The organism is [Actinomadura] parvosata subsp. kistnae (assembly GCF_900323885.1).
GTDB lineage: Bacteria > Actinomycetota > Actinomycetes > Streptosporangiales > Streptosporangiaceae > Nonomuraea > Nonomuraea composti.
On the sequence record NZ_OOHJ01000006.1, the window covers coordinates 562,172 to 618,223 of the forward strand.

General features: G+C 69.7%; 57 protein-coding genes and 1 pseudogene (2 of these 58 only partly in view). 31 read left to right on the forward strand and 27 right to left on the reverse strand.

Features of this window, described 5'->3' with window-relative positions; translation table 11 throughout:
- From KIS93_RS06345 to KIS93_RS06365, 4 genes are all read right to left on the reverse strand, one after another.
- Positions 1-55 carry the beginning of a WD40 repeat domain-containing protein gene (locus KIS93_RS06345; RefSeq protein WP_080038574.1) on the reverse strand. It extends 2,867 nt beyond the left edge of the window, so the window shows 55 of its 2,922 coding nt (coding positions 1-55); it begins with the start codon at positions 53-55; its stop codon lies beyond the left edge, outside the window.
- Positions 45-1,427, reverse strand: a complete 1,383-nt coding sequence (locus tag KIS93_RS06350; protein WP_080038575.1) for a caspase, EACC1-associated type — start codon at positions 1,425-1,427, stop codon at positions 45-47. The genes KIS93_RS06345 and KIS93_RS06350 overlap by 11 nt, the downstream gene beginning before the upstream one ends.
- Before the next feature lie 295 nt (positions 1,428-1,722).
- Positions 1,723-2,523 carry a Mu transposase domain-containing protein gene (locus KIS93_RS67320; protein WP_418115084.1) on the reverse strand — a complete coding sequence of 267 codons (801 nt, stop codon included), beginning with the start codon at positions 2,521-2,523 and terminating at the stop codon, positions 1,723-1,725.
- Positions 2,524-3,136: 613 nt separating this feature from the next.
- Positions 3,137-4,258: an IS630 family transposase gene (locus tag KIS93_RS06365; protein ID WP_080046718.1), complete on the reverse strand. Its 1,122-nt coding sequence runs from the start codon at positions 4,256-4,258 to the stop codon at positions 3,137-3,139.
- 133 nt (positions 4,259-4,391) lie between these two features.
- Between KIS93_RS06365 and istA the strand changes: the two genes are divergently transcribed.
- Together istA and istB are read left to right on the forward strand one after the other, a co-directional pair.
- Positions 4,392-5,651: an IS21 family transposase gene (istA, locus tag KIS93_RS06370; protein WP_155127078.1), complete on the forward strand. Its 1,260-nt coding sequence runs from the start codon at positions 4,392-4,394 to the stop codon at positions 5,649-5,651.
- Positions 5,651-6,463 (forward strand): IS21-like element helper ATPase IstB, encoded by an 813-nt coding sequence (gene istB, locus KIS93_RS06375; RefSeq protein WP_281261950.1) that lies wholly within the window; start codon positions 5,651-5,653, stop codon positions 6,461-6,463. Before istA ends, istB begins: the two co-directional genes overlap by 1 nt.
- A 202-nt stretch (positions 6,464-6,665) precedes the next feature.
- Here the strand turns inward: istB and KIS93_RS06380 are convergent, their stop codons facing one another.
- Positions 6,666-8,543, reverse strand: coding sequence for a tetratricopeptide repeat protein (locus KIS93_RS06380; protein ID WP_080038577.1), 1,878 nt, complete (start codon positions 8,541-8,543; stop codon positions 6,666-6,668).
- 959 nt (positions 8,544-9,502) lie between these two features.
- Here KIS93_RS06380 and KIS93_RS06385 point away from each other — a divergent pair.
- The 5 genes from KIS93_RS06385 (at position 9,503) to KIS93_RS06405 (ending at position 15,020) form a co-directional block, all read left to right on the forward strand.
- Positions 9,503-10,495 carry a hypothetical protein gene (locus tag KIS93_RS06385; RefSeq protein ID WP_080038578.1) on the forward strand — a complete coding sequence of 331 codons (993 nt, stop codon included), beginning with the start codon at positions 9,503-9,505 and terminating at the stop codon, positions 10,493-10,495.
- A 504-nt stretch (positions 10,496-10,999) separates the two neighbouring features.
- On the forward strand, positions 11,000-11,833 hold the full coding sequence (locus tag KIS93_RS06390) for an IS5 family transposase (protein WP_222107288.1): 834 nt from the start codon (positions 11,000-11,002) through the stop codon (positions 11,831-11,833).
- Between the two features lie 118 nt (positions 11,834-11,951).
- On the forward strand, positions 11,952-12,272 hold the full coding sequence (locus tag KIS93_RS06395) for a hypothetical protein (RefSeq protein ID WP_080038579.1): 321 nt from the start codon (positions 11,952-11,954) through the stop codon (positions 12,270-12,272).
- A gap of 796 nt (positions 12,273-13,068) precedes the next feature.
- Complete coding sequence (locus KIS93_RS06400; RefSeq protein ID WP_186403930.1) at positions 13,069-14,280, forward strand: GDSL-type esterase/lipase family protein; 1,212 nt, start codon at positions 13,069-13,071, stop codon at positions 14,278-14,280.
- Positions 14,281-14,588: 308 nt separating this feature from the next.
- Entirely contained in the window at positions 14,589-15,020 is a 432-nt protein-coding gene (locus KIS93_RS06405; protein WP_080038581.1) for a hypothetical protein, read from the forward strand.
- 338 nt (positions 15,021-15,358) lie between these two features.
- Here KIS93_RS06405 and KIS93_RS06410 read toward each other — a convergent pair whose 3' ends face one another.
- Positions 15,359-15,958: a TetR/AcrR family transcriptional regulator gene (locus tag KIS93_RS06410; protein ID WP_080038582.1), complete on the reverse strand. Its 600-nt coding sequence runs from the start codon at positions 15,956-15,958 to the stop codon at positions 15,359-15,361.
- 97 nt (positions 15,959-16,055) lie between these two features.
- Between KIS93_RS06410 and KIS93_RS06415 the strand changes: the two genes are divergently transcribed.
- Positions 16,056-17,546 (forward strand): carboxylesterase/lipase family protein, encoded by a 1,491-nt coding sequence (locus KIS93_RS06415; protein ID WP_080038583.1) that lies wholly within the window; start codon positions 16,056-16,058, stop codon positions 17,544-17,546.
- 515 nt (positions 17,547-18,061) lie between these two features.
- Here the strand turns inward: KIS93_RS06415 and KIS93_RS06420 are convergent.
- The 5 genes from KIS93_RS06420 to KIS93_RS06435 form a co-directional block, all read right to left on the reverse strand.
- Positions 18,062-18,352 (reverse strand): hypothetical protein, encoded by a 291-nt coding sequence (locus tag KIS93_RS06420; protein ID WP_080038584.1) that lies wholly within the window; start codon positions 18,350-18,352, stop codon positions 18,062-18,064.
- Positions 18,353-18,431: 79 nt separating this feature from the next.
- Positions 18,432-18,656 (reverse strand): hypothetical protein, encoded by a 225-nt coding sequence (locus KIS93_RS06425; RefSeq protein ID WP_080038585.1) that lies wholly within the window; start codon positions 18,654-18,656, stop codon positions 18,432-18,434.
- A gap of 210 nt (positions 18,657-18,866) precedes the next feature.
- A complete protein-coding gene (locus KIS93_RS06430) occupies positions 18,867-19,340 on the reverse strand; it encodes an orotate phosphoribosyltransferase (protein WP_222107289.1) in 474 nt (157 codons plus the stop codon).
- Positions 19,282-20,190 (reverse strand): hypothetical protein, encoded by a 909-nt coding sequence (locus KIS93_RS63085; RefSeq protein WP_222107290.1) that lies wholly within the window; start codon positions 20,188-20,190, stop codon positions 19,282-19,284. Before KIS93_RS63085 ends, KIS93_RS06430 begins: the two co-directional genes overlap by 59 nt.
- Positions 20,183-20,626, reverse strand: coding sequence for an RNA polymerase sigma factor (locus tag KIS93_RS06435; protein ID WP_230466154.1), 444 nt, complete (start codon positions 20,624-20,626; stop codon positions 20,183-20,185). The genes KIS93_RS63085 and KIS93_RS06435 overlap by 8 nt, the downstream gene beginning before the upstream one ends.
- A gap of 224 nt (positions 20,627-20,850) precedes the next feature.
- Between KIS93_RS06435 and KIS93_RS06440 the strand changes: the two genes are divergently transcribed.
- Positions 20,851-21,066 carry a hypothetical protein gene (locus KIS93_RS06440; protein WP_155127081.1) on the forward strand — a complete coding sequence of 72 codons (216 nt, stop codon included), beginning with the start codon at positions 20,851-20,853 and terminating at the stop codon, positions 21,064-21,066.
- A 132-nt stretch (positions 21,067-21,198) separates the two neighbouring features.
- On the opposite strand, the gene KIS93_RS06445 is transcribed toward KIS93_RS06440, so the two are convergent.
- Both KIS93_RS06445 and KIS93_RS06450 read right to left on the reverse strand, forming a co-directional pair.
- Positions 21,199-21,648, reverse strand: a complete 450-nt coding sequence (locus KIS93_RS06445) for a hypothetical protein (protein WP_080038589.1) — start codon at positions 21,646-21,648, stop codon at positions 21,199-21,201.
- 149 nt (positions 21,649-21,797) lie between these two features.
- Positions 21,798-22,862 (reverse strand): LacI family DNA-binding transcriptional regulator, encoded by a 1,065-nt coding sequence (locus KIS93_RS06450; RefSeq protein ID WP_186403931.1) that lies wholly within the window; start codon positions 22,860-22,862, stop codon positions 21,798-21,800.
- A 174-nt stretch (positions 22,863-23,036) separates the two neighbouring features.
- Between KIS93_RS06450 and KIS93_RS06455 the strand changes: the two genes are divergently transcribed.
- The 9 genes from KIS93_RS06455 (at position 23,037) to KIS93_RS06495 (ending at position 30,940) form a co-directional block, all read left to right on the forward strand.
- Complete coding sequence (locus KIS93_RS06455) at positions 23,037-23,888, forward strand: ABC transporter substrate-binding protein (protein ID WP_080038590.1); 852 nt, start codon at positions 23,037-23,039, stop codon at positions 23,886-23,888.
- A gap of 33 nt (positions 23,889-23,921) precedes the next feature.
- On the forward strand, positions 23,922-24,707 hold the full coding sequence (locus KIS93_RS06460) for an amino acid ABC transporter permease (protein WP_080038591.1): 786 nt from the start codon (positions 23,922-23,924) through the stop codon (positions 24,705-24,707).
- Entirely contained in the window at positions 24,704-25,459 is a 756-nt protein-coding gene (locus KIS93_RS06465; protein WP_080038592.1) for an amino acid ABC transporter ATP-binding protein, read from the forward strand. Before KIS93_RS06460 ends, KIS93_RS06465 begins: the two co-directional genes overlap by 4 nt.
- Positions 25,456-26,517, forward strand: a complete 1,062-nt coding sequence (locus KIS93_RS06470) for a Gfo/Idh/MocA family protein (protein WP_230466156.1) — start codon at positions 25,456-25,458, stop codon at positions 26,515-26,517. The genes KIS93_RS06465 and KIS93_RS06470 overlap by 4 nt, the downstream gene beginning before the upstream one ends.
- A 26-nt stretch (positions 26,518-26,543) precedes the next feature.
- On the forward strand, positions 26,544-27,662 hold the full coding sequence (locus tag KIS93_RS06475) for an NAD(P)/FAD-dependent oxidoreductase (protein WP_080038593.1): 1,119 nt from the start codon (positions 26,544-26,546) through the stop codon (positions 27,660-27,662).
- Between the two features lie 279 nt (positions 27,663-27,941).
- A complete protein-coding gene (locus KIS93_RS06480; RefSeq protein ID WP_222107291.1) occupies positions 27,942-28,280 on the forward strand; it encodes a PadR family transcriptional regulator in 339 nt (112 codons plus the stop codon).
- On the forward strand, positions 28,277-29,308 hold the full coding sequence (locus tag KIS93_RS06485; RefSeq protein ID WP_080038595.1) for a permease prefix domain 1-containing protein: 1,032 nt from the start codon (positions 28,277-28,279) through the stop codon (positions 29,306-29,308). Before KIS93_RS06480 ends, KIS93_RS06485 begins: the two co-directional genes overlap by 4 nt.
- A gap of 24 nt (positions 29,309-29,332) precedes the next feature.
- Positions 29,333-30,298: an NAD(P)-dependent alcohol dehydrogenase gene (locus tag KIS93_RS06490; protein ID WP_080038596.1), complete on the forward strand. Its 966-nt coding sequence runs from the start codon at positions 29,333-29,335 to the stop codon at positions 30,296-30,298.
- 54 nt (positions 30,299-30,352) lie between these two features.
- Entirely contained in the window at positions 30,353-30,940 is a 588-nt protein-coding gene (locus tag KIS93_RS06495) for a hypothetical protein (protein WP_155127084.1), read from the forward strand.
- A gap of 312 nt (positions 30,941-31,252) precedes the next feature.
- Here the strand turns inward: KIS93_RS06495 and KIS93_RS06500 are convergent, their stop codons facing one another.
- The 9 genes from KIS93_RS06500 to KIS93_RS06540 form a co-directional block, all read right to left on the reverse strand.
- Positions 31,253-31,957 carry a hypothetical protein gene (locus KIS93_RS06500; protein ID WP_155127087.1) on the reverse strand — a complete coding sequence of 235 codons (705 nt, stop codon included), beginning with the start codon at positions 31,955-31,957 and terminating at the stop codon, positions 31,253-31,255.
- Between the two features lie 190 nt (positions 31,958-32,147).
- Positions 32,148-32,303 carry a hypothetical protein gene (locus KIS93_RS06505; protein ID WP_155127090.1) on the reverse strand — a complete coding sequence of 52 codons (156 nt, stop codon included), beginning with the start codon at positions 32,301-32,303 and terminating at the stop codon, positions 32,148-32,150.
- 261 nt (positions 32,304-32,564) lie between these two features.
- On the reverse strand, positions 32,565-34,172 hold the full coding sequence (locus KIS93_RS06510; RefSeq protein WP_080038599.1) for an ABC transporter permease: 1,608 nt from the start codon (positions 34,170-34,172) through the stop codon (positions 32,565-32,567).
- A complete protein-coding gene (locus KIS93_RS06515; RefSeq protein ID WP_080038600.1) occupies positions 34,169-35,059 on the reverse strand; it encodes an ABC transporter ATP-binding protein in 891 nt (296 codons plus the stop codon). Before KIS93_RS06515 ends, KIS93_RS06510 begins: the two co-directional genes overlap by 4 nt.
- Complete coding sequence (locus tag KIS93_RS06520; protein WP_155127093.1) at positions 35,056-35,682, reverse strand: TetR/AcrR family transcriptional regulator; 627 nt, start codon at positions 35,680-35,682, stop codon at positions 35,056-35,058. The genes KIS93_RS06515 and KIS93_RS06520 overlap by 4 nt, the downstream gene beginning before the upstream one ends.
- Positions 35,683-36,037: 355 nt before the next feature.
- On the reverse strand, positions 36,038-37,204 hold the full coding sequence (locus KIS93_RS06525; protein ID WP_155127096.1) for a serine hydrolase domain-containing protein: 1,167 nt from the start codon (positions 37,202-37,204) through the stop codon (positions 36,038-36,040).
- Between the two features lie 677 nt (positions 37,205-37,881).
- The gene (locus KIS93_RS06530) at positions 37,882-38,748 is read right to left on the reverse strand and encodes a hypothetical protein (RefSeq protein WP_230466157.1); all 867 of its coding nucleotides are present in this window, start codon (positions 38,746-38,748) and stop codon (positions 37,882-37,884) included.
- Between the two features lie 141 nt (positions 38,749-38,889).
- Positions 38,890-39,504 (reverse strand): TetR/AcrR family transcriptional regulator, encoded by a 615-nt coding sequence (locus tag KIS93_RS06535; protein ID WP_080038603.1) that lies wholly within the window; start codon positions 39,502-39,504, stop codon positions 38,890-38,892.
- Positions 39,504-40,355: an oxidoreductase gene (locus KIS93_RS06540; protein ID WP_080038604.1), complete on the reverse strand. Its 852-nt coding sequence runs from the start codon at positions 40,353-40,355 to the stop codon at positions 39,504-39,506. The genes KIS93_RS06535 and KIS93_RS06540 overlap by 1 nt, the downstream gene beginning before the upstream one ends.
- Positions 40,356-40,561: 206 nt before the next feature.
- On the opposite strand from KIS93_RS06540, the gene KIS93_RS06545 reads away from it, so the two are divergent.
- The 6 genes from KIS93_RS06545 (at position 40,562) to KIS93_RS68845 (ending at position 43,650) form a co-directional block, all read left to right on the forward strand.
- Positions 40,562-40,708, forward strand: a complete 147-nt coding sequence (locus KIS93_RS06545) for a hypothetical protein (protein WP_155127099.1) — start codon at positions 40,562-40,564, stop codon at positions 40,706-40,708.
- A 50-nt stretch (positions 40,709-40,758) separates the two neighbouring features.
- A complete protein-coding gene (locus tag KIS93_RS06550; RefSeq protein ID WP_222107292.1) occupies positions 40,759-41,454 on the forward strand; it encodes a TetR/AcrR family transcriptional regulator in 696 nt (231 codons plus the stop codon).
- A 63-nt stretch (positions 41,455-41,517) separates the two neighbouring features.
- Positions 41,518-42,186 (forward strand): MBL fold metallo-hydrolase, encoded by a 669-nt coding sequence (locus KIS93_RS68840; RefSeq protein WP_420895850.1) that lies wholly within the window; start codon positions 41,518-41,520, stop codon positions 42,184-42,186.
- Positions 42,081-42,458 carry an MBL fold metallo-hydrolase gene (locus tag KIS93_RS68280; RefSeq protein WP_420895855.1) on the forward strand — a complete coding sequence of 126 codons (378 nt, stop codon included), beginning with the start codon at positions 42,081-42,083 and terminating at the stop codon, positions 42,456-42,458. Before KIS93_RS68840 ends, KIS93_RS68280 begins: the two co-directional genes overlap by 106 nt.
- 258 nt (positions 42,459-42,716) lie before the next feature.
- Complete coding sequence (locus KIS93_RS63090) at positions 42,717-43,220, forward strand: site-specific integrase (RefSeq protein WP_222107293.1); 504 nt, start codon at positions 42,717-42,719, stop codon at positions 43,218-43,220.
- Positions 43,189-43,650, forward strand: coding sequence for a DUF4158 domain-containing protein (locus KIS93_RS68845; RefSeq protein WP_418114570.1), 462 nt, complete (start codon positions 43,189-43,191; stop codon positions 43,648-43,650). Before KIS93_RS63090 ends, KIS93_RS68845 begins: the two co-directional genes overlap by 32 nt.
- 41 nt (positions 43,651-43,691) lie before the next feature.
- On the opposite strand, the pseudogene KIS93_RS06565 reads toward KIS93_RS68845, so the two are convergent.
- Positions 43,692-44,567: pseudogene (locus KIS93_RS06565) on the reverse strand (FAD-dependent monooxygenase); the annotation flags it as partial.
- Between KIS93_RS06565 and KIS93_RS06570 the strand changes: the two are divergent.
- A complete protein-coding gene (locus KIS93_RS06570) occupies positions 44,568-45,143 on the forward strand; it encodes a TetR/AcrR family transcriptional regulator (RefSeq protein WP_186403933.1) in 576 nt (191 codons plus the stop codon). It begins immediately after the preceding pseudogene.
- Between the two features lie 56 nt (positions 45,144-45,199).
- Here KIS93_RS06570 and KIS93_RS06575 read toward each other — a convergent pair whose 3' ends face one another.
- A complete protein-coding gene (locus KIS93_RS06575; RefSeq protein ID WP_080038607.1) occupies positions 45,200-46,081 on the reverse strand; it encodes an NmrA/HSCARG family protein in 882 nt (293 codons plus the stop codon).
- 114 nt (positions 46,082-46,195) lie between these two features.
- Here KIS93_RS06575 and KIS93_RS06580 point away from each other — a divergent pair, with 114 nt between their 5' ends.
- Positions 46,196-46,939, forward strand: a complete 744-nt coding sequence (locus KIS93_RS06580) for a TetR/AcrR family transcriptional regulator (RefSeq protein ID WP_080038608.1) — start codon at positions 46,196-46,198, stop codon at positions 46,937-46,939.
- A 400-nt stretch (positions 46,940-47,339) separates the two neighbouring features.
- On the opposite strand, the gene KIS93_RS06585 is transcribed toward KIS93_RS06580, so the two are convergent.
- From KIS93_RS06585 to KIS93_RS06595, 3 genes are all read right to left on the reverse strand, one after another.
- Positions 47,340-48,605 carry an FG-GAP repeat domain-containing protein gene (locus tag KIS93_RS06585; RefSeq protein WP_080038609.1) on the reverse strand — a complete coding sequence of 422 codons (1,266 nt, stop codon included), beginning with the start codon at positions 48,603-48,605 and terminating at the stop codon, positions 47,340-47,342.
- Between the two features lie 147 nt (positions 48,606-48,752).
- Positions 48,753-50,030 (reverse strand): FG-GAP-like repeat-containing protein, encoded by a 1,278-nt coding sequence (locus KIS93_RS06590; RefSeq protein ID WP_155127108.1) that lies wholly within the window; start codon positions 50,028-50,030, stop codon positions 48,753-48,755.
- 365 nt (positions 50,031-50,395) lie between these two features.
- Positions 50,396-50,806, reverse strand: a complete 411-nt coding sequence (locus KIS93_RS06595; protein ID WP_080038611.1) for a hypothetical protein — start codon at positions 50,804-50,806, stop codon at positions 50,396-50,398.
- A gap of 496 nt (positions 50,807-51,302) precedes the next feature.
- Here KIS93_RS06595 and KIS93_RS64710 point away from each other — a divergent pair, with 496 nt between their 5' ends.
- From KIS93_RS64710 to KIS93_RS06620, 5 genes are all read left to right on the forward strand, one after another.
- Complete coding sequence (locus KIS93_RS64710) at positions 51,303-52,007, forward strand: urease subunit gamma (protein WP_155127111.1); 705 nt, start codon at positions 51,303-51,305, stop codon at positions 52,005-52,007.
- Positions 52,000-53,973, forward strand: coding sequence for an urease subunit alpha (locus tag KIS93_RS06605; protein ID WP_418114575.1), 1,974 nt, complete (start codon positions 52,000-52,002; stop codon positions 53,971-53,973). Before KIS93_RS64710 ends, KIS93_RS06605 begins: the two co-directional genes overlap by 8 nt.
- Before the next feature lie 68 nt (positions 53,974-54,041).
- Positions 54,042-54,716, forward strand: coding sequence for an urease accessory protein UreF (locus tag KIS93_RS06610; protein WP_080038613.1), 675 nt, complete (start codon positions 54,042-54,044; stop codon positions 54,714-54,716).
- Between the two features lie 24 nt (positions 54,717-54,740).
- A complete protein-coding gene (gene ureG / locus KIS93_RS06615; protein ID WP_080038614.1) occupies positions 54,741-55,442 on the forward strand; it encodes an urease accessory protein UreG in 702 nt (233 codons plus the stop codon).
- A gap of 65 nt (positions 55,443-55,507) precedes the next feature.
- Positions 55,508-56,052 carry the 5' portion of an urease accessory protein UreD gene (locus KIS93_RS06620; RefSeq protein WP_222107294.1) on the forward strand. Its footprint extends 133 nt past the window's final position, so the window shows 545 of its 678 coding nt (coding positions 1-545); it begins with the start codon at positions 55,508-55,510; the stop codon falls past the right edge of the window.

Here is a 56,052-nt window from a genome sequence, read left to right on the forward strand (position 1 = left end):
CGGAGTCGGCGCCAAGATCGTCCAGGAGCAGGTCGGCCAGGCCGTCATCCAGCACCAGCCCGGCCAGGCCGCGCGGGCCCCTCGATCACCTCCCGCAGGCGATCGGCGTCCAGCGGGCCCACCACCAAGGGGTGTTCCAGGGCAGTGAGCAGGACCGGGTGCGCGGCACAGTGGCCGAAGAAGTCCGCCCGCAGCCCGACCACCACCGTGATCTCCTCGGCGACAGCCGCGAGTGCGGCGACGAACGCTGCCGGCGGGCGAGCGCTGTCGCCATGGGTGAAGGTTTCCTCGAACTGATCCACCACCAGCACCGCGCCCGGGGGCAGCCGGCGAACCGTAGCCGTCAGTTCGCGCACACCGGGCTGCGCCGACGGAACAGGCGACGCCACGCCGGTCGCCTCGGCCAAGGCCTCCGCCAGACGGGCCAGGGGATTGGCGCCCGGAGTCATCAGCACACACCGCGCGGCGCCGAGCGCCGGCGTCAGACCGGCCTGCAGAAGCGACGACTTTCCGGTCCCGGAGGCGCCGGTCACCACCACCAGGCCCGCCCGGTCGCGGTGCACACGCGCGCGCAGCGCCCGGGTGAGCTGCTGTCGGCCGAAGAAGAACTCGGCGTCATGGACGCCGAAGGGATGCAATCCCGGATAAGGGCTTCGCCGGCCGTCGTCGGCCAGCCCCGGCGCCGGCCGATTCGGCGGGCGCACGTAAGCGTGATTGGGTAGCAAGGGGCGACGGCCGCTGGCGTCGGAGGCCTGCCGCCGGGGCGCCGGGAGGGCGCGTTGCCGTAACAGCCTGCCCACGGCCAGATGCACGTCATCCAGCGACAACCACGCCGGGCCTGTCTCGTCGCCGTCATAGAGCACGCGCAGCAACGCGCCGGTGAAGGCCGTGTGCCGCTCTCCGGGCAGGGCCCAGGCCACCTCGGTGCGGCTCGTGGCGGTCAGCAGATAACTGTCGCTCCACCCGTGCGCGCGGCCCGCCCAGCAGCAGTCGAGCACCACCACGCTGTGCTGGATCGCCGCCGTGCGCAACAGCTCTCGGACCTGCGCGAACGGTAACGCCTGGTACACCGCCGAGCCGCGGGTCAGATCCGCACTGGCCTGCGTGGCGAGGTAGAGCTCGCCGTCTGGGCCCAGCAGCCCGTGCCCGGCGTAGTACAGCAACGCCACCCCGCGCGTGACCCTCGCCAGCTCGGCCACCGCCGCGGCCAGATCTGCGGGGGTGCGCGGATCCCGCAGCACCCTGATGCGGCCTGATGCCAGCCCTGCCTGGGCGGTTAGCGCCGCGGCCAGGTCTTCTGCGCTGGTGACCGCTGCCGGCACGGCAGGAATGCGGGACCCCTCGGCAGGCCGGCTCGAGCCGACCAGAAGGGCGCGAACGTCCGGCCCCGCCAGCAAACCCGCCCCGAGCTCAGGAGAATCCACCATGTGCAGCCCTCATGAAGTCATCAGGGGAACCCGTCATGACCTCGGACACGTGACAGCCGCTCGCAGATACGTCACATGTCGAAGAAGCCGGGGCTACCTTCGGCAGGCTCGCCGCGATTGTTCGCTTCCGCCTGACCGGCCTGTCCAAGAATCTGCCCAAGATCTCTCTGGCGGCGACAGCCGACCACCCCCGCCTGATGATGATCCACTTCATCGAGGGCAAGACTTCAAGCCTGTGACCATGCCGAGCTGTGGGCGGCGGTGTCCCTGCTCAGCCGGCTCCCACGGCTCAACACTAGGCATAGTCGCGATGTCGGCATAGGTCGATGCAGAGCAGATCGACGCGGCCGTAGCGGGCGATGGTCTCGGGGAGCATCTTGTCATCGGCGGCTTCGACGAGTTCGCTGACGAGTTTGGCGGCCGGCACGTAGCGGATGCTGTGCCCGGCCATGGCCGCCTCGGTACCCAGGGCGATGAGCAGGCGGGACTTGCCGGTGCCCGAATCGCCGATGAGGCAGAGTGGTTCGTCCTTGCTGACCCACTCGCAGCTGGCCAGCGTGTGAATCATTGCGGGACGACGTGGGGATTGGGGTCGAAGCCGAAGTCGCGCAGGGCCTTGTTGCGGGGAAGCCGACGGCTGGGCCTCCAGCGCAACGGCGTCGGCAGTGAGCGCGCCGGCCCGCAGCGCGGCCGCGATCCCGGCCACCACGTGATCGCTGGGCATGTGCCGGTGCAGCAGCACGCCGATCAGGGCGCGGGTGCCGGCCGCGTCGCCGTGGGCCTTGCGCGCCGCGGCCCACCAGGCATCGTGGACGGGGGTGAACTTGCCTGATGCGCGGGCCTGTTCCAGCACGGTGGCGCCGGGCAGCGCCCCGGGCTTGCGGATCAGCGCCTCCAGATAGTGGTCGAGTTCCAACCGGCTGCCCGCGCGGGTGCCCAGCCGATCGTGGCGGGCCACGAGCTCGCGTCCGTGGTAGATCTCCAGGTCGTTGGCGTGGAGCTGGACCCGGACCTGTCGCCCGATCAAGCGGAGGGGCACCGAGTAGCGGTTGGTGCGCACGGTGACCTGCCCCTGCCGGTTCACCCGTGGCGACAGCCAGGCGGGAGGTGTAGATCACGCCGAGGCCGCGGGGGGCTGGTGTCTCGCAAGGGGTGGCTCCCGCTGGAGCGGGTGTAATTCCTGCCCAACATCGATGACGGGGGTTGAGCACGAGCATTTCACCGACGTCACCGCTACGCCGCACGCTGGCCAGGTCGACGCCCTCACGCCGTCCTGACGGGTGGCTCAAGCAGGTCCCACTGCCCGATGACGACCCCCTGCTGGGCTGCGCAAGCGAGAGCGCTTCTGCTGGAGTGCCTGCCACCAGACTTTCGGGCGCACCAGGCGGTTCGTCATCCCGTCGTGCTGACGTGGATGGCCGCCTGTCACGTCGAGCACGCCACTGCTGCGCTCCGCACCGGATATCGGAGGCGCACCGTGGAACTCTCAAGCCGCACTTGCAGCCGCATGTGATCGCCGAGGTGCTGGAGAGCTCCCACGTTGAGGGGCGTCGGCTGACCGAGGTGGCCACGGCCATCAGAGCCATTGGCGCAGCTTTGAGGCGACAGCACGCGTCATCCCGGCGCGAAGGGCCAAAGTGTCGTAGCTTCGTGAAAACTGACCCCCTAGTGCTGTGACCGGAAATGATCACCGGGTTGGGTGAGGGGGGTCAGGCTGCCGGTGCGAGGGGCCGGCCGCCCCAGCGGATGCCCTTCTCGCTGCGGATCCGGGCGCGTTCGCGGCGTTGAGCGGCCAGAACGTCGGGATGGCGGGCGTTGGCGTTGCGCCAGCGCAGATAGGCGTGCAGGGCCCGGGTTTGGACGGTGTGGTTCGGGTGGTCGGAGTTGGCCAGGGTGAACTGGCGCAGCGGCCCGAAGTGGGCCTCGATCGGGTTGGCCCAGGAGGCGTAGGTCGGCGTGAACAGCAGCCTGACCTTGTGTTTCTTGGCCCAGGTGCGGATGCGCCAGTTCTTGTGCGCTGACAGGTTGTCCAGGATCACGTAGATCGGTGCGCCGTCCGGCCGGGCGGCCCGGATCGATTTCAGGGCGGCCCAGGTGTAGTCGATGCCCTTGCGCGCCCGGTTGACGCCCCACAGCAGGTCGTCGCCGACGGAGTAGCAGCCGTGGAAGTACCGCACGCCCTGGGTGCGGCGGTAGGTGGCCGGCAACCGGTCCGGCTCACCGGCGGGTGCCCAGCCCGTCCCGGCGGTGGGACGGATGCCGAGCGGGCCGAACTCGTCGAAGGCGAAGGTGCGCTCGGGGCGGTGGGTGAGGGCGTACTCGATCTCCTCCAGCTTGGCGTCGAAGTCCGTATCGGGCGAGTCCTTCCAGGTCTTGGTGCGCTGGAAGGTGATCCCGCGCCGATGCAGCAGGGTGCGTAACGCCTCCCGGCCCAGGGTGATGGCCCGGCCGGGCAGGCGGCGCAGATAGTGCAAAAGCTTGCGGATGGACCAGCGGGTGAACGGCTGGCCGAGCTTGGTCGGGCGGGTGGTGGCCGTCGCCGCGATGAACTCTTCGTCGTCAGGACTCATCAGGCGGGGACGGCCTCCCGCCCACTGAGGGTCCAGGCAGGCCAGCCCGATCTCGTTGAACCGGTGGATGACGTCCCGCACGGTGTCCTCGTCGGCCTGCACCAGGCGCGCGATCACCGGGACGGTGTTGCCGCCCGCCGAGGCCAGCAGGATCATCGCCCGCCGGTAACGCACCGTGCTCATCGTGCCGCGCCGTACGATGCGCTGCAGCTTCTGCCCCTCTTGGTCCGAGAGCCTGCGGACCTTGACCGGTTGCGTCACCGGGCCTCCCGACTGCTGAACGAACGTGATCAGCTGATCCAACCGGCAACACCGTCCTACGCGCCAACCCGGTGATCGTTTCTGGTCACAGCACTAGGGATCTTCGAAAGTTCACCCCCTTGACGCTAGGAGGGTGATCAAAGTGGAGGACTGGGCGGAGATCCGCCGTTTGCACCGGGCCGAGGGAATGCCGATCAAGGCGATCGTCCGGCGGCTGGGGATCTCTCGGAACACGGTGCGCCGGGCGCTGGCATCGGACGCCCCGCCGAAGTACCAGCGGGCGCCGAAAGGGTCGGTAGTGGATCCCTACGAGCCGCAGATCCGTGCTCTGCTCACTGAGTGGCCGACGATGCCCGCTCCAGTGATCGCTGAGCGGATCGGCTGGCCCTACTCGATCTCGCCGCTGAAGAAGCGGCTGACGGTGATCCGGCCCGAGTACGTGGGGATCGACCCGGTGGACCGGGTGACCTACGAGCCGGGGCAGATCGCCCAGTGCGACCTATGGTTTCCCGAGACGAAGATCCCGGTGGCCGCGGGCCAGCGGCGCATCCTGCCCGTGCTGGTGATGACGCTGGGCTTCTCCCGGTTCATGACCGCGACGATGATTCCGAGCCGCCAAGGCGGCGACATCTTGTCGGGCCTGTGGTGGCTGATCCGCGGGGTCGGCCGGACGCCCAAGACCCTCATCTGGGATCGGGAGGCTGCCATCGGCGGAAACGGGAAGGTCAGCACGCTCGCGGCGGCCTTCGCCGGCACACTGGCCACGCAGATCAAGCTCGCCCCGCCGCGCGACCCGGAATACAAGGGCATGGTCGAGCGGGCCAACCAGTTCCTGGAAACGTCCTTCCTGCCTGGACGGTTGTTCGCCTCACCGACCGACTTCAACCAGCAGTTGGAGGAGTGGCTGGTCAAGGCCAACACGCGCACCGTCCGCTCGATAGCCGGCCGTCCGGTGGACCTGTTGGAGACCGATTACCAGGCGATGGTCCCGCTGCCGCCGGTCCGCCCGCAGGTCGGCCTGCGCCACCGCATCCGGCTCAGCCGCGACTACCACGTACGCCTGGACACCGTCGACTACTCCGTCGACTCGCGGGCCATCGGCAAGTTCGTCGACATCCTCGCATCCCCGGATGCCGTCACCATCACCTGCGAGGGCAACCAGGTCGCCCGGCACCACCGCTCCTGGGCCAGGCAGGGCGTGGTCACCGACCCCGCCCACGCCGCTACGGCCGCGCAGATGCGCCAGGCCCTGGCCGAGGACCGGCAACGACGTCAGGCCGCCGTCCGCCACCACACCGACGGCCACACCGTCGAACTGCGGGCGCTGCCGGACTACGACGCCTTGTTCGGCGTCGACTTCACCCATCCCAACGAGAAAGTGAGCAATCAGTAGTGAGTACTGCCACCAAGACCAAGACGGATCCCGCCCCGAAAGACGGCATGCCGTCGATGCTGGCCTACCTCACCCGCGTGCTGAAGATGCCCACCATCGGCGCGTTCTGGGAGGAACTGGCCGGCCAGGCCCGTGACCAGAACTGGTCACATGAGGAGTATCTGGCCGCGCTCCTGCAGCGCCAGCTCGCCGACCGGGAATCCAAGGGCACCACGATGCGCATCCGCACCGCCCACTTCCCGGCCATCAAGACGATCGAGGACTTCAACCTCGACCACCTGCCCTCGCTGCGCCGGGACGTGCTCGCGCACCTGGCCACCGGCACCTTCGTCGCCAAGGCCGAGAACGTGATCCTGCTCGGGCCGCCCGGGATCGGCAAGACCCACCTGGCCATCGGGCTCGGTGTCAAGGCCGCCCACGCCGGCTACTCGGTGCTGTTCGACACCGCCAGCAACTGGATCGCCCGGCTGTCCGCCGCTCACCAGTCCGGCCGCCTGGAGGCGGAGCTGAAGAAGATCCGCCGTTACAAGCTGATCATTATCGATGAGGTCGGCTACATCCCCTTCGACCAGGACGCCGCGAACCTCTTCTTCCAGTTGGTGGCCTCCCGCTATGAGCTGGGCTCGATCATGGTCACCTCGAACTTGCCCTTCGGACGCTGGGGAGAGACCTTCTCCGACGACGTCGTCGCCGCGGCGATGATCGACCGTCTCGTCCATCACGCCGAGGTCTTGACCCTCACCGGCGACTCCTACCGGACCCGGCAGCGACGCGAACTGCTGGCCAAGGAGAACCGCGCCAGCAACGGCTGACCGATCCAACAGGGGGTTAACTTTCGGAGATCCGCAGGGGGTTTAGATTCGCGAAGCGTTGACACAAAGATCGTTCAATGTTGTGCGTGATGGAAATCGACTCATCCTGCCGTCCCACCCCGTCCCTTCAGGACCCGGTCGCAATGCCGCGGGCATCAAGAGGCGCTCGCCCAGAGAGTGGCTTGCTCGCGGGCGGCGCGGGTCACGACATGGAGCTCTCCGTAGATGCGCGCGGCTGTCTCGGCGATCTCCTGTGCGAGGGCGTGCGCGTGGCCGCGGTTTCCCAGAGCCGCGATCTGCCGGAACGCTCCACCCACACGGCGATTTCGAAGCGAGCAGCGCGGATGAGTAGTTGGTCTGCGTTGGGAAGCCGGTGGGCATGGTCGTGCACCTGGCATGCCATGGCCAGCGCCCGCTCGGCATCCCCCGTGGCGCCGACCTGCCGGGCTAGCGTGAGGCGGCTCCACAGCGTACGCGGATGATCGTCGCCGAGCAGCCGGGCGCTGTCGGCGACGACGGTCTCACCCAGTTCCCGGGCCCGGTGCGGGTCTCCCACACCCTCGTAACGCATGCCCGTCCACCACACCAGCCGTGTGCGCAGCTTGATGACATCCTCAGCTGGGATGTCGTGCTCTTCTGCGCTGGCCAGGGCTGATTCCAGCCAGCTGGTGACGTCCTTCTTCCTGTAGGTGTCGCCCAGGGTGTAGGACAGTTCGATCGCAGCCCGGTAGTAGCCCGCGGCCAGCGCTTTGTGCAACGCCGCCTCCCCGTGCATGGGTCTGCCGCGCAGGAATGCGCCCCAACCGACCTCGATGGCGTCCTCAGGTGAGACGTGGGAGATGACCTTGTCCCACACCGGGAGCGGGATGTCGGGAACGCCTGCGGCCGCATCAGCCGCGTCGGGCAGGTAGTCGAAAGCAACATAACCGTCGTCTGCCACCGGGATCAGCAGGCTGCTGGTGGAGTGCAGGGGCGTGGTCGCCCAGCGCACCGCTTCCTCCCACGACTCCAGCCGGACACCCGCGGACCTGACCTCGGCCAGGTACACCTCGTGCAGGTCGCGCAGAAACGCGATCGGCACGGGCCGGTGATGGCCCGACCGGCGGATATCCACCGCGGCTGCCACCAGAGCCGCTCCCCGCGGCCTTCCCTCCGGCCAAGACCCCTTCGCATCCTGCCAGGCGGCGAACAACTGCGGCCCGGCGGCCAGATATTGGGCGACGCCGAAGCGCTGAGCATGCCGGAGCGCGGCAGCGATACGGCGATCGGCGACATGCGCGCTGGCTCGTGCCCGCTCGTCCTGACTCCAGATCCGGTCGAGTCTGATCTCCAGGGCCAGGCCGAGGACCTCCCCAGCCGTCCTGAGCAGACCGCCCTGGCCATCGCCCAGGTCGGGTTCGAGCGCCAGTGTGTAGCGGGCCCGTTCGTGGGAACGCATGGTGGCCAGGACGACGATGTGTCTTCGACCGTCGGCGAGCAACGGGCTGATCATGTCGGCGGTCAGCCCGTCGGGCCCCAGATACAGTTCCAGATCGTTGAGCCATACGACGCACTTGCGATACTCGTGCGAGGCGTCCAGCGCGGCCGCAAGCGTGCTGCGGTGACGCGGGCGGATGAAGGTGTGATCCGGCAGCATGGTCCGCATGGCCTCATAGGCGGCCCTGGTCTTGCCGGCCGTGGACTCCCCGACGACCAGGACGAACCGGCTGGACAGCAGGGCCTCCTCCAGTTCCTTGCTTCTCTCTCGGCTGACGAACGGGGGACATCGGTCCGTCCCGCCGGAGCCGGGGAGCGCGGGTGCGGGGTGCACGCCCACGGTCAGCGGGTCGACGATCTCCCGGACCAAGGGGGCCTTGCCACGCACGCTGGTGTAGAGCTGCCGGGTGCGCGTGGGGCCGGCCTCGATCGCCCGCTCAGCTCGTACGGTGATGATTCCGGCCACGCCGCTGACCACCGAGACCAGGATCGCGCCGACGGTCATGGGTAGGGATGAGGCCAGCAACGAGGCGGCAGCGCTGATGGCGGCGGCGATCGTGATCAGCCACCAACCGTGTAACCGTCGCCAGGAGATCCGAGACAAGGAGGCCGCCTTCCCACGATGCCACCCGCTAGGCGCATCATGGCGTGCTACACCACCGATGTCATGAGCTGTGGTGACGCCTACCGTCAAAGCTCTGCGTGACCTGCGCCGACAGGCTGGCAGCGCGTCGATGTGCTGATCGTTCGAGGTCGTGTTCCGGGCCGTTGGCTGGGTGCCGAACACAGGTGCGATATTCGGCCCATATCGCCCGGTCTCCTTCGATGGCTGCAGCTCGCTGGAGGCCTCCAAATCGTCCGTAACCAGGCGTGGCTCGGCTCGATCTGCCACGGCGGGTACTCCTGCTGGAGCTGGTGGCGCTGGTGGAGGCCGGCACCGGCGCCGTGATCGGCGCGGTCTTCGCCCCGACAGCGAGGGCGAGACGAGCTATGCCCGACGACTGTTACACCTATTGGCCCCGACATGCTGGTGTTGTGGGACAAGGGCTTCGACAGCAACGACTTCCTAGCCGAGGTGAGGGCCACCGGCGCACAGGTTCTGGGACGGCTGCGCGGTATCCGGCGCACTCCCGTCCTGCGTCGGCATACGGACGTTCCTGACCTTCCCGGACACTTCCTCTCGGAGGCGGCACATCCAGCCGCCAGCCGCTACGTTGGCTGTATGGCGAGCACGGGCTCGGCGACGGCTCAGTAGACCGCGAAGCCGCTGCTGCGGCGCGCGGCTCCGCCTTCGGTGAGCGCCGCCGATCAGCAGGTTTTCCACGATCCCCGGCACCCGTCCGCCGTCATCCTCCCGAGCGCCCTGCCAGCCGAGCTTGCATGAACTCGAAGTTTCTGCCGACGCCACGGTCTCGCAGCACTGACCGGCCGCCACAAGAAATCTACAACGTAAAGGCGGGAGCATTTGAGCACCACTTTCAGCACCAAAGCTGAACCGTCACGCCTTTCTCCTCGAATGCCATGACGTTGCGGGTCTGCTGCCGCTTACGGTAGTGATCACCAATGTTGTTGGTGAGGGTGATCCGGGCCGGGCTTGATCTGCTCGACAAGACGTCGCGGATGCGCGTGGGGAGGTCCTGGGACGACCCGTCGTTGGAGCAGGTTTTGCCGCAGGTGAAGGCGGGACGGCTGGAGCCAGGGCTGGAGCTGATCCGGCAGGCGCGCGGCGACCACGAGTTGCGGGCGCTGCGCGTCCAACAGCTCGCCGTCGCCGGCGCAGCGCACACCGAGGCGATCCGGCGCGTGGGCGACGGTGACGCCGACGGGCTGCTCTGGCTTGGAGCCGCGCTGATCGAGCAGGCATGGGCCATCCGCGGCGGCTCGTATGCCGCGTACGTGAGCGATGATCGCTTCACCCGCTTCTGGGAAGTGCTGTCGAGCGCGGCCGATCCGCTGCGGCAGGCGGCAGAGGCGTTGCCGGACGATCCGGTGCCATGGGACCGGCTGCAACGGCACGCGATCGGCATGCAGAGCGGCAGGGCGGAGCTCGACCGCCTCTGGGCCGAGTTGACCGCCCGCGACTCTCACCTGTACCTGGGGCATTACGGCCGTGTCCAGGCTCTGTGCGCGAAGTGGTACGGCTCCGACCAGGAGGTGCTCGCCTTCGCCCGGAAGACGACGGCCTCCGCTCGCCCGGGCGACCCGGTGACCGCCATGGTGCCGCTGGCACATTTCGAGGTCGTGTGGAGCCGGATCAACGAGACCGAGCAACCCGCTCAGGAAGTGCTCGAAGCCTACTTCGGCAGCTCTGACGTGATCGACGCGCTGGTCGAGGCGGCCGACAAGTGGCAGGACGGCAGCCAGCCGCACCCGCGCGCGCTGGACGCCCAGCACCTGTTCGGCGCCGCGTTCTACTTCGGCGGGCATCCCACTCGCGCGCAGCGCCTGCTGGCGGGGGCGGGCAGGCGGATGCCGGAGATCCTGCCATGGTCGGCCGCATCCGCCATGCCCGGGCGACGCTACGCCCAGGCACGCCGTCAGCTGGGGCTTTTGTAGCGCGAGAGGTCGGAAGAACTGTGTCACGGTCACGGCCGCAGAGAGTCGGGATGGTCGCTCCGCGAGGTTCTCGACATTCCATGACTGCTGTACGAACCATCGATTAGAAATCTACAATGTAAAGGCGCTCGGTTAATACAAAGTCTAAGCAACACGAAAGGCAGAGGCTTCGCCCGTACTCGTCAACCAAAGCTGGCATACTCGCCGATCGCCGTTGAGTGGTCGGCGAAGTCCCGCCGCAACTCATCGGGGCGAGATCCGGCGCATCGCCGAGGTGGGTGGCGGCGCTGTTCGGCTGGCATCTGTCCGCTCCAAGGGCGGTGCGATCCCCCGGCGGGCCTGGTCGACCAGCCGGGCCATCAAGTCCCGGTCCCCACTCCTTGGCCGTTGCTGTCCTCGGGACTCTTCGCGGGCCACGCCGGCGTTCTCCGGGGTCCAGCAGGACGCGAGCGCGGTCGTAGCCAAGGCGGGCGCGGCTGGTGTGTGGGCAGCTCATCCGCCAACATGTTCGGCGCCGGCGCCAGCGCCATGGTGCAGACCTCCGTCAACACCTCCATCGAGGCCGGCTACAGCAGCCGCTACGGCGTCACCACCATGGAGTCCAGGACCGTCGCCGTCACCTACGACGTGCCGGCCGGGCACGCCGGCGCCCTGTGGCGGGAGACCCACACCAGCTCATCCCGGTCCGCGCCGACGGCTCTATGGTCACCACCAGTAAGGGGAGGGGCTGGGCGCGGATCCTTGTCGCGTTACAGGCACGAGCCGATGCCGAGGGGGCTGATCACCTGGGATGTGTCGGTGGATTCCACCGTCGCCCGCGCGCACCAGCATGCCGCCGGTGCGCGAAGAGACGGGGGACGTGCAGCAGAAGGGACCACCTGGCGGGGGTCGCAGGGAACCGGACGATCATGGGCTGGGCGGTCGCGTGACGGGTTGTCCACCAAGATACACCTGGCGTCGAACAGGGGAAAGCCGCTGTCGGTGGTGGTCACGGCTGGTCAGCGGGGTGACTGTCCGCAGTTCAGGCCGGTGCTGGAGGGGATCCGGGTGCCGCGTCTGAATGGTGGCCGCTCCCGTACTTGCCCTGATCGAGTCCGCGCCGACAAGGCATACTTCTCTCGCGTCAATCGCTCCTACCTGCGCTGGCGCGGTATCAGATGCACCATCCCAAGAAAGGATCAGGCGGCTCATCGTCGCAAACGTGGATCGCGCGGTGGCCGGCCTTCCGCCTTCGACAAGGTCGACTACCGCGAGCGCCACGCCGTCGAGTGCGGGATCGACCGGCTCAAGCGCAACCGCGGCATGGCCACGCGCTACGACAAGCTGGCCGTTCGCTAGGAAGCGACCGTGCATATCTCCTGCATCAACGAATGGTTGTGACCACGCTCTTGGCAGCAGCCGGGATCCTGCACAATCTGTTGAAGCGGTGACCTGTACGTCTGGAAGGGGGCCGATAGTGGGGCGCGAGTACATCCGGCTGAAGGCGGAAACCGAAGGTGGCGAACTCATCGTGGAGCCGTCTGAGGACGCCCTCTACGAGATGATCATTGAGCTCGCCGTGCCCGACAACACCTTTGTCATCGTCGAACCAGACGAAGAGGACCCCACCTGGTTCGCCTCGGTCGCCCGCCTCGACGATGGCACCTACGAGGTCGAATACCGCGACCCGTTTCGTCGATATCACCGCCTTGACACCGCTACCGACCCGAGCCGCATCGCTTCCGACGTCACCATCTGGACCGCTCAGGCATCTCGAGTACACGCAGCCCGCACCTGAGACTCCTCACCCGACTTCTGAAACAGGCCCCGGCCAGACCACCCGGGCACCTGCCGTCACGGCCACCGCGAACTCCTCCCACGGCGGGGGCGTCGGTGTCCTTCTCGATCCGTGGTCGGGCATGCCGGTCCCGGGTTCTAACCGGACGTAATGCGTTTGCGAGCCCGTCATCCGGCGATGACCGGCCGGTCGGTGTCCGCGTCCAGCCGGTCCATGGACGCCCGGGCCCCCTCGGTCGCCGGCAGCCTTCGCTCGACGTCCAGCAGTCATAGTGCGTCGGCGACCTCGCCACCGTGGTGACGCGTTCACCGGTCGCGTGGTCCCGTTCCTCAGCCACATGATCGCGCCGCTGGGCAACGTCATCACGGGCCTGCCGGTCACGACGGTGTGCGGCCCGATCGCGCCAGTCCGGATCTCCCGGCCGCTGCTCCTGCGCCTCGTTTATCAGCATCTCCACCGTCCCGGATCGTCGCCTGGCGGTGATCAGCGCGTGAGCGTCCCACCGCCGGTGGTCTCCGCGCCATGACTTCCTGGTCCGGCCGCGTCCGGACACCTGCACAAGCTCGAACGGATGCGTCCGTTCAAGCATCCCGTGCGGGACAGAGTCTCCTCACCTAAGCGATACATCAACGCGCAGTTACAGATGACTACGCTGAGTGTTCGCTTGTCCGGCGGATACGCGGCCACCGGATCTCCAGCAGCCCCGAACGCCGAGATCAGGCATGCGTTCACGTTCGTCCACGCGCCCGAAGGCCCGACTCAAAAGGCGTTGCCCACCCACAGTGAAGGAGCAGCAGTGAGCGCTACCAGCCCGCAGCATCCCCGCAGTGTCCCCGCCGCTTCCCGCCGGCTGCGCCGTGCCGGGCACGCTGGCCGGGTCCTGGCACTCCTGGCGCTGAGCGCGACGGCTCTGGCCGTTCCCGTGCCCGCCGGGGCACAAGCCAGGGCTGAGCAGGTGGCGGTGTCCCTGGGGGACAGCTTCATCTCCGGTGAGGCGGGCCGATGGTGGGGCAACAGCACGGTGACCGCCGCCGCGGGCTGCACTCGCGGCGGAACCGACCGCGCCGCCTATCGCCAGCGCCTGATCTGCCACTACGACGCCGAACGGGTGTACGGCGACACGGCCGTGCACGGAGCGGGCACCGGATGTCACCGCTCCGACGTGGCCGAGATCACCGGGCTGCGCCAGGCCGGGCTCGCCCCGGTCAATCTGGCCTGTTCGGGGGCGGAGACCCGGCACGTCATCGACGAGGCGTTCAAGGAGAACACCACCTCCCAAGCCGAACTGCTGGCCCGGGTCGCCGCCATCCGGCAGGTCGAGGTGGTCGTGCTGTCGATCGGCGGCAACGACCTGAACCTGTCCGGGATGCTGCGCCGCTGCGCCGCCCTGTACCTGGCGTCAGACGAACGCTCCTGCGCCTCCACGGGCGAGGGTGATCGGTTCCTCAGCGCGCTGCCGGAGGTGGAGCAGCGGGTGACGCGGGCGGTGCAGAAGATCCGCCAGGTGATGCGCCAGGCACCGGCACGCTCCGCCGGCTACCGGCTGATCCTGCAGTCCTATCCCTCCCCGGTGCCCTCCTCGTCCCAGGTGCGCTACGGCGAGGGCAGTGGCGGCAAGACCGCCACGCGGACGCTCGTGGGCGGCTGCCCGCTGTGGGACGCCGACTTCGATCTGATGCATGACACCCTGGCGCCCGAGATCGACGCCATGCTGCGCCGGGTCGCCACCGCGACCGGTGCGGAGTTCTTGAGCATGCTGGGCGCCGTGGAAGGCCACGCGTTGTGCGAGCGGGGCACCCGCCAATCCGGGACGCTGGACGACGCCGCCGAACTCGGCGACACGATGGAATGGGTCCGGTACGGCACCGTCGGCGCGAAGATCAGCCAGGGCCATCAGCAGGAGGCCATGCACCCCAACGCGTTCGGCCAGCAGGCACTCGGCCGCTGCCTGCTGTCCCTCTACCGCGACCCCGGCAGCCGGCCCTGCGACGCGACGGCCCGTACATGATCGCTCGACGACACCATCAACGAACGTATGTGGCGCGCGCCTCGTCAGAGGCGGGCGCCACACGCGGTAGCAGTCCTGTCGACCCCTTGTGCGGCTGCGACAAAGAGCTTGGCGGTGTGCCATGGCCGACCGCTCTGGCCGGCGAGGCTGACGGCGGCTTTCTGGCCCGGATGAACTGGTCCGGCCTCCCCTCGAGCGCCGCCTGACCGTCGCCGACTCCCAACCGCATGATCGCCAGTAATCCGTGATCGGCTGCTGCGCTGTTCGGCGATGCCCAGAAGAAGCCATGCCGGACGCATACTGCAGGTATGCGCTTACGTCCGCTGCTCGTGAGCCGGTTCGCGAACGCCTTCGGCGGGGCCGCGATGCCGTACGTCGTCCTCGCCGTGCTGGCCGGGGGATGGGAGCCTCCCGATGACACCACCGCGACGGCGATCGTTGTGGCGTTCGCGGCCGTGGCGCTGGTGCTGGCGGTCCGGGGGTTCAGGCTCGGTGTCGTATGCGGGCCGGCGACCATCACCGTGCGGGGGTACTTGCGGAGCCGGACCATCCCGATCGCGGAGATCTCGGGAGTTCAGGAGGTCTTGCTGGCGTCCGTCCGATGGCGGGACGGGCGCGGGCGCGTACGAAAGACGCCCATGCTCGCCTTCAGCACGCCGATGCGTGTGCATTCCTCCGTGGCCGCGCACGCCGAGAGCTCACTCCAGCAACTGCAGCACTGGATCGAGCGCCGCCGGTGACGAGAGCGGAGCAGGATGCGCGGCGCACGATCCCGGCAGCCGAACCGGCTTGTCTCGACACACGCCCTGGTCAGGGCTAGCGGGACCACCGCCCGTGTGAGGTAGCGGGCCTCAGGAAGTACTCCACCCACGACTGGGCAGAAGCGTTCTGCATCCCGAGGCCGGGACTCTACCGGCGGTATTAACGCTGGGCCGTGACGGGTCTTGCCCAGCAGCGGAACTTCGGCCTCGCCGAGGTGGGTGGCGCGGCTGGTGCAGGTCGAGCCCCGGCGTGCTGGTCCAGCAGCAGAACGCGGGCGCGGCCGGTGTGCGCGGACGCGTCACCCCAAGCCGGCGGGTCACGTGATTCCGAACAGCCGGTCCAGGTGCGCGTCGATCGCGGCGAGCGCGTCCTGGGGCTTGATCACGTCGAGTTCGATCAGGGAGGTGAAGCCGGTGAGGGCGAGGAGCAGGTTGGTCTCGGTCGCCGGGTCGCGGCCGGGGTCGATGTGCCCGTCGGCGATCGCCTGGCGGACCAGCTGCTCGACGCGGGCCCGCCCTTGGATGAGGCCGCGGCGTGCCTGCTCGTGCACGGCCTCGTCATGCAATGCCTCCAGGACGTAGGCGGCGCTCATCCGGCTGGTGGCGCGGGCGTCGGCGTGCAGGGGGAGCATTTCCGCGAGCGTCAGTCGCAGGACGTCGCGGGGGTGCGGACGGTCACCGAGCTTTTCGAGCCCCTGGTGTACGCGCACCGCGGTCTGCTCGGAGGCGAAGTCCATGGCGAAGGAGAGCATGGCGGTCCGGGAGGCGAAGTAGTGCTGCAGCTGCCCGAGTGACATGCCCGCCTCCTGCGCCACCACGCGCATCGTCAGCTGGGTGACGCCGCGCTGCTCCACTACCCGCCACAGCGCGCGGGCGATCGCTTCGCGGCGGCTGCGGTGATCCACCTGTTTCGGCATCGCCGGCCCCTCCCTCGTATCCCGGAACCTTTCCAATACAGTTGACATAATACACCTGACCCGTAATCCTGGGGTGCATTCGAGGGAAGGAATCTTCATGTCCAAACAGCCCAAGGTACGGACCACGGAAGGCGTGGTGCAGGGGCGCCGGCGGCAGGGGCACGCGGTGTTCCGCGGCATCCCCTACGCCCAGCCCCCGGTCGGAGCGCTCCGCTTCGCCGCGCCCGCGCCGCCGCACCGCTGGGACGGGACGAGGCAGGCGGTCGAGTTCGGCCCCGTGGCGCCGCTGTCCCTGCCGATCGACGTGGCCCCGCAGGGCACCGACTGGCTGACGCTCAACGTCGGCACCCCGGATCTGGGCGCGGCGGGACTTCCGGTGCTGGTGTGGATCCCCGTGGGCGGCTACCTCGCGGTGGCGTCGAGCGACCCGATCTACGACCCGGCAGCGCTGACCGCGGCGGGAGTCGTCGTGGTGACCATCAACTGCCGCGTGGGCGCGGAAGGATTCGCCTTCCTCGACGACGCGCCGCCCAACCGCGGATTCCTCGACCAGATCGCGGCGCTGGAGTGGGTGCAGCGCAACATCGCCGCTTTCGGAGGCGACCCCGGCCGGGTCACCGTGGGCGGGCTGTCCGCCGGGGCGGGCTCGGTCGCCGCCCTGCTGACGATGAAGCCGGCGCGCGGCCTGTTCCGGCGGGCCATCGCCCATTCGGTGCCGGGGCTGTACAGCACCCCCGCACTGGCACGGCAGGTCACCGCCGCGTTCGCGGACCGGCTCGGCGCGGCGGCCCCCACTGCCGAGGCCTTGCGCGACATCGACCCGTGGCACCTGGCCGCCGAGCTCACCTCCTTCAACGCCGGCCTCCACGCGCACCGGGACAGCTGGGGACGCCTCACGGAGGCCGGCACCGCGCTGTGCCCCGTCGTCGACGGCGAGGTCCTGCCGGAAACGCCCTGGCCCGCGCTGACCGGCGCGCGCGCGAGCGGCACGGAGCTGCTCGTCGGCCACGCCCGGGACGAGTTCCGGTACTTCAGCGTCATGAGCGGACGGTACGGCACCTTCACCGAGCAGGACGCCCACGCAGCCCTGGAACTGCTCGCCCCGCAACCGGACGGCGCGCGGGCCTACCGTGCCGCGTTCCCGCAGGCAGACCCGGAGGAACTAGTCGAGACGGTGTACTCCGACGCCCTCTTCCGCATGCCGTCACAAAAGCTGGCCGAGGCGAACGCCGCGGCCGGCGGCACCTCGTACCTGTTCGAACAGTGCTGGGCCGCCCCGGCCCTCGGCGGCATCCTGGGCGCCTGCCACAGCCTCGACCTGCCCCTGGCGTTCGGCACCCTCGACAGCCCCGTCGGCACCCAGCTCATCGGCGAGGAGCCCCCTCCCGAGGCCGTCGCGCTCTCCCGCGAACTCCAGGAGGCATGGGTCCGCTTCGTCACCACCGGCGACGCGGGCTGGCCCGCCCACCGGCCCGGCGAGCACCTCACCCGCGTCCTGGACACCGAGTCGAAGACTCTGCCCTACCCCGAACAGGCCTCCCGCCAGATCTGGGAAGGCCACTTTCCCACCCCCTTCGATCTCTCATGATCGGGGTCCCGGTCGGACGTGGCCCCGGCCTGCGGTCACTCGCTCTTGTAGCGGGTCAGGCAGGCACGGGTGATCGGTGTGTCCTCCGTTCCCTGCGGGATGCGCGCGTCCGATGCCGAACACAACGGCCCTCGCGGTGGCAGCGGGGGAGCCTTCTGGGCCATCTGGAGCGCGCGTTCGCAGGCACCTGAGCCGTCATGATCGCTCAGGAACCGCGGCCGGCGCGGTGCCGGCCAGGAGCAGGAGGGCGGTGGCCGCGCCGGCCCCGGCACGCATCGTCGACAGTGCCGGAAAGGGCCAGGGGAACGATGATCACGTCTTGGTTTCTGCTGTACGGCGAGGCGTCCGGGTCGATGCTGTGGTGACGGCCTCTCTTCGAGGGGTGGGGGACTGCTCCCATGGTGACCGCCCGGGAAGCGGTCACTGGTTCGGTGCTCAGCGCGCGTACAGCGACGGCACGAGCCGCGAACCAGCCCCGACCCGGGCCTCGAAGGTGGCCCGCGGTGCGACGGGCTTCAGGCAGGGACTGACGTGAGGGTGCAGTTGTCGGCGCCGAGCTGGCCGTTCCACACGAACGTCCAGCCGCAGTCGTACGTACCGGCCGCGGAGCCGAAGCGGATGGTGACGCTCGTGCCGCTGTGGCCGTCGCACCCGATCGCCGACACCTCGTAGTACCCGTCGCCGGTCGGCGTCCGGGTCCCCGAGAAGCAGACGGCGTCACTGGCCGCCGCGTGGGCAGGAGCTGCCCCCAGCGAGACGGCGAGAACCGCCGTGCTCAGGGCGACCGCCGTCCTGATCGTTGTCATGGTGGCTCCTTCCGCATGGTCACCGATCACGCCAACAGCCACGGTAATCGGCGAGGGAAGGCCCGCCCATGAGCATCTGTCACCGATCAGATGTGCATTCCTCCCCACCTTCCCCGCGCCGCCGGTCACGGTGCGGCCGTCGCCCGCACGCTGCCTCCAGCCAGTGGTTCCCGATCGCGAAGTCGACGGCGTGCGCGACAGGGCCGCCGTTCTCGTCCAGCTGCTGGTAGTTCCGCAGCTCGATCGTGCCCTTGCCGGCCTGCTGCAGCATGGCCGGCAAGGGCACGGGGTCGATGGCCAGCATGCCGTCAACCGGGAAGGCATCTCCGCCGGTAGCGGAGCCAGAAGCGGGCGGGCATGCCGGGCGGCGAGGAGGAAGCCGCAGTGAAGTGACGGTGATGCCGGCTGCCAAAGACCTCGCCAGCCGACCGAACCTGAGGTCGAAGGCCCGCTTGCTGCGCTCGGTGTCGCCTGCCACCTGGCGTGCGGCCCGCTGCTTCCCTGACCTCCTCCTTCAGCCTCCCTGCGGGCCCACCTCCTGAGGGCGGTCGCCCTCGAGATCCTCACGCTTGAGCAGCGAAAGGAGCCGAATCCCTTCCGCGGCCAAGGCCTCGGCACCGCCTTCCTGCCGATCGATGACGCACAATGCGTGGTCGATCCGAGCCCCTAGATCACGCAACTGACCGGTGGAGATCGCGATCTGCCCACCCGAGGTCACCACGTCCTCGACGACCAGGACGCGCCGTCCCCTCACGTCCGCACCCTCGGCCAGCCGGGCAGTGCCATAGGGCTTGGCTGCCTTGCGCACGAACGCGCAGGGCAGGCCGGTGCGCCGCCCCAGCGCCGTGACCACCGCGATGCCGCCCATCTCCAGGCCGGCCAGTACCTCGGTCCCCTCGGGAACCAGCGACACCATCCCGGCCGCCACCTCATCTAGCAGGGCCGGATCGGCCTCGAACTGGTACTTGTCGAAGTACTCCTCGGCCACTCGTCCCGAACGCAGCACGAACCGGCCGCTCAACCGGCAACGGTCGCGAACTCGGCGGGCGAGATCCACATCGGTCACGACACGAGCATGGCAGACCGCCCGAACCGGGCCTCTCACGCGGTCGCCGCCGCGGCGGCGCGGCCGGAGAAGTGTGACGCGCCGCGGCGGACCACGGCTGTGCTGCGGCGACGAGAACGGTTGGGATCGTCACCTGCGTGTAGAGGTGCCTGCGCATGCCGTCGGTGTCGGTCGGTAGCCTGCTGACGTAGGCGTAGTCGTTGCGCATGAACTCGGGGCGCTGATCGAAGTCGGCGGCCCGTTCAGGGTGGCTGGGCTTGCCCACCTGCTCCTGCTGCCACCGTGCCTGCGGTGGCAGCGTGCGCCCCGGATACGGCAGCGGCGCCAGGGGCTCCTCCTGCAAGAACGCCTTGACCGAGCTGCCCTCGAACAGCTGCCAGAACGTGCGCCTGGCACGCGACAGCCAGATCTGCCCGTCCGCTTCGGTCGAGTTCATGGTCTCCGACCGGTAGACGAGGAACTGGCCGGGCCGGGGATGGAGCTCCGGGCGGCGGCCGGCGTGCTCGGCCGCCCGCGACAGCACCTCCACGGCCGCGACCGTGCGGATCTGCGGCGGAGACGGTGCCGGGGCGGGCTGGTTCTGTACGCCGAACACCGCCGCGGCCACCGTGGCCGCCAGACCTCCCGCCAGTGCGGCGCGCAGCCCGAGGCGGCGGATGTCGGGACGGGCCGGGGCCGCCATGCCGGCCATCAGGCGCTCCGCCTCGGCGCGCAGGTCCTCCTGTGCGGGGACCTCGGAGCGGAAGCTGTTGAGCTGGGCCAGCTCATCCATGGCGAACCTCCTCGATGACGAGTGCTGTGGGGTCGGTCCCGCCCAGTTCCTCCGGGATCTTCGTGCGGGCCCGGTTGACGCGCGAGCGGACCGTTCCGACGCGGATGCCGAGCGCCTCGGCGGTTTCGGTGTAGGTCAGGCCGCCCCAGGTCACCAGGAGCAGCACGTCACGGTGCCCTGCGGGCAGCGCGGCAAGCGCGGCGGCCAAGCGCTGCTGTACGGCCTGAGCGCTCACCCGCTCGTCGCTGCGCGAGGTGAACGGTTCGGTGACCGGGTCCGCACCGGTGCGGGCCGGCAGGTTCAGCTGCCTGGCCTCGGTACGCTTGTGGCGGCCGATGAGGTTGGTCGCGATGCCGTACGACCAGGGCAGGGCGTTGTGCCTGGCCAGGTCGTAGCGGCCGCGCTGGCGGAAGGCGGCGAGAAAGTCCTCCGCCACTGCCGGGATCGCGCGATGACCGCGGAATCGGCGGGGCTCGTTTCTGACATACTCCGGCCTCTCGGCTCACGAACGGGACACCCCTCCTTGCCCGCCCGCGGCCGACCGGTTCCCGCCATCCGATTGTGTCTAGAAATCTACAACGTAAAGGCGGTCGACTAATACAAGATCAAATTACTACAACAAAGGTACGGGCTCCGCCCGTACTCATCATCCAAGAAAAGATGCCGTCGACCACCATTGAGTGGTATGACGCCGCCCGCAGCGCGATCTTCGAGATCAAGAGTGGCGAGGTGGGAGGTTCTGGTCCGGGCCAGTGGGGTTGCCGACCACCAGGCATCGAGCCGGATCAGATTGATGGCAGCTGCGGTGAGCACATGTCCGAGACGGGTTTTGGACAGGCCGACGTGGCGGGTTCGGCGAGCGCCGGTACGTGGTGACGGCCTGGTGGATGGTGCCTTCGACGCCGGAACGGACGGCGTATCGCCTCTGCCGCTGGTCGGTGGCCTTGTCGGCGCGGCTCTGCTGGAGGACCTGGTGCTCTTGGCGTGGGCGGATGGTCAGCTGCCCGTTCACTGAGCCGGTCGGGGCTGAACCACGTAGATGAGGGTCAGTGCGGCGAGGGTGCCGAGCCACCAGAACGGACTTGAGCGGATCGCCAGGACTCCCATCAGGGTGGCCAGAGGCGGAAACATCGCGATGCGGAAGTCCGCCTCCGCCTGAAGGCGGTCGAATTCTTCGGGGACCAGGCTGCCGGTGGCCCGTAGCCGGTGGATGATGTTGGAGAGTTCGGGCAGTGCCTTGTCCGCGATCATGTCTCGGTCGATCACGTCGGCGAGTACGTGGTAGCGGGCTGATCCGCTGGTGGCGGTGAGTTCGCTCACCGACTGGGCGTCGAGGCGCTGCTCGCCGTTGGGCGGGGGTTCGTAGGCGTCCTTCAGCCACAGTTCGGCCGTTGACGTCCGGAACTCCTCATCCTGTTCCATGCGGGCTGCCAGGCGTTCCAGGATGGCGCCTTCCATTGCTGCCCGTACTTGGTTGGGGCTGCTCCAGGAGTATGCCCGTGATGGCGCGCTCCTGGCGGTCATGGCTGGGATCGCCTCCTGCGGTGCTCTCTGCCGGAGCAGGCCGTCTGGTGGGCTCAGCTAGGTTGCGGGGAAATGTCGTTCACTCATGAGCGCGCCGGCCCGATGGAGCCGCGCCGGATCAAGGTGGCGGGGAGGGGCGGCAGGGGTGGGGGGTTGGTGGCGCCGCCGATGAGCGCGGCCAGTCGGGTTCCGGCTGCGTATCCGATGTCGTACGTCGGTTGCGCCACCACGGTGATGGGTGGTGTGACCAGTCGTGCCCAGGGCTGGTCGTCGTACATGAGGACGGAGACGTCGTCGGGTATGCGCAGGTCCTGTTCCTGCAGTGCTCCGAGGACGACCTGGCCGATGAGGCTGTCGGAGGCGATGAGGGCTGTGGCGGGGCTGGGGCCGTGGAGGAGATCCAGTACGGCGTGGCGGATCGCGGCTTCGTCGTGCCGGCAGGGTCGTAGGAGGTCGGGGTCCCAGGTGAGGCCGCGTTCGGTGAATCCGGTGACGAGGCCGGCGACGCGGGCGGCCACGGGGGAGGGCAGGGGGTGGGGGCCGTCGGTGCGGACGTCGCTGCTGTCGGCGGTGGTGATGTAGCCGATCCGGCGGTGTCCCAGGTCCAGTAGGTGGTCGGCTGCTTCGCGGGCGGCGGGCTCGATGTCGGCTCGGGCGGCGTCGACGGTGAGTCCGGGGACGGTGCGGTCGAGCAGGACGAGGGGGCGTCCGGCGTCGACGATGGCTCGTAGGTGGGGTGAGTCGCCGGTGGAGGCGGGGGCGACGATGAGGCCGTCGACTCGTTTGTCCATCAGCATGTTGACGGCGGCGCGTTCGGCCATCAGGCGTTCGCTGGTGTTGGTGAGGACCACGGTGAAGCCGGAGCGTTCGACGGCGTCGGAGATGCCGCGTGTGGCGAGGGAGAAGTAGGGGTTTTCGATGTCGCCGACGACGACGCCGATGCTGTGGGAGCGGCCGGTGTTCAGTGTTTTGGCCAGTTGGTTGGGGCGATAGCTGAGCCGGGAGGCGGCGGCGAGTACTCGTTGGCGTACGGCGTCGCTGACGGCGCCGTAGGCGCCGAGTGCGCGAGCGGCCTGGGCTTTGGAGACGCCAGCTTCGCGGGCGACGTCGGCGACGGTGATCTCGCGGTGGTTGCCTGGCTTGGCCATGGATCCTGCCTTGCTGGGGTCGCCTTGGCGGCGGTGACGGGGGAGGGGGGTGGGGCCCTTGACGTGCGTGGGAGGCGTCTCCTAGTCTTCGGGAAATCCCGCTGAGACCGGTCTCAATCAGCATACACGGGTGAGACCGGTCTCACTGAATTCCCACCACTTGGGCGGTCCCCCGTGTCTCCAACCCCTCGCACCTCCGTACTGGTGGCGCTGCTGGCGCTCGTCGCCACGCTGGGCCTTGCCGCGTGTGGCGGCGGCAGCACCGACAGCAGCGCCGACAACCCCTACGGGCTGATCAAGCCCGGGCAGTTGCGGGTCGCCACCCTCGGCGACGCCAAGCCCTACACCTTCACCGACGCAGGCGGCCAGTTCACCGGCTTCGACGTCGAGCTCTTCCGCGACGTCGCCAAGCGGATGGGCATCACCGACGTCGTCTACACCGGCCAGGACTTCTCGGCCCTGCTGCCGGCGGTGGCCAACGGCCAGTTCGACGCCGGTGTCGCCGCCATCGGCATCACCGAGGCGCGCAAGAAGACGGTCGACTTCAGCGCCGGTTACCTGGCCGGCTACCTCACCGTGATCACGAAGAAGGACTCCGGCATCACCTCCGCCGACGGGCTCGCCGGCAAGCGGCTGGGCGTCGTGCAGGGCACGTTGCAGGAGGCGTACGCGGTCAAGAACTTCCCGAAGGCCGACCTGGTCCGCTTCCCGGACAACAACGCGGCCATCTCCGCGCTCAACCGCGGCTCGGTCGACGCCCACTTCCTGGACTACGAGGCCGCGAAGTCCTACATCGCGCAGTTCGGCCTGGTCAGCGCCGCCGACATCCCGTCCTTCGACGCGCCGGCCGGGTTCGCCATCAAGAAGGGCAATTCGGCTCTGAAGGCGGCCCTGGACAAGGCGCTGGTCGCGGCGATGGAGGACGGCACGTGGAAGCGGCTGTACGAGAAGTGGTTCCCCGGCTCGCCGATGCCGAAGCAGTACCTGCCCGGCGGTGACCACACCGGCGCGCCGGCCGCCCAATGATCGGGTCGCCCGAACACGCAGAAAGGAGCTGACGTGGACTGGCTGGACGACCTGATCCGCACGTTCTTCGACTTCTCGGCGATGGCCGAGGTCCTGCCGCAGATGCTGGCCGTCGGCCTGGCCAACACGCTGATCATCTCGGTCGCGGCCACGGTGATCGGCCTGGTCCTCGGCATGCTGGTCGCGGTCGCGGGCATCTCGACCGCGCCGTGGCTGCGGATCCCGGCCCGGGTCTACACCGACCTGTTCCGCGGGATGCCGGCGATCCTGACGATCCTGCTCATCGGTCAGGGGTTCGCCAGGGTGAGCCAGTCGATCTTCGGGCCTTCGCCCTATCCGCTGGGGATCATCGCGCTGAGCCTGATCGCCGGCGCGTACATCGGCGAGATCTTCCGGGCCGGCATCCAGAGCGTGGACAAGGGTCAGCTCGAAGCCTGCCGGGCGCTGGGGATGACCTACGCCAGGGCCATGCGCCTGGTGGTCGTGCCCCAGGGCGTGCGACGGGTGCTGCCGGCCCTGGTCAACCAGTTCATCGCGATCGTGAAGGATTCCAGCCTGGTCTACTTCCTCGGCCTGCTGGTCAGCGAGCGAGAGCTGTTCCGGGTCGGTCAGGACGCGGCGATCCTGTCGGGCAACCTGTCCCCGTTGCTTCTGGCCGGGGTGTTCTACCTGGTCATCACGGTGCCGCTGACCCACCTGGTGAACTACTTCGATCAACGGTTCCGTACCGGCCGGCGCAAGGCCGCGCCGGTGAGCGGCCTCAAGGAGCTCGACGAGCTCGACAGCGGCAGCCCTCTGACCACCGGGAGCAAGGCATGAACGCGCAGACGCCGATCCCCGCCTTTCACGGTTCCGGCCTGGAGCTGGTCGGCCTGTCGATGGCGTACGGCAGCTTCGACGTGGTGCGTGAGGTCAGCTTCGAGGTCCGGCCGGGCAGCACCACCTGCGTCATCGGGCCGTCGGGGTCGGGCAAGTCGACCCTGTTGCGCGGGATCAACCGGCTGCACGAGCCTAAGAGCGGTGAGGTGCTGCTGGCCGGCGAGAAGACCTCGGCGATGGTGCCGGAGCGGTTGCGGCAGCGGATCGGGCTGGTGTTCCAGCACTTCAACCTCTTCCCCGACCACACGGCGCTGGACAACGTGGCCCTGGCGTTGTGGAAGGTCAAGGGCATGCCGCGGGCGGCGGCGCGGGAGCGGGCCGGCCGGGCGCTGGCGGAGGTGGGGCTCGCGGAGCGGGCCGACCACCGGCCCCGCGACCTGTCCGGCGGCCAGCAGCAGCGGGTGGCGATCGCCCGGGCGCTGGCCATGGAGCCGGAGGTCATGTTGTTCGACGAGGCCACGAGCGCGCTGGATCCCGAGCTGGTCAAGGGGGTGCTCAACCTGATGGCGGGCCTGGGCCGGCGGGGCATGACCATGGTCGTGGTCACCCACGAGATGGGCTTCGCCCGCCGGGCCGCCGACCAGGTGGTCTTCATGGACGAGGGCGAGGTGGTCGAGCGGGGCAGCCCGGAGGAGCTGTTCGATCGTCCCCGCAGCCCGCGGCTGCAGCGGTTTCTTTCGGAGGTGTTGTGAACGTGCAGGACGGCGGCCGGCCGATCCGGACGGGGATCATCGGCTTCGGCACCGGCGGGCGGGTCTTCCACGGCCCGCTCCTGGCGGCCGATCCCGCGTTCGAGGTGACGGCGGTGGTCACCGCCGACCCGGGCCGCCGGGCGCAGGCGGCCAAGGAGCATCCGGGTGCCGCCGTGCTGCGGAGTGCCGAGGAGCTGTTCGCCGAGGCCGGCCGGCTCGATCTGGTCGTGGTCACCACCCCGCCGGGCTCGCACTACGAGCTGGCTTCGGCCGCGCTCGCCCGCGGGCTTGCCGTGGTGGTGGACAAGCCCTTCACGGTACGGGCCGAGCAGGGGCGCGAGCTGATCGCCGAGGCGGAGCGGCTGGGGCTGCTCCTCACGGTGTTCCACAACCGCCGCTACGACGGCGACTTCCGCACCGTACGCCGGCTCGTCGCGGGCGGGTCGCTGGGCGAGGTCCGTACCTTCGAGTCGCGCTTCGAATGGTGCAAGCCGGACGAGCCGAAGGCGTGGAAGGCGCAGGCCCTGCCCGCCGACGGCGGCGGGATGTTGTTCGACCTCGGGCCGCACCTGCTCGACCAGGCGTTGCGGCTGTTCGGCCCGGTCGCCTGCGTGCACGCCGAGCTCACCCGTTACCGGCCCGGCCCGGGTGGCGACGATGAGGCGTTCGTGTCCCTGGTGCACGAGAGCGGGGTGCGCAGTCATCTCGCGATGAGCTCGCTGGCCCCGCTCGAGCGGCCCCGGTTCACGATCGCCGGGTCGGCGGCGGGCTTCGTCAAATGGGGGCTCGACTGCCAGGAGCAGCAGCTGGCCGCCGGCGTCGGTCCTGGCGACGCGGCGTACGGCCGGGAGCCTGAGGAGCGCTGGGGGCGGCTGGGCGGACGGGACGGGCAGTCCCCGGTGCCGACCGAGCCGGGCGGCTACCCCGACTTCTACGACGAGCTGGCCGCCGCCCTGAGCGGGGGCGGCGCGCCCCCGGTCGCCGCCGGTGACGCGCTGGCGGTCATCGAGCTGATCGAGCAGATCTACGCCACCACTGACATCCGTCGCGGTCACTGACTTCGGTGGCTTACGAAAGGACTTTCATGAGCAGCACCCAGCCCCGGACCGTCGTCGTCGGCGGCGGCATCATCGGGGTCTCCACCGCCCATCACCTCGCCCGGGCCGGTGCCGACGTCACGTTGATCACCGAGGGGGAGCTGACCAGCAACGCCTCCGGCCGTTCGCTGTCGTGGCTCAACTCCGCGGGCGTGCGCAGCGAGGAGTACCACCGGTTGCGGATGGCCGGGATCGACCGCTACCGGACGCTGGCGGCCCAGCACCCGGGCCTCGGCTGGTTGCGTTTCGACGGCGGCCTGACCTGGGAGGCGCCGGAGAACGACGCCGATCTGCGCCGGATCCACGCGTACGAGGTGGCGCACGGCTACGACAGCCACCTGATCGACCCGGGCCGGGTGGCCGACTACACCCCCGGCATCGATCCGGCGGCCATCTCTCCGGCCGGTGCCATCTGGAATCCGGGCGAAGGCTGGGTGGATCTGCCCCACCTCGCCCAGCACCTGGTCAAGGAGTTCGTCGAGCACGGCGGTCGCCTGGTGACCAACGCGGGTGCGGCCCGGATCGAGACCGCGGGCGGGTCGGTGTCCGGCGTCCGCACCGCTGAGGGGGAGTCGTACGCCGCCGACACGGTGGTGCTGGCCACCGGTCCGGCGGTGCCGGCGATGGCCGCCGAGCTGGGTGTCGCCATCCCGGATCAGACGCCGATCTCGCTGCTGGTGACGACGAAGCCGGTGGACACGCCGCTGCGTGCGGTGCTCAACACCCCCCGGGCCGCGGTCCGTCCGGCCCCGAACGGCGCTCTCGCGGTCGACTCGGACTGGACCACGGCGAGCATCCGGCCGAGCGCCGGCGGAGGTTTCGCCATCTCGGAGGAGGTGGTGGCGGAGCTGCTGGCGGCGGCGTCTGGGCTGCTGGCCGGCCACCCGCGGCTGGAGCCGGAGCGGCTGGCGATGGGGCCCAAGCCGATCCCCGGCGACGGCGATCCGGTGCTCGGGCGGATCGACGAGGTCGGCGGTCTGTGGGCCGCCTTCACCCACAGTGGCGCCACGCTCGCGTTGATCGCGGGTGAGTTGCTGGCGTACGAGATCGGCACGGGGCGGGCGCATCCCATGCTGGCCCCGTTCAACGCGCGCCGGTTCCGGTAGTGCGGCGGGTCAGGGGCGGACGGCGCTCTCGTCCGCTCCTGACCGGGACGGCCGGTGCTCCGGGAGGACCAGCTCCGGGATGGTCCTGAACCGGTCGCCGATCGACGGCTTGCGCTCGGGCCGGGGCGGGTGGAGCGGCGGGCGCCGGTCAGGTCCTGCCGGCTGCGCGGCGCCGTAGGACGGTGTGGATCATTTCGAGTGCTGCCGCGCCACCCTGAAGGGTTCAGCTGGATGCCGTGCTCGTTGCAATAGTGTGTGCCACACAGTATCGTGTGGCATGTGCACGATGACGATGAGCTGCTTGCCACCCATCTCCAGGAGCTGCGGCGGGGCACCGTCGTCCTGGCCTGCCTGCTCATGCTCGAGCGCCCCGACTACGGCTACGCGCTGCTCGACCGCCTCACCCGGGCGGGCCTCGCCGTCGACGCCAACACCCTCTACCCCCTCCTGCGCCGCCTGGAGAAACAGGGTCTGGTGACCAGCGACTGGAACACCGAGGAATCCCGGCCGCGCAAGTTCTACCGCACCAGCGACAGGGGCGCCGCGCTCGCCGCCGCGCTCAGTCGCGACTGGGACGAGCTCGACACCGTACTCCGCTCCCTGAAAGGCGCGTCATGACCACTCCTGCGACCACCGACACGCTCACCGACCGCTATGTCGCGGCGGTCCTGCGCCACCTGCCGGGAAGCCGGCGAAGCGGGAGCCGGCGATCCGAGGAGCAGCGGCCCGAGGACCAGCGGCCCGACATCGACATCGAACGCGAGCTGCGGGCCTCCATCGCCGACGCCGTCGACGGCCGGGTGGACGCCGGCGCCGACCGGGCCGAGGCCGAGTTCGCGGTGCTCACCGAGCTCGGCGACCCGGCGCGGCTGGCGGCCGGTTACGCGGACCGTCCGCTCCAGCTCATCGGCCCCGCGCTCTACCTCGACTACACGCGATTACTGACCGCCCTGCTCGTGACCATCGTGCCCGCCGTGGCCGTGGCGGTGGGGCTGGTGCAGGGATTGCGCGGGGCGGGCGCGCTCGACCTGGTCGGCGACACCCTCGATGCGGCGCTCACCACCGCCGCGCACCTGGTCTGCTGGACCACGCTGCTGTTCGCGGCCATCGAACGCGTCGCCGGACGCGTCACCGCAGGCGCCGCGGGACGCCGCACGCCCGCCAGGCGCTGGACGCCCGACGCGCTCCCCGAGCCGCCCACCCGCCGCGCCCGCTACGGCGAGCTGATCTTCTACACCGTGGCGATGGTGCTGTTCGCCACCCTCGTCCTGCTCTCCCCGGTGATCAGCACCGAGACCGACGCGCACGGCGCCCCCATCGGCGTGTTCGCGCCGTGGCTGTGGCAGACCGGCTTCGTGTACGCGTTCATCGCCCTGGTGACCCTGAACCTCGCCGTCGCCTACGCCAAGCACTACGCCCGGTGGAGCGTTCCGCTCGCCGTGGCCGGGACACTGGTCGAGATCGCCTGCCCGATCGCGCTGCTCTGGCTCGCCGCCGGTGACCGGGTGCTCAACCCCGGCTTCACCCAGGCCGCCGCCTGGCCGCAGAGCGCGACCACCTGGATCAACACCGCGCTCATCGTCGTGTCCGCCCTCACGATCGTCTTCGCCGTCATCGACGGCATCGCCCGAGCCACGCGTCGCTGAACCCACACGAATCAGGAGACCGGCATGAAAGCGATCGTCTATCAGGAGTACGGCTCGCCCGACGTCGTGCGTCACGCCGACGTCGACCGTCCCGCCCCGGCCGCGGGTGAGGTGCTGGTCCGGGTGCGCGCCGCCGCGCTCAACCACGCCGACCTGCTCACCCTGCGCGGCACGCCGCTCCTGCTGCGCCTGGCGTTCGGGCTGCGGCGGCCCAAGGCCACCGTCCTGGGACGCGCTGTGGCGGGCACGGTGGCGGAGATCGGCCCGGACGTCAAGGACCTCCAGGCCGGCGACGAGGTCTTCGGCGAGGCGGCCCAGCGCGGCTTCGCCGAATACGTCGCGATCCCGGCGAAACGCCTGGCCAGGAAGCCGGAGCAGGTGACGTTCGAACAGGCGGCCACCTTACCCGTGGCCGGGATCACAGCCTTGCAGGCGCTGCGGCTCGGCGCCGCGCGCCCCGGCACGACGGTGCTGGTCAACGGCGCCTCCGGCGGGGTCGGCACGTTCACCGTGCAGCTCGCCAAGGCGCTCGGCGCCGAGGTCACCGGCGTGTGCAGCACCCGCAACGCCGAGCTGGTGCGCTCGCTCGGCGCCGACCACGTGATCGACTACACCCGCGAGGATTTCACCCGGGATAAACGCCGCTTCGACGTCCTGATCGACATGGTCGGCAACCACCCGATCTCGGCGCTGCGCCGGCTCCTCGCCCCCGGCGGCATCTACATCGCCTCCAACAGCGCGGGCGGGCCGGTGCTCGGGCCCATTCCCCGGCTGCTGGCCACGGTCGCGCAGACGCCGTTCGTCCGGCAGCGGCTCCGCGTCCTGACCTCCCGCAGCACCACCGAGGACCTGCGGACGCTCGCCGGCTTCGTCGCCGACGGCACGGTGACACCGGTGATCGAACGCACGTATCCGCTCAGCGAGACCGCCGACGCCCTCCGGCTCCTGGAGCGGGAACACGCCCGCGGCAAGATCGTCCTTCTGGCGTAGGACGAGCGGACGCGTCCGCGTCCGCGTGCCTCCTGGCGTGGCGACGGCCGGATCGTGCCCGCCGTCGTCCCGCTGATCGCCGGTGCCGTCCGGCTGACCGAGTTGTTCACCGGTGCGGAGGTCACATCCGCGAACGCGCGGTACTTCGACGCGCCCACCCCCGTGATCCTGCACGAGCGCTCGGTACCCGCGTGTGATCATTGGCGAGTGCGACCTGTGGGTGAGACTTCCCGGCCATCTGCTCTGAAGCGGGTGTCACTCGTGGCGGCCATCGCCGCCACGCCTTTCCTCCTGCTGTACGCCGCCGCGATGGCCCCGCAGTGGATCACCGATCACCGCCTGGCAAGCCTCGAGAATCTAGCCCTCGAGCATCCATTGCCACCGGGCACGACGTTCGGCGGGTCCGAGCCTCAGGGCCCCGTGACCGGAGACTCCGGCGACTGCTGGGTCAGCTTCGCCTTCAGCCTCCGCACCGAACACCCACCCGAGGAGATCAAGCGGTACTACGAGGCGGCCCCCTTCATGCGGACCGACGCGCACTTCTTCGAGCTCAGCGTCATCGCCTTACAGGAGTCCGCCGACCACGTGTCAGTCACCGTCGACACGACTTCCTCTGGCACCGGAGACCTCCGCTGCTGGTGAATGCCACTTACGGTCCCACATGTGCGCCGAAGGGTAGAAGAGATGCAGGTCGTCGCGTTCGCTGAAGAGTCGTACGGCCTCCAGTGCCTCGGTGATGCGAATTCACCGCGTCCGTCCTGGTCTTCTCCAAGCGGCTTTAAGCAGCCGTAACAGGATCATCACGTATCGTGACGACGGAAAGCCCGGCGGCCCCCGCTGCGCGGGAGAGGCCGCCGGGCGGGGCGCTTTCTTCCGGCGGGAGGTCGCCGGACCAGCGGTCTCCCGGTGAGAAGTCACGGCCCGGTGGGTGAGGAGCCGTTCGGACTGGGACGGTCAGTCGTTCTTGTCGGTGACGCCCTGCCCCTGCTCCGTACCCTGGTCGAGGGTGGGGCCGTTGTCCTGCTTGTCCGCGGTTCCGCCGGTCTCGTTGTCAAGGGGCGGGGTCGCGGGCGCGGAATTGGTGACGCCCTGTTCCTGCTCCGTACCCTCGTTGAGGGTGGGGCCGTTGTCCGTGGTTGCGCCGGTTTCGTCGTCAAGGGGCGGGAGCGTGGGCGCGGAAGTGGGCTCGCAGGGGGCGACCGTTCCCTTGACGATCTGCAGGGAGGTCGTGGACGGTGGCGCGGAGTCGCCGTCCTCGCTCTTGGTGACGGCCAGCACCAGCGTGGAGTCCGCGGGGACCTCGCCCTCCTTGATCTCGAAGGCGATCCCGTCACCCGCCTTGCTGATGCTCGCGGCGAACCTCCCGTCCGCGGCCCCGTTCTCGCCCCGGGGCTGCTTGCAGGTCTGGCCTGCGGGCAGGTAGTCCACCACCGACGTGATCCCGGCCTCGGCCAGCTCCGACTCCAGGCCCTCGGGGTCGACGAACGAGCTGATCTGCACCTCGACGGTGCCGTCGGAGCCCTTGGAGACCGCGTACGCCGCGCTGCCGGCCACGCCGCTCACGCCGGTCAGCATCACCACGGCCGTGGCGGCCGCCGCCACCGCGGCGGACAGTCCCACGATGCGCCGGGTGCGTCGTACGGGTGTCACAGTTGTCATTCGATCTTCTGCCTTTCTCGTCGTGATCTCGTCCTTGAGCGCACTCAGAAGGCGATCTCCGAAGCTGGTCATATCCGTCCTTCCTGGTACGCGGCCGATGGCCAGGCGACGTTCTCGAGGGCGCGCCGGGCGCGGTGCCGTCATGGTCTTCAAGGCGTTGCGCATCCGGCGCTCGGCGTCGATCCGCCCCTCACACCCTGATGAGATCGTCGTCCATCGGCCGGCGACCGGCGGCGCGGCTGGCCGCCCGCGCCGCGATGGCCGCCTTGCGGTGCTGGGCGGATACGACGTTGCGTGCGACGCCGTCGAGCCAAGCGAGCTCGCTACCTTCCTCGTGGAGGCGCACAGGCCTCGCTCCCTTCGTCGTTCGCCCTTACACCTCTACTTGGACCGGGCGGCGAGAAGCGTTTCAGACCCTGTTCGACGACCCCGCAGATCGAGACCTTCAGCGGCGACAGGGCCAGGCGCTGGAGCACGAGCTGTCACGCATGGCCGCGCTGCTCAGCGGCGTGCGGCAGCCCGTGCTCGACCCGTGGGTCGCATAGGCACCGATTACGCGCTTCATGACGCGCTGATCAACGGCCATCAGCGCCTCATCGGAGCTGTTTCAGGCGGAGGGCGTCAGGTCGCGGCGGCGCAGGAACGCCAGTCCCGCCGCGGTCAGGGCAACGGCCACGATGGTCAGCCCCAGCAGTGGCGCCGCCGGTGACGAGGCGCTGCCCAGGAGCGTCGCCGGCACGTGCACGAACGGCGAAAGGTCCAGGACGATCCCGGTGGCCAGCTTGAACTCCGCCAGCAGATCCACGAGCAGGAACAGGCCGAGCGCGGTCCAGCTCACGGCCGCCGTCAGCCGTGGCAGCAGGCCGAACAGCAGCGTCGCGATCCCGACCACGGTCCAGACCGCGGGCAGGTAGGCCAGCGTGGCCCCGGTGACGCGGGCCACGTCGCCGTCGAAGGTGAGCCCCGCTGCCGCGCCCAGCGCGGTCAGCAGCAGCACCGGGCTCATGACGGCGAACACCAGGTGGCTCAGCGCCCAGCGCAGCCGGCCGACGGGGGTGGACAGCAGCAGATCGGCCCGGCCGGCCGCCTCCTCTCCACGGGCGCGCAGTGCCGACACCAGCGCGGCCCCCGCGACGAGCTGGCTGAGCACGTACATCACGAACGTGAAGAACACATCCGACAGCCGGGCCTCGGCGCCGCCGAGGGTGGCGGCCAGCTCCCGGAACTGCGGCGTGTCCAGCTGGGTGTTCAGCCCGCGCGCTGCCACGCCGAGCAGGGCGCCCAGCGCCCCGAAACCGATGGTGAAGCCCGCCAGGGTGCCGCGGTGCAGGCGAGCGGCCAGGCCGAACGCGCCCGGCAACGTTCCCTCGGCCGGTCCTGGGCGGGCGGGAATCAGGCCGCCGGCCAGGTCACGCCGCGTGGACAGCGCGAACGCGGCCACCGCCAGCGCGGTGACGAACACCGCGACCAGCCCCAGCACCCACCACTGGTCGCCGGCGTAGGGTCTGGTCAGCCGGACCCAGCCGAACGGCGTCAGCCACGCCAGCCAGCCGATGCCGCCGGTGTCGGCCAGCGAACGCAGCGCGAACAGCAGGCCGCCGGCCGCGATCGCGATGCCGCGCGCCGTACCGGAGGACGCGGTGAGCTGCCCGGTGATGGCGGCCACGGCCGCGAACGCCCAGCCGCCCGCCGCGGTGGACAGCCCGAACAGCAGCGAGGAACCCGCGGGCAGGCCGCCCGCGACCAGGCCGGGCACCGACAGCAGGCCCAGGAGCAGGTTGGCGGCCAGCACGACCGCGAGCGCGGCGGCCAGCGGGGCATGACGGCCGATGACACCCGAGGCCAGCAGTTCGCGCCGGCCGGTCTCCTCCTCGACGCGGGTGTGCCTGATCATCAGCAGGATGCTGATGAGCCCGCCGAACAGCGCCAGAGAGGAGCCGAGGGTCCACGCGGTCAGGCCGCCGACGCTCGCGTCATAGATGGGGCCGCGCATGGCCAGCTGCGCGGGGTTGCTCGCCGAGGCCGCCGCGAAGGAGTCGCGGGCGGCCTGGTGGGCGTACAGGTCGGTGGTGGCGGAGGCGATGCTCGCCGGAAGCAGCGCGGTGATCGCGATCCACACCGGCAGCAGCACGCGGTCCCTGCGCAGGATGAGCCGGATCAGGGTCCCAGTGCCGGTCATGGTGCCGGTCATGGTGCCGGTCATGGTGCCGGTCATCTGGTGGCTCCCTCGTAGTGGCGCAGGAACAGCTCCTCCAGCGTCGGCGGCTGGGTGGTCAGGGCACGTACGCCCGCCCGGGCGAGCTCGGCGAGCACCGGGGTGAGCGCATCACTGTCGACCTGGCAGCGCAGCCGGGCGCCGTCCACGGTCAGGTTGTGCACGCCGGGCAGGACGGCCAGGCCGGGCGCCGGCCCGATCAGCTCGGCGGTGACGGAGGTGCGGGTGAGATGGCGCAGGTCGGCGAGGGTGCCGGACTCGACGGTACGGCCGGCGCGGACGATGCTGACCCGGTCGCACAGCGTCTCCACCTCCGACAGGATGTGGCTGGACAGCAGCACGGTGCGGCCGGCGCGCTTCTCGCGCAGGACACACTCGTTGAAGACCGCCTCCATGAGCGGGTCCAGGCCCGAGGTCGGCTCGTCCAGGATCAGCAGCTCGGCGTCGGAGGCGAACGCGGCCACCAGCGCCACCTTCTGCCGGTTGCCCTTGGAGTAGGTGCGGCACTTCTTGCGCGGGTCCAGCTCGAAGCGCTCCAGCAGCTCGGCGCGCTGCCTGGGGTCCAGGCCGCCGCGGGCCCTGCCCAGCAGGTCGATGACCTCGCCGCCGGTCAGCGACGGCCACAGGGTGACGTCGCCGGGCACGTAGGCGAGCCTTCGGTGCAGCTCGGTGGCGTCGCGCCAGGGGTCGCCGCCGAGTAACGCGACCTGGCCGCCGTCGGCGCGCAGCTGGCCGAGCAGGATGCGGATGGTGGTGGTCTTGCCGGCGCCGTTGGGGCCCAGGAAGCCGTGCACCTCGCCCGTCTTGACGGTGAGGTCGAGCCCGTCCAGGGCCTTGGCCCGGCCGAAGCTCTTGACCAGGCCGCCGGCGTGCACTGCGGCGTTCATCGTTGTCCCTCGACCTTCTCCAGGCCCGTCCGTGCCTGGTCGAACAGCTCCTGGCCGAGGAATTCCGGTCGGATCAGGTCGAGCTGGGCCTTGCCGACGCGTACCGCGCCTTGCGGGGCGTAGAGGTCCGAGCCGAGGGCGCGGGAGACGTGCTCGTGCAGCACGGTGATGCCCAGCTTCATCACCGTCAGTACGGTCGCGCGGGCGCGATGGTCGGCCTCGGAACGGTCTTCGTCGGCGAGATGCTCCTCTGTCACGCTGACGAGTTCGTCGAACATGGCGGCTGCTGCGGGGGAACCGTCCACCAGCGCGCGGCCCAGGTATTTCAGCAAGGGCGGCGCGGTTCGGTGGACGTTCTCGATGAATTCGGGCTTTTCCAGGTTGTGGTCGGTGACGCCGACGGTGACCTGCTCGCGCAGGTAGCTGACGACGTACTCGTCGCAGGCCTGTCTCAGCTCTTCCTTGGTGCCGAAGTGGTGCTGCACGAGGCCGGGCGAGGCTTTGGCGGCCTCGGCGATGCCGCGGATGGTGGTGGCCTTGACGCCCTGCTCGGTGAACAACGCCATGGCCGCGTCGCGGATGCGGGCGCGGGTCGTCAGGTCTTCTTCAGAGATTGGTCGCATGTCCAAGAGTCTATACAGATGTATTGGCTACCATGCAAGTGTTCAACTCATCGACGACCGGCTGGATAGATCACTCCGGTGAACGCCAGGTGCTCATCGCCATCTGCGTCAGCTGGGCCTGGAACTGCACGCGGGCGTACCCCCCACCGGCGTTGGCGCACGCATCGCCCAGCGATCCTCGCCCCGACCGCCGCCATCTGGCACAACCGCCCCACCGGCCAGTTGGCCAGATTGGCTTGCTCTCGGGGGTCGGCCGGCACGTCGTGCAGCTTTTCGACGTTGTTGGCGCGCAGGCGCTTTCAGCGGCCGCTGCGCAACGCCCCGGCCTGGTTGGTGCGCCGCCGCACCGCTGTCGTCACTTCTGCGGGCAGAAGACCGCTTCGGCGGCCTTCACCAGAAGCGGATCCAGCGATGGGTCGATGTTGGAGACGGCCAGGGTGGCCGACAGGGCGAACTGCGTCCGGCCGTCGGGTGTGGTGAAGGTGACCGCGTTGAAGCCGGGGGCGCTGCCCTTGAGCGACGTGATCGCCGGCTCGCCACCGCACGGCGGCGCGGGCCGCTGCGGCTGGCCGCCCCCGCCTTCGGACGGCTGCCCGGACGGCTGCGGCGCGCTTCTCGGTGGTCCCATGAGCACCTTCTTCAGTTCTTCGGGCAGCAGCCGGTTCTGGGCGAAGGCCCGCTGGAAGGCGCTGATGTCGTGCGCGGTGGAGATGACGCCGCCGGCGGCGTAGCCGTAGCTCATGTTGAGCCGGTCCACATCGCGCAGCTTGCCCGTGCTGTCAGGGAAGTAGCCGTGGCCGTGCGGGCCCTTGATGCCGCCGGGGAACGTGGTGGGCAGGTAGGAGTCGTCCATGCCGACGGGATCGAAGACGCGCCGCTCGAACTCGGCGGCCAGGGTGTGCCCGGTGTTCCTTTCGATGATCAGGCCCAGCAGCAGGTAGTTGGTGTTGGAGTAGGAGAACTTCTCTCCCGGCTCCTGGGTCCGGGGCAGAGTGCGGGACTTCTTCACCAGCTCGATCGGCGGGTAGGAGGTGGTGAAGTCGAAGGTGTCGACCAGCTCGTCGTCGAAGAAGTTGGGGATGCCGGAGGTGTGCTGGACGAGCTGCTGCAGGGTGATCTCGCCCGCGCGTTCCACCAGGTCCTTCTCGGCGACCTCCGGGAGCAGGTCGCTGAGCTTGTCGTCGAGGGCGAGCTTGCCTTCCTTGACCAGCTGCAGCACCACGACGCCGGTCATCTGCTTGGTCTGGGAGCCGACCCGGAAGCGTGCGCCGGTCGGGATCCTGCCGCCCTTGCCGTTCAGCAGGCGGGTGCCGGCCGAGCCCTTGCCGACGCGCTCGCCGTCGACGTAGACCTCGCCGATGGCGCCCACCACCTGCGGAGACTCGGCCAGGGCCGCCAGCGCCCGCTGCACATCCCCCCGACGGGGCCGGCTCGCGGTGGGGTCCGCCTCGGCGGGCAGAGTACTCAGCGTCAGCATGGCGCAGGCCAGCCCGGCGAGGCCGGCCACTGTTGCACGATTCACGAAAACGTTCCTTCCATCGCAGTATCGCGGTCCCGCGGTGGCGCCGGCCGCGACGTTCGGCTCATGCCTAGACCAGGCGAGGTTTCCTCCCGGTTTCCGCCCTCGATCGGCGCGACGGCGGAAACCGGGAGGAAACAAGCGCTGCTGTAGCGATGACTGCCATGACCCTTTTCGCGGCACCCGTACGCCGGCTGACGGCCCTCACGTGCCTGACGCTCACGGGAACGGCGGTGCCAGCGGCGCAGCCCGCCACCTGCGGCGGCGACCGTTGACCGGCCGGGCCTGGGGGCTGGGAGTGGTATGTCCTGGTTGGCCGCTTCCCGTACAGGAAAGCCCGGTCAGTCGAGTACTTCACCAGCGGTCGAATCGACCGCGGCTGCGCAGGCAGCGCCACCCCGAACTGACGGCCCAGCACACCGGCATCGGCCCGCGTCTCGATCGCAGCCCGCTTTCGCCCTCGACGCGAGGGCGGCACCGGGAAGCCGCTTTCAGGTCGGATCGCCCGCAGGGAATCGCACCCCCGGGCTCCCACAGAACGGAGCGTGACAGTCTCCCGTCACTTCGCTCTTGTCATCCTGATCAATGGCGTTGATCGTTTTCCGGGCGAACGGCTATGGACGCGCGTCCTTCGACCTGCTGCGCCTACTTATTCTCCATGCGGACCGAAGGTCGTGGTCTCAGCCGAGGTCGAGCGTGCCGTTGATGCGGAAATTCTCATCAAGGACGGTGACGAGGCGGTCGGCGGCTCGAGGTGCGATCTCACCGGCCCATGTGTGGACCAGGCGCAGGAACCCCTGCAGTTGCAGCTGAACCGTGGTCAGGAGCGCGGGCAGCTCGTCCAGCCGGATCTCCACGTCACTGACGCGCGCGGGCGTGGAGCCGGCGTCCGGCTCCTGCGTGAGCCGGACGGCTTCACCCGTGAACGTCAGGTAGGTGTCGGGATCATGCCCGAGCCAGAGGCTCTGGCGGCGCAGGACGTCGCGCCACTGCCGCCAGTTCTCCAGGCCGCAGCAGCAGCCGGGCAGGATCTCGGCCCCGGTGGCGGTGTCCCTGACGCGGAGCCCGCCCGGGGCGATGAGCCTGCCTGCGTCGGCCAGGTGCCGGTCCAGAAGGTGGTGGAGCTCGCTGATCGGCGCTGTCGGGATGCCGCCGTAGCCGAAGATGACCGCCATCGCGCTGCCGACCTCGGCTGGGCTCAGCCGGCCGGACAGGGCGAGGAAACCGTTGGCCTGCGCGGCGATCGGCCAGGTGGCGGAACCGGCGTCCGCCTCGATCTCCAGAACGGCGTCCATGATGATCACGGCCCGATTATCCGCCACGGGCCGGTGCCGCTTGAGGCTTGCCGGACGGCTCCATGGCCGGCGCCGTTTGGTCTTGACGCCGCGCAGCGTGACGATCCCGTCGTCCCAGAAGCGATCGTCCATGCCGATGACGTGCTCCCACCAGAACGCTCCGGCGTCGGCCGGCGGGGGCAGGGAGGCGGGGATGGTCAGGCTGGGCGGCACGGTTTCGCCGGAGGTGCTGGTGGCGTGCCGGCGCCGCACAGCCGGTTGCCTGTGAAACAGCGCGGGCGGCTGGCTACGCGCGGCACCCTCGCCGCCATGGTTCTCAGCGCTGACGGCGGGTCCGCCCCTCCGGCCCGCTTCAGGCGGGCGCGGGTGCGGTAGACGTCCGTGCCAGAGGTGTCAGGCGGTCAGGCCTGCGCTGATCAGCCAGATGTGTTCGCAGGTCGCCGATACCTGTTGCAGCTTCTCGAGGGACTCTTGCGAGGCGTGGTAGAAGGTCCGCTCGATCATCCAGCACAGGGCGGCCGCCATCGCTGAGGCTTGTTCCGGTTCGTTGCCCGCCTGAACGCCGGCTCGCTCCAGGACGGCGGTGATGGCCGCGATGAACAAGTCAGCCGTTCGGCTCCAGAGCGCGCCGATCTCCGGCACCGTCAACGACAGGTCGATCGCCGTACGCAAGACCGGACCGTGCTCGTTCCACAGCTCGACCGTGCGCCGCATGGCTGCCGCGATGGCCTGGCGCGGCTCCTCGGCCTGCGCGGTGGCCCTGGACCGCTCCCACAGGTGCTCGACGGTCCGGGCCACAAGTGCCGCGACCACTTCCTGCTTGGAGCCGAAGTAGAAGTACAGGGCGCCGCGTGTGATGCCGGCGCCCTCGGCGATGTCGCCGACGGTCATGGTGTCGTAGCCCTTGTGCGCCAGCAGGGCTTCGCAGGTGTCCAGAATGGCCCGCTCCCGGACATCGCCCTTGCGTTCGGTGGCGCGCCGGCTCCGGGCGGAGTGGTGACCGGGCATCAGAGCTGAGCACCCTCGGCGAAGTCGGTCGTACGGGAAAGCGCCTCCCAGGCGCGGATGTCCTCGTCCACGGCCGTGCGGGCGGCGGTGACCAGTCGCAGCGCGTCCGAGCCCAGGACGAGGTGGGCCGGCGGCCGCTCGACCGACGCGATGTGCACGACGGCTTCCCCAGCTTTGACCGGATTGCCCAGCTGGTTCCCGCTGGCCTTCTGCCGCGCTGCGCGGATGGGATTGAACAGCTCGTCGTAGTCGTCGATGGTCCGCGCGGCGCGTGTCATGGACCGGCCGGCCCAGTCGGTGCGGAAGGAGCCGGGCTCGATCGCCGTGACGTGGATCCCGAACTGCGCGACCTCCTTGCCCAGTGCCTCGAGGATCCCTTCCAGTGCGAACTTGCTGCCGCAGTAGGCGGACATGCCGGGCACCGCCATGAGCCCGCCCATGGAGGTGACGGCCATCAGGTGCCCGCGGCGGCGCCGGCGCATGTGGGGCAGTGCCGCCTGCAGGGTGGCCACCGTCCCGAAGACGTTGACCTCGAACTGCCGCCGCACCTCGGCCAGCGGGGTTTCCTCGAAGATGCCCTCCAGGCCGTAGCCGGCGTTGGCGACGACGACGTCCAGAGGGCCGACGCTTTGCTCCACCTCCGCGACCACGCTGGAGACGGCGTCGTCGTCCGTCACGTCCAGGATGCGGCCGTGAGCGTACCCCTTGGGCGGGAGCTCTTCGAAGGCCCGCAGGTCCTTCTCGGAGCGGACCGTGCCGACGACAGTGTGCCCGGCGGCCAGGGCGGCTTGAGCGAAGGCGCGTCCCAGGCCCGTGCTGACGCCGGTGATGAGCCAGTTCTGCTTCTGCATGGTTCTCCAGAGAAGACTCGCGAGGAGCTGGACTGCTCCTTCATCGCAAATTCTACACGACGTCGATTTTTCTCGTCGTCATGTAGATTCTGGCGGTGCTTCATGGCGTGGTCTGATGACTCCTGCGTCAGCCGTGGCCGGATCCTGGAAGGCCACGAATCCGCCTGCGCCAAGACCATCGGCGGCGCCGTCGTCACCGAGCTGTCATGACCCTGCACCTGCGCGGCCGGGACCTCGGCCTGCGCGACCTCACCGCCTGGCGCGTCATCACCAGCGGCAAGAAGGGCCCTCGCCCTTCGGTCGCGACCGTCCTGCGCATGCTCCGCGATCACGGCCGGCAGACCCCGGCCTGACGGAGGGCCAGCGCGAAATTGGACTGTACTGTAAAGTAAAATCAAGAGGTGTGAGCGAGGAGCGTGACGGCATGAGCGAACAGCCGGGCGCGAACCGGCCAGGGACGCGACACAGGCAGCCGCGACGCCGCAGACCGGCCTCCGACGAGAAGATCCTCGCAGCGGCGAAGGAGCTTTTCCTGGCCGACCACTACGACGGCGTCACCCTGGAGCGGGTCGCCGAGCGCGCCGGCGTCTCACGGCAGACCGTCTACAACCGCTTCGGCTCCAAGGAGACGGTCTTCCGGGAGATGGTCCGCCACCACTGGGCGGCCTTCGACGGCCCGGACCGCCGGACCATCGAGTGGGACACCGACGCGAGCGCCGAGGACGTGCTGCGCGGGTTCGCCCGGTCACTCCAGCGCTTCGCCACCGAGACCGACCAGATCCGGTTCGCCCGGCTCGTGGTCACCGAGTCCGGACGGCTGCCATGGATCGCGGACGAGTTCTACCGGCTGGGCAAGGCACCGATCGCGGCGACGTTCGCCGCCTGCCTTGACGACCTTGCCGCGCGCGGCCGCCTGCGATGCCCGGACAGCCATCTCGCGGCACGGCAGTTCATGGGCCTGGTGCAGGAGTTCCTCGTATGGCCGAGGATCATGGCCTTCGAGGAGGAGATCACCGTTCAGCCCTCCGCCGAGGTGGTGATCGAGGAGGCCGTACGCACCTTCCTGGCCCGCTACGGTTCCGCCTCGGACGCGCCCTGACCCGCCCGCGACCGGCATCGGAACCGGACGACCACCTTCCCGTATCTCCAGGAGAACTCGTCAATGCCCGCGCACAGCATCGTTCTCGGCGATGTCCAGATCACCCGTGTCATCGAGTGGTCCGGGCCCATCCGTACCGCCCGCTTCATCATCCCCGACAGCGACGAGCAGGTCTGGCGGCGCAACCAGGACTGGCTGGCGCCCCACTTCTGGACCCCGGCCGACGACGCCTACCGCTGCCACATCCAGACCTGGGTCCTGCGCAGCGAAGGCAAGACCATCCTGGTGGACACCGGCGTCGGCAACGACAGGCAGCGCCCGCAGGTCCCGCAGTTCGCCGGGCTGCGGACCGACTATCTCGCCCGCCTGCGCGAAGCCGGCGTCGCACCCGAGGACGTCGATGTCGTCGTCAACACGCACATCCACTACGACCACGTCGGCTGGAACACCGAGTCGCGCGACGGCGAGTGGGTGCCCACGTTCCCCAACGCCACGTACCTCATCCCGCGTCCCGACAACCTCTACTTCGACCCGGAAACCGCCCATCGCCGCCGGGCGCCGCGCGACGAGCACGAGCGCGTCCGCTGGGAGGGCAGCAAGCTGGTGTTCAACGACAGCATCGCCCCATCCACCGGGCCGGCCAGGCGGTGCTGTGGGAGGACGTCCACCGCATCGACGGCAACCTGCTGCTGGAGGCCGCCCCCGGTCACACCCCCGGCTCGTCCGTCCTGACCCTGCGCTCCGGCACCGACCGTGCCGTCTTCGTCGGGGACATGCTGCACAGCCCCGTCCAGGTCCTCGACCCCCGCTGGAACAGCTGCTTCTGTGACGACCTCCAGCTCGCGGCCAAGACCCGCCACACCTACCTCGCACGCGCCGCCGAACTGCGCGAACTCGTCATCCCGGCCCACTGGCCGGGACACGGAGCCGCCGAGGTCAGGAAAGACGGCGAGAACTTCGCCATCTCCGCCTGGGCCGCCTTCCCCACGGCCGCCGCCGACTGAGCGGTGATCGCCGAGCCACCGGCGACCACCGCTCTGCTCGCCGAGCTTGACGGGCACCCGCCCCGCCGACGGCATCCCCGCCAGCCCCTGGCTGTGCCGGCGGCAGCGTCATCGGCCTCGCCCCCCTCCTCCATGACCGTGGGCGGATCCCTGACCGCCGCCTCCGCGAACACCCGGCGCGCCCACCGCAGGACCTGATCGCTTTTGCCTCCCACCATGGCGAGGAGATCGGCGCGCGGTCCCCGGCTACGCGATCGGGTGCTGTTCGAGACTGCCTACGTCTGCGAAGTCTGCCGCCTGTACGTCGAAGACCTGGACCTGCGCCTGGACGAACACGTCCGCGTCCACGGCAAGGGCGACAGCGTCCGCACCGTATTGCTGGACGACCGCGGCTGCGTCACCCTGCTCAAGCTCCACCTGGCCTGCGCCGGCTACACCGCCGGGCCGCTGTTCCGAGCCTCGATCAACGGCCGTGGTGGGCCGCCGTCCTACGACGCGGCCCACCACCGCCGGCAGACCCGTCCCGGCGATGCCGACCGAGCCCGGCACCGGCACCGATGGCGGGCCCGGCTGCGCAGCAAAGTGACCGGCGCTGCGCTGGCCGAACAGACGCGCCTGGCCGTGGCCGGGCTGCTGATCGCTGCCAGCGGCGGGCATGTGGGGTTGCATCGCCGCCGCGGTGCACGTGCGGCTCTCGCAAGCGCCTGCGGGTGCGGCGGAACGGCTGACGATGCTGAGCACAGATCTGACCTGGGCGGGTGAGGCGCGTTGGCAACCCGAGTATTCACCGACGTGGAGATCGCGCCTGCGATCGTTTCCGGAGATCAGCCGCGAGGAGCTCATCCGGTTCTTCACGTTGACGGCGGCGGACGTGGAGTCCATTGACTTCGGCGGGAACGGGGGACTTGCCGATGGCCTGGGGCTCGCTGGTCACCTGTGCACCCTGCCCTGGACGGGCTTCGTCCCCGCCGCTGCTTTCGAGTCGTTTCAGGCGGCCCTGGTGAAGTCGGGCAGGGGGCGGGCGTTCCTGGCCTGGGCGCGGCGTTCCACCGCGCTCATGGCCTTCATCAGCGGCAGGCGGGCCACGACGTCGCGGACGCAGCGGCCGCCGTCGGTCTTGGGCACCTTGAGGCGGACGTTGGGGCCGATCTGCTGCTTGTCGTTCACCAGGGGCCGGTGCGCCGCGTCGTAGCGGGGGAAGACCACCCGGTGGTCGCCGTTCGCGGCGGCGAGCTCCCCTGCCAGGCGGTAGGCACCGACCAGGGCGAGTTCGGCGCCCGCGCCCGAGGCGGGGGAGGCGCACCAGGCGGCGTCGCCGAGCAGCACGACGCGTCCGTCGGACCAGGAGTTCATCCGTACCTGGCCCAGGGCGTCGAAGTAGAAGCCGGGGTCGGTCAGGGCCGAGTCGAGAAGCTGCCTGGTCCGCCAGCCCGCCTCACCGGCGAACGCCTCGCTGACCAGGCGCTTGTGCTCGGCGACGTCCCGGTGGTCGTAGTCCAGGGGAGCGGAGCGGAACATGAAGTAGGCCTTGGCCTGGGCGTGGTTCCCGGACCGGTAGATGCCGGCCATCTTGCCCGGGGTGTTGAACATCGTCACCCAGCGGTCCTCGCCGAGTGCGGCGTCGGTGTCGGCGAAGGCGAAATAGTGGTCCTTGAACGTGATGAACCGCTCCTCGGGCCCGAAGGCGATCCGCCGGACGTTGGAGTGCATGCCGTCGGCCCCGACGACCGGGTCGAAGCGGCGGGCGGGGGAGTGCTCGAAGGTGACGTGCACGCCGTCGTCGTCCTGTTCCAGGGCGCGGATGGAGTCGCCGAGCAGGACGTCCACGTCGGTCGCCGCGCGCAGCAGGGCGACCAGGTCGCCGCGCATGATCTCCGGGGAGGCCGGGTCCTGAGTGTGGATGCGGGCGACGGCCCGGCCGGTGGCGTCGACGAACTGCATGCCGCGCACGTCGGTGGCCAGCTCGCGGACCCGGGGCAGGAGGCCCATCCGCTCGACCACCGTGACCGCGTCGCCGCGCACGTCGACGCCGTTGCCACCCAAGCGGAGCGCGGAGGCGCGTTCCACCACCGTGGGCTGGATACCGTGGCGTGCCAGCCAGGAGGCCAGTTGTCAACGCCCGCTGGACGCCGTCCTCGTGCCGACGCCGTGCGCAACCGCCGGCTCGCCCTCGACGCGGCCACCGCGCTGCTGGCCGAACCGGGTGCGTCCCTCACCGTCGAGGCGATCGCCGCCCGTGCGGGCCTGGGTGCCGCGACCGTCGTGCGCGCCTTCGGCGGCAAGGATGCCCTCCTGGACGCCGCCGTCTCCCGCCTGCTCGAACCGGTCGTCCAGCGCGCCCGCGACCTGCTCGCCGAAGTCGCGCCGTACGAGGCCCTGCGCATTTTCCTGCGCGAACTGATCACCTTCCAGGCCGCGCACCACGCCGTCAACGACCAGTTGGCAGGCCTCGACCTGCCCGCCACCACCAGCCTGCGCGCCGGCCTGGTCGCCGCCGTGGAGGACATGATCGAAGGCGCCCGCCGCGACGGCGCCGTCCGCACCGACCTCGACCTCGCCGTCATCACGACACTGATCGGCCAGACCGCCCTGGCCGTCGCACGCGCACAGTCGTCCTCGCCCGGCCTCCTCGACGCCTACCTCACCGTCCTGCTGGACGGCCTCAGCCCGCACCCACCGGCCTGACGCACCACCCTCGAGATCGGCTCTGTCTCCACCGGGGGAGGCGACACGGTGTCCGGTCACGCCGGCAGGGGCTCCATCTGTGCCAGCAGGCGCGCCTTGCCCGATCGGTTCAGCCAGGCGGTGAAGTCCATGAGGCCAGCGTGCGCTTCGCGCAGGGGTGCGAGGTCGGTGTCGTAGTAGGTCTCGTCGGCCCAGGTGAAGACCTTCGCCACCTCGGGGGCGTGCTCCCAGAGGACTTCGAGCGGAACCCGGGTGCGCGGGACCTCGCGGCCGGCCGCCGCGCTCAGTGCCTCGGCGATCTGCGGCGCCGTCAGCCTGTCGCCGGTGATCTCCAGGGCCCGGCCCAGGTAGACGTCCGGCTCGGCGAAGGCCAGCGCGGCGAACGCCCCGGTGTCCTCGATGGCGATGAGCTGCATCACCAGGTCGTCGCGCCACGGGACGTTGAGCGAGCCGTTCTGGAAGAACCGGGCCGCACTGGTGAAGTCCTCCATGAACCCCGCGGGGCGCAGGATCGTCGCGGGCACGCCCAGGTCGCGGATGTGCTCCTCGATCTGCCACTTGTCGATGGCGCCCCAGCCGCGCTCGACGTAGAACCTGTTCTGGCTCTCGACGCCGCCGACCGACGAGTACACCAGATGCTGCACGCCCGCGGCCTTGGCGGCGTCGGCGACGTTCCTGCCCTGAGTGATCTCGTTGGGGTTGGCGGACTGGACGCTGTAGATGCCGTACGCGCCGTGTGCTGCCGCCTCGATGGAGGCACGGTCGTCCAGGTCGCCGCGGACGAGCTCGGCGCCGGCGCCCGCGAGTGCGACGGCCGCCGGCGTGGTGTCGTCGCGGACGAGGGCGCGGACGTGCCAGCCGTCGGCGAGCAGGCGGCGGGCGGTGGCGCCGCCCTGGTTCCCGGTGGCGCCGGTGACGAGCACGGTCTTGGTGTTCATGGAGCACTCCTGTTGTCGGCTGCTTCGATGCGGCGACCATATGACGATTTTTGAAAATCCGTCAACTGCAAGTTGTAGTTGACGGAATCTCGCAATTCGTCATAGGGTTCCCGGGTGAGCGCCAACGTCGAACGAGTTCGTGACCCCCAGCAGCGAGCCGAACGGGCCGCGCGGATCCTCGATGTGGCGGCGGACCTGCTGGTACGCCACGGCTACCGGCGGGTGACCATGGACGATGTCGCCGACGGAGCGGGTATCGGCAAGGGCACCGTCTATCTGCACTGGAAGACCCGCGAGCAACTGTTCAGCGCGGTCTTCGCGCGCGAGGTGCTCTACGCGATGGACGAGCTGCGGCAGGCGCTGCGGAAGGATCCGTCGGCCTGCCTGCTGCACAACTTCGCACGCGTCTACTTCCTGGCCATCACGAACCGCCCCCTGCTGCACGGGCTGCTCCTGGCCGACCCCCACCTGCTCGGCAAACTGACCACCACCCCCGACCGCGACGACCGGCACGGCACCATGGCGCGCGCCTACCTGCAGCTGCTCGCCGAGCACGGCGTGCTCCACGACGACATGCACCTCGATGAGATCGGCTACGCCTACCAGGCGACCTTCGAGGGCTTCCTGCGAGCCGAAGGAACCGCCCCGGCGGGCGGCCCGGAACAGCGGGCCGACCTGCTCGCACGGACGATCCAGTCCGCCTTCGTGAAGAAGCGGACCATCCCCGACGCGACGCTGCGGGGCCTCGCCGCCGCCACCGTGACGCTGATCAGCGATCTGATTGACACCGATCGCGCCGAATTCGGCATCCCCGACGCCGACGACCCCGGACGGGACGGCACGCCCCTCCCCGCGTGATCTGCAGACCGGGACGCCCCGGCCCGATCGTCCAACCTCAGCATCGCAACCGGGCTGCCCACCATTGACTACCTCGACGTCAACCGGTGACCGCGGAGAACGCCGACGCCGATCAGCGAAAGGCAGCCCACCAGGAGTGAGCCTGCCGCCGTGGCGCGCCCCGGCGGTACCGGTCCGAGCCGTGAGCTGCCGCTGCGTGTCCTGGCCGGTGCCGTCGGGCGAGCCCGCCGGCACCGGCCAGGACACAGGGTCGGATGTGCTTTTGCACCACCGATCCCAGGCACTCTTCGCTGTTCAGCACGGCCAGAAAGCACATCGACTGAGCTGGGCCGTCGTCGACGGCTTTCGATGATCTGAGGCTGGTGCTTCGCAGACGGGCCGGCCCTCAGAGCGGTGATCGCTAAAGGATGAACTTGAAAGTCTCCCAGCCGCCGTTGCCGATGGGAGTGCGGCCGCCGAGACCGAGGTTGTTGTTCGGGTAGTAGAAGAGCTGTCCGGCGGAGTCCACGCCGAGGACGTCGGCGAATCCGTCACCACTGAAATCCATGGCGCGGACGAAGCGGAAGCCCTGCCAGCCGCCGTTGCCGAGCTGGATCCGGGGGCCGAGCCCGGCGCCCAGGTGAGGGTAGTACCACATGAGGCCGTCCGCGTCGACGCCGAGCACGTCGGCGAATCCGTCACCGCTGAAATCGGCGGCCATGACGTGCTTGAAGCTTTCCCAGCCGCCGTTGCCGATCTGAATTCTGGCGCTCAGACTGTCGCCATTGTGCGGGTAGTACCAGAGGAGACCCGCATCATCCACGCCTAGCACATCGGCGTGGCCGTCGCCGCTCCAGTCGGCGGCCATGAAATGTCGGAAGGTCTCCCAGCCGCCGTTGCCGATGGGAGTGCGGCCGCCGAGGCCGAGATTGTTGTTCGGGTAGTAGAAGAGCTGTCCGGCGGAGTCCACGCCGAGGACGTCGGCGAATCCGTCACCGCTCCAGTCGGCCGCGCGGGCGAACTTGAAGTTCTGCCAGCCGCCGTTGCCGAGTTCCGTCCGGGTGCTGAGGTTGACCCCGTTGTTGGGATAGTAGTAGAGCTTGCCGGCGCCATCGACGGCCAGCACGTCCGAATATCCGTCTCCGCTGAAATCGGAGATGCGTTCCCCGTAAGGACGCGCCACCCACCAGGACGTCTGCTTCCGTGCGCCGGGCCAGCCGAAACTGAAGTGAATATGATCCGTGTGGGCATTGTCGCCGTTGTAAGCCTTCCAGGTGCCCGCCTGCCAGATCTGGCGATTCCAGATGATGTAGAGGATGCCCAGGCGCCTGGCTATCGCGTTCGGGTTGCCGTACCGGTCGGTCGCCAGCAGCCAGTTGAGCACATCGTTCGCCGCGGCGGCTTGGACCGGGTCGCTGATGTTGAAGTGGTAGTCCAGCGCCCGGCCTTCTTTGTGTTCGCTGGTCCCGCCGCTGGAGCAGTCGCGGACGATGCCGGAGGTATGCGTGCCGTACGTTCTGTTGAGCAGGTCGCGGAAGTCCACCACGCCGGGCTTCGGCGTGGGGTCGCAGGTGGTCTGGTATTGCGCGGGTGCGTATCCTTCGATCGCCGGGCCGAAGTTCGGCGTGGGCGGCGCGGCGGATGCGGGTGCGGCGGTCGCGACCAGATGAGTCGTCAGAACGGCCATGAGTGCTAGGGATATCGATAAGAGGCGGGTTCTCGCGTTCCGGCACGGTCGATTCCTGGGCATGCGGCATTTCCTTTCGTTTGGGCTGCGTCGCTGAGCGCGGTGGGACGGCAGCCTGTACGGCATGTGCCGCACAGGCTGCAGATGTCAGGCGATGTGGTGGACGTTGTCCCACGTGTCGTAGATCCAGGTGGCGCCCCTGTAGGGAGTGCCGTTCCATATTTGACTGCCGTTGGCGTATACCTGCAGTTCGCCGGTGTCCGCGATGGCCATCAGGTCGGCGAATCCGTCCCCGGTGAGGTCGCTGGCCGTGATGTCCAGGACGTGGTCCCAGCCGGCCTGGGCCGACCAGGTCAGGTCCGTGAACGGCCGGTCCTGCCCGGGTAGCTTGATCCCGTTCGCGAACAGGCTGAGGTAGCCGTTCGTGCGGATGGCCAGCAGGTCTCCGAAGCCGTCACCGGTGGCGTCGCCGATCGCGATGTCGATCACATCGTTGCCCCAGCCGCTGGTGTAGTCCCACGTCAGGCTCCGGAAGGGCTTGGCGTCCGCGCCGGTCTCCCTGGTGTTGACGTAGACATGCAGGTGCCCGTCGGTGGTGGTGGCCGCCAGGTCGGCGAATCCGTCATGGTTGACATCGCCCGCCGCGATGTTCGTGTAGCTGCCCCAGTTCGGATACGACCAGAACGCCGAGGTGAAATAGGCGCCGTTGCCGATCTTGGAGGCGTTCGGATAGATGTCCAGCTTGCCGTCGCTTGTCAGCGTCAGCAGATCCGCGAAGCCGTCCCCGGTCACATCCGCCGTGGTGATCGATCCGGCGTAGGCGGACCAGTTCGTGTTGTCCCCGGCCCAGGTCCGCGTCAGGAACGGCTTGCCGCCGTAGGAGGGGGTCTTGATCCCGTTGGCGTACACCACCAGACGGCCTTCGGCGTCGACCGCCGTCAGATCGCCGAACGCGTCACCGGTGACATCACCCTCACTTCGATCCACCGGCCTTTCGCCGACGGCCAGCCGTTCGACCGCCGCCCGTGCCCGGTCCAGGTACTTCTGGTACGCACCCGTGTTGTAGGTGACCCAGGGCTTCCAGTTGGAGCCCCCGCCAGAGATGGCGTAGGCGGCATTGGCATTGCACTGGGCGTCGAAGAGGCACTCCGACGAATAAGGATGGATGGAGTTGATCTGCCAGAGTCCACGGTCGACGGTGCCGTTGGTGTTGGTGTGCGAAGCACCCGGATTGCAGCCTGATTCAGCCAGGGCGACGGCTACCGCTGTCACGAGTGCCGAACGGGGAAACCCCGCCTGGTTGCCGACCGCAGCGCACAAGTCCTCCGGCGTCGAGGCGCGCGCCGGCGAGAGCGGAGCAATGCTCCAGCCGAGCAGCGTTGCGAGTCCGACGAGGAGAACTGCGGATAATCGATAAAAGCGCATTCTTCCGCTCCTTTGTGGCGTGACAGTTGTTGCTCGGGAAAGGTGGTATTTTCAGGTTCATCGAATACGTCGGCCCGGAGGACGCCTTGCCCTCGGCTTCGGAGGCTCTGCGTGCTGTGAAGGCACAGCCGCGCGGACGGGCGGGGGATGAGCTCCGTACTACGCAGAAAGAGGCCGGCCCCGATATATGACTGTTGATACCCTTGGCTTTTCCCGGGTCAGGTTCCTTGAATATGGCATAGCGGCAAAAGGTTCGCCCAGGGCGCCAGCCGGGCATTCTCGGGACTTTGTCTTCCCGAGGGACCTCTGCTGGTTACTCGAGACGATCAGGCGATGGCCGCGACGATGTGTTCGAGATGGACCCTCTAGATGTCGCGGCAGCGGGCGCGGCGCAGGCCGGTGACCGAGACGGCTTGGTAGATGGGCGCCTCGTCAACCGCGCAGCCAACATCCTGCTGAGCAAAGATCACTCTGTGGCGGGGATGGCGCGGTCGTCGCGATGGGTGGTCTTGCGGCGGTGCAGGCGGCGGGCCGGGGTTGGTGGCCGGCAGGTCCTGGCGCTGGGCCCAGGTGGTGAAGGAGATCAGCGCGGACGGGTGCCGGTTCGAGGTGGCTGGCGCGGCGCTGTCCCAGGCGGCCATCACCGCGGCGTAGTCGCCGCAGTCGAGCTCGGCGACCGGGTGGCGCGGCCCGGTGGCCGCGGTCAGCCGGGCCAGGGTACGGGCGTAGCCGGCGCGGGTGGTGGCGGCGCCGGGCGAGCCGAGGAACGTCTCCACGGCGCCGGCGACGCCGGCCCGCCCGTCGGCCCGCCCATCGGCCCGCCCACCGGCCCGTTCGCCGGCAGACCCGGGGGTGCGCCGGGGAAGGCGACGACCGGCATGACCACCTCCGCAAGGCTGATGTGACAGATGGCGCTACCGGGCCGGCCCGGACGGGGCGAGCGGTGAGCTGGGAAGGGCGCCGCTCTGCGAGCAGTATGTGACAGGTAATGCGGGTTCTCTGTCGCTGGTAATGGATCCTTCACCGTCGCGCTACGCCACCATAGGTATTCATCCAATTACTGTCTGTGGGCGGCGGCTGTTGATCTGTTGACGCCTCGGGTCGCCTTGCGGGTCGCCAGTCCGAACTGGCGCTCCGGCGGGCGCGACAGGCGGGAACTCCGGTTCCCCTCTGGATCGAGCGGACGGCTGCCGCATGGCTGAGGCCAGGCGGTGTCCGCACCGTGGTGGTCCCCGGGAAGAGCCCGGGGCGGAGCGAAGGCGAGGTGGCGGAGTGCATCTGACTCTGCACGAGCAGGAACGTCTGATGATCCATGTGGCCGCGGACGTGGCTCACAAGCGGAGAAAGCGAGGGCGGAGGCTCAACTACCCGGAGACAGTCGCGATCTTGACCGCGTACGTGCTGGAAGGGGCCCGGGACGGCAGATCCGTCAAGGACCTCATGGAGTTGAAGCATCAGCCGGACGACCTGCCGCTGCCCACGTACGACGAGGTCATGCCCGGCGTGGCGGAAATGATCAGCGACCTGCAGATCGAGGCCACCTTCCCCGACGGCACCAAGATGGTCACTCTTCGCCACCCCATCCAGAAGCTGGGCATCCTCCCCGTTCCAGAGGGGGACAAGGAACCAGAGGGGGACAAGGAAGAGGCGCTGGTTCACCCCGGCAAGATCGACCATCCGCGCGACGCCGGCCCGGTGGCCTTCAACGCCGGCCGCGAGGTCACGATCGTGACGGTCACCAATACCGATGACCGCCCCATCCATGTGGGCTCGCACTTCCACTTCTTTGAGACCAACTCCCGCCTGGCCGTCGAGCCCAGCCGCGAGGCGGCCTACGGCAAGCGGCTGAACATCCCCGCGAGCAGTTCGGTGCGTTTCGAACCCAACGACCCGCTGGAGGTGGAGCTGGTGCCCATCGAGGGCAAGCGCATCGTCGAGGGCCTGAACGGCAAGGTCGGAGGAAAGCTCCGTGACTGACTCACCGACCCTGGAGCCGCCCGCCCCCGAGTCGTCGGCGCCGCTGCCTGAGCCGCGCAGGCACGACAGGCATCAGCCGCTGAGCCGGGTCGACTACGCCGACCGGTTCGGGCCCACCGTCGGGGATCGTATCCGGCTGGCCGACACCAACCTGCGGATCGAGATCACCGAGGACTGGTGCGGCGGTCCCGGCCGCAGTGGCAACGAGGTCATCTTCGGCGGCGGCAAGGTCGTGCGGGAGTCGATGGGCCAGTCGTGCGCGCCGCGTGATGCGGCGCGGTTCGGCGCCCCGCAGCCGCCCGACACCGTCATCACCGGCGCGGTCATCCTGGATCACTGGGGGATCGTCAAGGCTGACGTCGCCATCCGCGACGGCCGCATCGTCGCGCTCGGCAAGGCTTACAACGACGAGACCATGGACCGGCTGCACGACGGCCACCCCACGGCAACGGACTTCGTGATCGGCCCGGAGACGGAGGTCATCTCCGGCAACGGCAAGATCCTCACCGCCGGCGGCGTCGACACCCACGTGCACTTCATCTGCCCCGAGCAGATCACCGAGGCGCTGGCTTCGGGGGTGACCACGCTGATCGGCGGCGGCACCGGCCCGGCCGAGGGCAGCACCGCCACCACCGTCACGCCCGGCTCCTGGCATGTGGCGCGGCTGTTCGAGGCGCTGGACGGCTTCCCGGTCAACATCGGGCTGCTCGGCAAGGGCAACACGATGTCGACGGAGTCGCTGTACAACCAGGTGGAGGCGGGCGTGCTCGGCCTGAAGGTGCACGAGGACTGGGGCGCCACCCCGGCCGTGCTGCGCCGCTGCCTGGAGGTGTGCCAGGCGACGGGCGTGCAGCTCGCTCTGCACGCCGACTCGTTGAACGAGGCCGGCAACGTCGAGGACACCATCGCGGCCATCGGCGACCACCCGATTCACGTCTTCCACGTGGAGGGCGCCGGCGGCGGCCACGCCCCGGACATGATCAAAATGGTCAGCCTGCCGAACGTGCTGCCCGCCTCCACCAACCCGACCCGGCCCTTCACCGTCAACACGGTCAAGGAGCACATCGACATGGTGATGATCGCCCATCACCTCAACCCGCTGGTGCCGGAAGACCTGGCGTTCGCCGAGTCGCGGATCCGGCCCTCCACGATGGCCGCCGAGGACGTCCTGCACGACATCGGCGCGATCTCGATCATGTCGTCGGATGCCCAGGCGATGGGCCGCATCGGCGAGATGATCACGCGGACGTGGCAGACCGCGCACGTGATGAAGGAGCGGCGTGGCGCGCTGAAAGGCGACCAGGCGGGCCCGGACGGGCACGACAACTATCGCGCCCGCCGCTACATCGCGAAATACACCATCAACCCGGCCCTCGCGCACGGCATCGACCACGAGGTCGGCTCGGTCGAGGTGGGCCGGCTCGCCGACCTGGTGCTGTGGGAGCCGAAGTTCTTCGGCGTCAAGCCGCACCGGGTGATCAAGGGCGGTCAGATCGCCTACGCGCAGGTCGGCGACGCCAACGGTTCCATCAGCACCCCGCAGCCGATCCTGCCCCGCCCGATGTGGGGCGCGACCGGCCGGGCCCCGGCCGCCAACTCGGTCAACTTCGTCACCGCGGCCGCCATCGAGGCCGGCCTGCCCGGCCGGGTCAGCGTGCGCAAGACGTTCACGCCCATCCGCGACACCCGCAAGGTCTTCAAGGCCGACATGCGGGAGAACGACGCCATTCCCGACCTCCGCGTCGATCCCAACACCTTCGAGGTGGTGATCAGCAGCTTGGAGGACGAGAACGTGAACAGGACGGAGACCGCCACGACCGAACAGATCACCGAGATCGACACCGAGATCGAGCAGCTCGGCAAGGAGATCGAGGAGATCGAAGACATCGCCGACCCCGACCCCGACCCCGATCACGGCAAAGGCGCCAGTGAGCTGCCGATGGCGCAGCTGTACTTCCTGTTCTGATCACCGCCTGTCGTGATCACCGTCTGTCGTGAACGACCGCCCCGCGCTTGAAAGGTGTGCCGCGTCCGATGCATCGTGCCGCGCTGCTCGTCCTGGCCGACGGCCGCTTTCCTGCCGGCGGGCATGCCCACTCCGGCGGGGCCGAGGCGGCCGTCACCGCGCGACGGGTGCGCGACGTGGCAAGCCTGCGGGAGTTCTGCCGCGGCCGGCTGCACACGGCTGGCCTGGTCGCGGCGGGCCTGGCCGCCGCGGCCGCCGCGGGCTACGACCCGCTCCTGCTGGAGGAGGCCGCCGACGCCCGCACCCCCTCACCTGCGCTGCGCCAGGCCGGGCGCAGGCTGGGCCGGCAACTGCTGCGCGCCGCCCGCGCCGCCTGGCCCTCGCCCGAACTCGACGCCCTGGCCGCGGCCCGGCCCCGCGGCGCGCACCAGCCCGTCGTCCTCGGCCTGGCCGCCCGTTCGGCCGGCCTGACGCCGCTGGACGCCGCTTATGCGGCTGCTTACGAGAGCGTCAGCGGCCCGGTCACCGCGACCGTCCGCCTGCTCAGGCTCGATCCCTTCGACGCCACCGCCGTCCTGGCCCGACTGGCCGCCGACCTCGACCATGTCGCGGCCGGCGCGGCCGAGGCCGCGCAGCGCGTCCCCGCCGACGGGGTGGCCGCGCTGCCGGCCGCCTCGGCGCCGCTGCTCGACATCACCGCCGAACAGCACGTCATGCGCCCGGCCCGCCTGTTCGCGTCCTGACCACCACATCCCTGCGGAGCAGCCATGCACCTGCACCACGACGACGCCTTTCCCGACAGCCACGTCCACGGCCCCGCAGGCTCCGCCGGCGAAGGACCGGACGGCCGGCGCCGCGCCCTGCGCATCGGCCTGGGCGGACCGGTCGGCTCCGGCAAGACCGCCACCGTCGCCGCCCTGTGCCGCACCCTGCGCGCTGAGCTGTCCATCGCCGTCGTCACCAACGACATCTACACCCGCGAAGACGCCGAATTCCTGCTGCGCCAGGCCGTCCTGCCCGCCGACCGCATCACCGCCGTACAGACCGGCGCCTGCCCGCACACCGCCATCCGGGACGACATCTCCGCCAACCTCGAAGCCGTCGAAGATTTGCAGGACCACCTCGGACCCCTCGACCTCATCCTCATCGAATCCGGCGGCGACAACCTCACCGCCACCTTCTCCAAGGGCCTCGTCGACGCGCAGATCTTCGTCATCGACGTCGCCGGCGGCGACGACATCCCCCGCAAGGGCGGCCCCGGCGTCACCACCAGCGACCTGCTCGTCATCAACAAGACCGACCTCGCCCCGCACGTCGGCGCCGACCTGGAGGCCATGGCCCGCGACGCCAAAGCCCAGCGCGGTGACCTGCCCACCGTGCTGACCGCGGTCAAAACCGCAGGCGGTATCACCCCTGTGGCCGACTGGATCCGCGAGCGGCTCGCCGCCTGGACCGCGGGCCCCGCATGAGGATCGCGGCCGCTTCGCCCCCACCCGCGCAGGGCGCCCCAGCGCAGCCCACACCGGCCCCGGCCGTGCCGGTTGAGCCCGGGCCCGGCGTGCGCGCCACCGCCCGCATCCGCGCCGCCCGTGCCGGCGACACCACCGTCTTGCCCGTGCTGGCCGGTGACGGCCCCTTCGACCTGCGCCGCACCCGCCCGCAGGGGAACCGGGCCCGGGTGTGCATCCTCGGCGTGATGAGCGCACCCCTCGGCGGCGACCGGCTGCGCATCGAGGCCACCGCCGAACCCGGCGCCCACCTGCACATCACCACCGCCGCCGCCACCATCGCGCTACGCGGCCCCACCACCGCCCACGCCACCTACGACGTGCACCTGCGCGTGGCCGAACAGGCGAGCCTGCACTGGCTGCCCGAGCCGCTGATCTCCGCCGCCCGCAGCAACCTGCGCCAGAGCTGCACCATCGACCTCGCCGCCGACGCCCGTCTCGTCCTGCGCGAAGAACTGGTCCTCGGCCGCTCCGGCGAACCACCGGGCCGGCTGACCACCCGCCTCACCGTCCACCGCGACGGACGGCCGCTGCTGGACCAGCAGAACACCTACGGGCCGGACGCGCCCGG

Excerpts from the sequence above, each read along its gene's own strand:
- KIS93_RS06405 (WP_080038581.1), top strand. The coding sequence starts at position 14,589 with ATGCGCTTACGTCCGCTGCTCGTGAGCCGGTTCGCGAACGCCTTCGGC.
- KIS93_RS63085 (WP_222107290.1), bottom strand. The coding sequence starts at position 20,190 with ATGGATGAGCTGGCCCAGCTCAACAGCTTCCGCTCCGAGGTCCCCGCA.
- KIS93_RS06610 (WP_080038613.1), top strand. The coding sequence starts at position 54,042 with ATGCATCGTGCCGCGCTGCTCGTCCTGGCCGACGGCCGCTTTCCTGCC.
- KIS93_RS06510 (WP_080038599.1), bottom strand. The coding sequence starts at position 34,172 with ATGACCGGCACCATGACCGGCACCATGACCGGCACCATGACCGGCACT.
- KIS93_RS06465 (WP_080038592.1), top strand. The coding sequence starts at position 24,704 with ATGAACGCGCAGACGCCGATCCCCGCCTTTCACGGTTCCGGCCTGGAG.
- KIS93_RS68845 (WP_418114570.1), top strand. The coding sequence starts at position 43,189 with ATGCTGAGCACAGATCTGACCTGGGCGGGTGAGGCGCGTTGGCAACCC.
- KIS93_RS06490 (WP_080038596.1), top strand. The coding sequence starts at position 29,333 with ATGAAAGCGATCGTCTATCAGGAGTACGGCTCGCCCGACGTCGTGCGT.
- KIS93_RS06475 (WP_080038593.1), top strand. The coding sequence starts at position 26,544 with ATGAGCAGCACCCAGCCCCGGACCGTCGTCGTCGGCGGCGGCATCATC.
- KIS93_RS06535 (WP_080038603.1), bottom strand. The coding sequence starts at position 39,504 with ATGCCCGGTCACCACTCCGCCCGGAGCCGGCGCGCCACCGAACGCAAG.
- KIS93_RS06520 (WP_155127093.1), bottom strand. The coding sequence starts at position 35,682 with ATGCGACCAATCTCTGAAGAAGACCTGACGACCCGCGCCCGCATCCGC.
- KIS93_RS06485 (WP_080038595.1), top strand. The coding sequence starts at position 28,277 with ATGACCACTCCTGCGACCACCGACACGCTCACCGACCGCTATGTCGCG.
- KIS93_RS06575 (WP_080038607.1), bottom strand. The coding sequence starts at position 46,081 with ATGAACACCAAGACCGTGCTCGTCACCGGCGCCACCGGGAACCAGGGC.
- KIS93_RS06415 (WP_080038583.1), top strand. The coding sequence starts at position 16,056 with ATGTCCAAACAGCCCAAGGTACGGACCACGGAAGGCGTGGTGCAGGGG.
- KIS93_RS06540 (WP_080038604.1), bottom strand. The coding sequence starts at position 40,355 with ATGCAGAAGCAGAACTGGCTCATCACCGGCGTCAGCACGGGCCTGGGA.
- KIS93_RS06420 (WP_080038584.1), bottom strand. The coding sequence starts at position 18,352 with ATGACAACGATCAGGACGGCGGTCGCCCTGAGCACGGCGGTTCTCGCC.
- KIS93_RS68840 (WP_420895850.1), top strand. The coding sequence starts at position 41,518 with ATGCCCGCGCACAGCATCGTTCTCGGCGATGTCCAGATCACCCGTGTC.
- KIS93_RS06410 (WP_080038582.1), bottom strand. The coding sequence starts at position 15,958 with ATGCCGAAACAGGTGGATCACCGCAGCCGCCGCGAAGCGATCGCCCGC.
- KIS93_RS06590 (WP_155127108.1), bottom strand. The coding sequence starts at position 50,030 with ATGCGCTTTTATCGATTATCCGCAGTTCTCCTCGTCGGACTCGCAACG.
- KIS93_RS06500 (WP_155127087.1), bottom strand. The coding sequence starts at position 31,957 with ATGACAACTGTGACACCCGTACGACGCACCCGGCGCATCGTGGGACTG.
- KIS93_RS06545 (WP_155127099.1), top strand. The coding sequence starts at position 40,562 with ATGACCCTGCACCTGCGCGGCCGGGACCTCGGCCTGCGCGACCTCACC.
- KIS93_RS06385 (WP_080038578.1), top strand. The coding sequence starts at position 9,503 with ATGTTGTTGGTGAGGGTGATCCGGGCCGGGCTTGATCTGCTCGACAAG.
- KIS93_RS06440 (WP_155127081.1), top strand. The coding sequence starts at position 20,851 with ATGCCGTCGACCACCATTGAGTGGTATGACGCCGCCCGCAGCGCGATC.
- KIS93_RS06450 (WP_186403931.1), bottom strand. The coding sequence starts at position 22,862 with ATGGCCAAGCCAGGCAACCACCGCGAGATCACCGTCGCCGACGTCGCC.
- KIS93_RS06390 (WP_222107288.1), top strand. The coding sequence starts at position 11,000 with ATGTTCGGCGCCGGCGCCAGCGCCATGGTGCAGACCTCCGTCAACACC.
- KIS93_RS06425 (WP_080038585.1), bottom strand. The coding sequence starts at position 18,656 with ATGCTGGCCATCGACCCCGTGCCCTTGCCGGCCATGCTGCAGCAGGCC.
- KIS93_RS06585 (WP_080038609.1), bottom strand. The coding sequence starts at position 48,605 with ATGGCCGTTCTGACGACTCATCTGGTCGCGACCGCCGCACCCGCATCC.
- KIS93_RS06445 (WP_080038589.1), bottom strand. The coding sequence starts at position 21,648 with ATGGAAGGCGCCATCCTGGAACGCCTGGCAGCCCGCATGGAACAGGAT.
- KIS93_RS06350 (WP_080038575.1), bottom strand. The coding sequence starts at position 1,427 with ATGGTGGATTCTCCTGAGCTCGGGGCGGGTTTGCTGGCGGGGCCGGAC.
- KIS93_RS06515 (WP_080038600.1), bottom strand. The coding sequence starts at position 35,059 with ATGAACGCCGCAGTGCACGCCGGCGGCCTGGTCAAGAGCTTCGGCCGG.
- ureG (WP_080038614.1), top strand. The coding sequence starts at position 54,741 with ATGCACCTGCACCACGACGACGCCTTTCCCGACAGCCACGTCCACGGC.